This window comes from Promicromonospora soli (assembly GCF_014653785.1).
GTDB lineage: Bacteria > Actinomycetota > Actinomycetes > Actinomycetales > Cellulomonadaceae > Promicromonospora > Promicromonospora soli.
In genome coordinates this window covers 1-54,231 of the sequence record NZ_BNAS01000012.1, presented here as the reverse complement: position 1 = coordinate 54,231, position 54,231 = coordinate 1, and the positions used below count along the sequence as shown (strand labels likewise).

60 protein-coding genes and 1 pseudogene (1 of these 61 only partly in view) are annotated in these 54,231 nt (G+C 71.9%); 29 read left to right on the top strand and 32 right to left on the bottom strand.

Going from position 1 to position 54,231, the window contains the following annotated elements; genetic code table 11:
• The 6 genes and pseudogenes from IE250_RS24165 to IE250_RS24145 form a co-directional block, all read left to right on the top strand.
• Positions 1–583, top strand: the final stretch of a protein-coding gene (locus IE250_RS24165; protein ID WP_189671871.1) for an MFS transporter. Its footprint begins 782 nt before the window's first position; the window shows 583 of its 1,365 coding nt (coding positions 783–1,365); its start codon lies off the left edge, out of view; the stop codon is at positions 581–583.
• The gene (locus IE250_RS24160) at positions 580–1,488 is read left to right on the top strand and encodes a dihydrodipicolinate synthase family protein (RefSeq protein WP_189671870.1); all 909 of its coding nucleotides are present in this window, start codon (positions 580–582) and stop codon (positions 1,486–1,488) included. Before IE250_RS24165 ends, IE250_RS24160 begins: the two co-directional genes overlap by 4 nt.
• Positions 1,485–2,081, top strand: a complete 597-nt coding sequence (locus tag IE250_RS24755) for an enolase-like domain-containing protein (RefSeq protein ID WP_229872740.1) — start codon at positions 1,485–1,487, stop codon at positions 2,079–2,081. Before IE250_RS24160 ends, IE250_RS24755 begins: the two co-directional genes overlap by 4 nt.
• 12 nt (positions 2,082–2,093) lie before the next feature.
• A pseudogene (locus IE250_RS24750) lies at positions 2,094–2,621 on the top strand (enolase C-terminal domain-like protein); the annotation flags it as partial.
• Between the two features lie 119 nt (positions 2,622–2,740).
• The gene (locus IE250_RS24150; RefSeq protein WP_189671869.1) at positions 2,741–3,043 is read left to right on the top strand and encodes a hypothetical protein; all 303 of its coding nucleotides are present in this window, start codon (positions 2,741–2,743) and stop codon (positions 3,041–3,043) included.
• Between the two features lie 60 nt (positions 3,044–3,103).
• Positions 3,104–3,748, top strand: a complete 645-nt coding sequence (locus IE250_RS24145) for a hypothetical protein (RefSeq protein ID WP_189671868.1) — start codon at positions 3,104–3,106, stop codon at positions 3,746–3,748.
• 56 nt (positions 3,749–3,804) lie between these two features.
• Here the strand turns inward: IE250_RS24145 and IE250_RS24140 are convergent, their stop codons facing one another.
• Positions 3,805–4,602, bottom strand: a complete 798-nt coding sequence (locus IE250_RS24140; RefSeq protein WP_189671867.1) for an SDR family NAD(P)-dependent oxidoreductase — start codon at positions 4,600–4,602, stop codon at positions 3,805–3,807.
• Positions 4,603–4,743: 141 nt separating this feature from the next.
• Between IE250_RS24140 and IE250_RS24135 the strand changes: the two genes are divergently transcribed.
• The 11 genes from IE250_RS24135 to IE250_RS24085 all read left to right on the top strand — a co-directional run bounded on the left by IE250_RS24135 (position 4,744) and on the right by IE250_RS24085 (position 11,815).
• On the top strand, positions 4,744–5,406 hold the full coding sequence (locus tag IE250_RS24135) for a hypothetical protein (protein WP_189671866.1): 663 nt from the start codon (positions 4,744–4,746) through the stop codon (positions 5,404–5,406).
• Positions 5,407–5,432: 26 nt separating this feature from the next.
• Positions 5,433–6,452: an SRPBCC family protein gene (locus IE250_RS24130; protein WP_189671865.1), complete on the top strand. Its 1,020-nt coding sequence runs from the start codon at positions 5,433–5,435 to the stop codon at positions 6,450–6,452.
• Between the two features lie 41 nt (positions 6,453–6,493).
• Positions 6,494–7,012, top strand: coding sequence for a gas vesicle protein GvpJ (gene gvpJ / locus IE250_RS25125; RefSeq protein WP_189671864.1), 519 nt, complete (start codon positions 6,494–6,496; stop codon positions 7,010–7,012).
• Positions 7,009–7,788, top strand: coding sequence for a GvpL/GvpF family gas vesicle protein (locus IE250_RS24120; RefSeq protein ID WP_189671863.1), 780 nt, complete (start codon positions 7,009–7,011; stop codon positions 7,786–7,788). The genes gvpJ and IE250_RS24120 overlap by 4 nt, the downstream gene beginning before the upstream one ends.
• A 3-nt stretch (positions 7,789–7,791) precedes the next feature.
• On the top strand, positions 7,792–8,043 hold the full coding sequence (locus IE250_RS24115; RefSeq protein ID WP_189671862.1) for a gas vesicle protein GvpG: 252 nt from the start codon (positions 7,792–7,794) through the stop codon (positions 8,041–8,043).
• The gene (gvpO, locus tag IE250_RS24745) at positions 8,040–8,522 is read left to right on the top strand and encodes a gas vesicle protein GvpO (RefSeq protein ID WP_229872738.1); all 483 of its coding nucleotides are present in this window, start codon (positions 8,040–8,042) and stop codon (positions 8,520–8,522) included. The genes IE250_RS24115 and gvpO overlap by 4 nt, the downstream gene beginning before the upstream one ends.
• Before the next feature lie 32 nt (positions 8,523–8,554).
• Entirely contained in the window at positions 8,555–9,004 is a 450-nt protein-coding gene (locus tag IE250_RS25010; protein WP_308434188.1) for a gas vesicle protein, read from the top strand.
• Complete coding sequence (locus IE250_RS24100; RefSeq protein ID WP_229872737.1) at positions 8,997–9,977, top strand: gas vesicle protein; 981 nt, start codon at positions 8,997–8,999, stop codon at positions 9,975–9,977. Before IE250_RS25010 ends, IE250_RS24100 begins: the two co-directional genes overlap by 8 nt.
• A complete protein-coding gene (gene gvpK / locus IE250_RS24095; RefSeq protein WP_189671861.1) occupies positions 9,974–10,297 on the top strand; it encodes a gas vesicle protein GvpK in 324 nt (107 codons plus the stop codon). Before IE250_RS24100 ends, gvpK begins: the two co-directional genes overlap by 4 nt.
• Positions 10,294–11,115, top strand: coding sequence for a GvpL/GvpF family gas vesicle protein (locus tag IE250_RS24090; protein ID WP_189671860.1), 822 nt, complete (start codon positions 10,294–10,296; stop codon positions 11,113–11,115). Before gvpK ends, IE250_RS24090 begins: the two co-directional genes overlap by 4 nt.
• A gap of 70 nt (positions 11,116–11,185) precedes the next feature.
• Complete coding sequence (locus tag IE250_RS24085; protein ID WP_189671859.1) at positions 11,186–11,815, top strand: RICIN domain-containing protein; 630 nt, start codon at positions 11,186–11,188, stop codon at positions 11,813–11,815.
• Between the two features lie 2 nt (positions 11,816–11,817).
• Here IE250_RS24085 and IE250_RS24080 read toward each other — a convergent pair whose 3' ends face one another.
• The 5 genes from IE250_RS24080 to IE250_RS24060 are packed head-to-tail and all read right to left on the bottom strand — an operon-like array spanning position 11,818 to position 16,234.
• The gene (locus IE250_RS24080; protein ID WP_189671858.1) at positions 11,818–12,306 is read right to left on the bottom strand and encodes a heme-degrading domain-containing protein; all 489 of its coding nucleotides are present in this window, start codon (positions 12,304–12,306) and stop codon (positions 11,818–11,820) included.
• 34 nt (positions 12,307–12,340) lie between these two features.
• The gene (locus IE250_RS24075) at positions 12,341–13,297 is read right to left on the bottom strand and encodes a carbohydrate kinase family protein (RefSeq protein ID WP_189671857.1); all 957 of its coding nucleotides are present in this window, start codon (positions 13,295–13,297) and stop codon (positions 12,341–12,343) included.
• A gap of 1 nt (position 13,298) precedes the next feature.
• Entirely contained in the window at positions 13,299–14,105 is an 807-nt protein-coding gene (locus IE250_RS24070) for an ATP-binding cassette domain-containing protein (RefSeq protein WP_373301738.1), read from the bottom strand.
• Entirely contained in the window at positions 14,102–15,142 is a 1,041-nt protein-coding gene (locus IE250_RS24065; RefSeq protein ID WP_189671856.1) for an ABC transporter permease, read from the bottom strand. The genes IE250_RS24070 and IE250_RS24065 overlap by 4 nt, the downstream gene beginning before the upstream one ends.
• Positions 15,143–15,145: 3 nt before the next feature.
• Positions 15,146–16,234 (bottom strand): substrate-binding domain-containing protein, encoded by a 1,089-nt coding sequence (locus IE250_RS24060; protein WP_189671855.1) that lies wholly within the window; start codon positions 16,232–16,234, stop codon positions 15,146–15,148.
• A gap of 115 nt (positions 16,235–16,349) precedes the next feature.
• Here IE250_RS24060 and IE250_RS24055 point away from each other — a divergent pair, with 115 nt between their 5' ends.
• Positions 16,350–17,414: a LacI family DNA-binding transcriptional regulator gene (locus tag IE250_RS24055; RefSeq protein ID WP_229872736.1), complete on the top strand. Its 1,065-nt coding sequence runs from the start codon at positions 16,350–16,352 to the stop codon at positions 17,412–17,414.
• Between the two features lie 21 nt (positions 17,415–17,435).
• On the opposite strand, the gene IE250_RS24050 is transcribed toward IE250_RS24055, so the two are convergent.
• The 6 genes from IE250_RS24050 to IE250_RS24025 form a co-directional block, all read right to left on the bottom strand.
• On the bottom strand, positions 17,436–18,542 hold the full coding sequence (locus tag IE250_RS24050; protein WP_189671854.1) for an NAD(P)-dependent alcohol dehydrogenase: 1,107 nt from the start codon (positions 18,540–18,542) through the stop codon (positions 17,436–17,438).
• Entirely contained in the window at positions 18,539–20,035 is a 1,497-nt protein-coding gene (locus tag IE250_RS24045; protein ID WP_189671853.1) for an aldehyde dehydrogenase family protein, read from the bottom strand. The genes IE250_RS24050 and IE250_RS24045 overlap by 4 nt, the downstream gene beginning before the upstream one ends.
• 77 nt (positions 20,036–20,112) lie before the next feature.
• Positions 20,113–21,087 carry an alpha/beta hydrolase fold domain-containing protein gene (locus IE250_RS24040; protein ID WP_189671852.1) on the bottom strand — a complete coding sequence of 325 codons (975 nt, stop codon included), beginning with the start codon at positions 21,085–21,087 and terminating at the stop codon, positions 20,113–20,115.
• Positions 21,088–21,101: 14 nt separating this feature from the next.
• Positions 21,102–22,343, bottom strand: coding sequence for an FAD-dependent monooxygenase (locus IE250_RS24035; protein WP_189671851.1), 1,242 nt, complete (start codon positions 22,341–22,343; stop codon positions 21,102–21,104).
• Positions 22,324–24,444 (bottom strand): acetate--CoA ligase family protein, encoded by a 2,121-nt coding sequence (locus IE250_RS24030; protein WP_189671850.1) that lies wholly within the window; start codon positions 24,442–24,444, stop codon positions 22,324–22,326. The genes IE250_RS24035 and IE250_RS24030 overlap by 20 nt, the downstream gene beginning before the upstream one ends.
• Complete coding sequence (locus IE250_RS24025) at positions 24,441–25,301, bottom strand: fumarylacetoacetate hydrolase family protein (RefSeq protein WP_189671849.1); 861 nt, start codon at positions 25,299–25,301, stop codon at positions 24,441–24,443. The genes IE250_RS24030 and IE250_RS24025 overlap by 4 nt, the downstream gene beginning before the upstream one ends.
• A gap of 125 nt (positions 25,302–25,426) precedes the next feature.
• On the opposite strand from IE250_RS24025, the gene IE250_RS24020 reads away from it, so the two are divergent.
• Positions 25,427–26,338, top strand: a complete 912-nt coding sequence (locus IE250_RS24020; protein ID WP_189671848.1) for a PaaX family transcriptional regulator — start codon at positions 25,427–25,429, stop codon at positions 26,336–26,338.
• Here IE250_RS24020 and IE250_RS24015 read toward each other — a convergent pair.
• The 10 genes from IE250_RS24015 to IE250_RS23970 form a co-directional block, all read right to left on the bottom strand.
• Positions 26,331–26,702: an acyl-CoA thioesterase gene (locus IE250_RS24015; RefSeq protein ID WP_189671847.1), complete on the bottom strand. Its 372-nt coding sequence runs from the start codon at positions 26,700–26,702 to the stop codon at positions 26,331–26,333. The two genes, IE250_RS24020 and IE250_RS24015, sit on opposite strands and share 8 nt — an antisense overlap.
• Positions 26,686–27,657 carry an SDR family NAD(P)-dependent oxidoreductase gene (locus IE250_RS24010; protein ID WP_308434187.1) on the bottom strand — a complete coding sequence of 324 codons (972 nt, stop codon included), beginning with the start codon at positions 27,655–27,657 and terminating at the stop codon, positions 26,686–26,688. The genes IE250_RS24015 and IE250_RS24010 overlap by 17 nt, the downstream gene beginning before the upstream one ends.
• Positions 27,654–28,160 carry a MaoC family dehydratase gene (locus IE250_RS24005; RefSeq protein WP_308434186.1) on the bottom strand — a complete coding sequence of 169 codons (507 nt, stop codon included), beginning with the start codon at positions 28,158–28,160 and terminating at the stop codon, positions 27,654–27,656. Before IE250_RS24005 ends, IE250_RS24010 begins: the two co-directional genes overlap by 4 nt.
• Before the next feature lie 65 nt (positions 28,161–28,225).
• Positions 28,226–29,419 (bottom strand): thiolase family protein, encoded by a 1,194-nt coding sequence (locus tag IE250_RS24000; RefSeq protein WP_189671846.1) that lies wholly within the window; start codon positions 29,417–29,419, stop codon positions 28,226–28,228.
• Positions 29,416–31,062, bottom strand: coding sequence for an AMP-binding protein (locus tag IE250_RS23995; protein WP_189671845.1), 1,647 nt, complete (start codon positions 31,060–31,062; stop codon positions 29,416–29,418). Before IE250_RS23995 ends, IE250_RS24000 begins: the two co-directional genes overlap by 4 nt.
• Positions 31,063–31,198: 136 nt before the next feature.
• Positions 31,199–32,056: a PaaX family transcriptional regulator gene (locus tag IE250_RS23990; protein WP_189671844.1), complete on the bottom strand. Its 858-nt coding sequence runs from the start codon at positions 32,054–32,056 to the stop codon at positions 31,199–31,201.
• 37 nt (positions 32,057–32,093) lie between these two features.
• A complete protein-coding gene (locus IE250_RS23985) occupies positions 32,094–32,543 on the bottom strand; it encodes a MarR family winged helix-turn-helix transcriptional regulator (RefSeq protein WP_189671843.1) in 450 nt (149 codons plus the stop codon).
• Between the two features lie 10 nt (positions 32,544–32,553).
• Entirely contained in the window at positions 32,554–33,315 is a 762-nt protein-coding gene (locus IE250_RS23980) for a maleylpyruvate isomerase family mycothiol-dependent enzyme (RefSeq protein WP_189671842.1), read from the bottom strand.
• A 3-nt stretch (positions 33,316–33,318) separates the two neighbouring features.
• Positions 33,319–34,155 (bottom strand): fumarylacetoacetate hydrolase family protein, encoded by an 837-nt coding sequence (locus IE250_RS23975; RefSeq protein WP_189671841.1) that lies wholly within the window; start codon positions 34,153–34,155, stop codon positions 33,319–33,321.
• Positions 34,152–35,243 (bottom strand): cupin domain-containing protein, encoded by a 1,092-nt coding sequence (locus IE250_RS23970; protein WP_189671840.1) that lies wholly within the window; start codon positions 35,241–35,243, stop codon positions 34,152–34,154. Before IE250_RS23970 ends, IE250_RS23975 begins: the two co-directional genes overlap by 4 nt.
• Positions 35,244–35,570: 327 nt before the next feature.
• Between IE250_RS23970 and IE250_RS23965 the strand changes: the two genes are divergently transcribed.
• The 3 genes from IE250_RS23965 to IE250_RS23955 all read left to right on the top strand — a co-directional run bounded on the left by IE250_RS23965 (position 35,571) and on the right by IE250_RS23955 (position 39,639).
• Positions 35,571–37,247 carry an AbfB domain-containing protein gene (locus IE250_RS23965; RefSeq protein ID WP_189671839.1) on the top strand — a complete coding sequence of 559 codons (1,677 nt, stop codon included), beginning with the start codon at positions 35,571–35,573 and terminating at the stop codon, positions 37,245–37,247.
• 124 nt (positions 37,248–37,371) lie between these two features.
• Positions 37,372–38,838, top strand: a complete 1,467-nt coding sequence (locus IE250_RS23960) for an alginate lyase family protein (protein WP_229872735.1) — start codon at positions 37,372–37,374, stop codon at positions 38,836–38,838.
• Positions 38,839–38,877: 39 nt separating this feature from the next.
• Entirely contained in the window at positions 38,878–39,639 is a 762-nt protein-coding gene (locus tag IE250_RS23955) for an SDR family NAD(P)-dependent oxidoreductase (protein WP_189671838.1), read from the top strand.
• An 89-nt stretch (positions 39,640–39,728) separates the two neighbouring features.
• Here IE250_RS23955 and IE250_RS23950 read toward each other — a convergent pair whose 3' ends face one another.
• The 3 genes from IE250_RS23950 to IE250_RS23940 form a co-directional block, all read right to left on the bottom strand.
• Positions 39,729–40,259, bottom strand: coding sequence for a MerR family transcriptional regulator (locus IE250_RS23950; protein WP_189671837.1), 531 nt, complete (start codon positions 40,257–40,259; stop codon positions 39,729–39,731).
• Positions 40,260–40,299: 40 nt separating this feature from the next.
• Positions 40,300–41,169, bottom strand: coding sequence for an SDR family NAD(P)-dependent oxidoreductase (locus IE250_RS23945; protein ID WP_189671836.1), 870 nt, complete (start codon positions 41,167–41,169; stop codon positions 40,300–40,302).
• 118 nt (positions 41,170–41,287) lie between these two features.
• Complete coding sequence (locus IE250_RS23940; protein WP_189671835.1) at positions 41,288–42,193, bottom strand: sigma-70 family RNA polymerase sigma factor; 906 nt, start codon at positions 42,191–42,193, stop codon at positions 41,288–41,290.
• A gap of 113 nt (positions 42,194–42,306) precedes the next feature.
• Here IE250_RS23940 and IE250_RS23935 point away from each other — a divergent pair, with 113 nt between their 5' ends.
• Complete coding sequence (locus IE250_RS23935; RefSeq protein WP_189671834.1) at positions 42,307–42,813, top strand: DoxX family protein; 507 nt, start codon at positions 42,307–42,309, stop codon at positions 42,811–42,813.
• A gap of 130 nt (positions 42,814–42,943) precedes the next feature.
• On the top strand, positions 42,944–43,708 hold the full coding sequence (locus IE250_RS23930; protein ID WP_189671833.1) for a GNAT family N-acetyltransferase: 765 nt from the start codon (positions 42,944–42,946) through the stop codon (positions 43,706–43,708).
• Between the two features lie 2 nt (positions 43,709–43,710).
• On the opposite strand, the gene IE250_RS23925 is transcribed toward IE250_RS23930, so the two are convergent.
• The gene (locus IE250_RS23925; RefSeq protein WP_189671832.1) at positions 43,711–44,661 is read right to left on the bottom strand and encodes a DUF808 domain-containing protein; all 951 of its coding nucleotides are present in this window, start codon (positions 44,659–44,661) and stop codon (positions 43,711–43,713) included.
• Positions 44,662–44,774: 113 nt separating this feature from the next.
• The gene (locus IE250_RS23920; protein WP_229872743.1) at positions 44,775–47,003 is read right to left on the bottom strand and encodes a heavy metal translocating P-type ATPase; all 2,229 of its coding nucleotides are present in this window, start codon (positions 47,001–47,003) and stop codon (positions 44,775–44,777) included.
• A 254-nt stretch (positions 47,004–47,257) separates the two neighbouring features.
• On the opposite strand from IE250_RS23920, the gene IE250_RS23915 reads away from it, so the two are divergent.
• The 3 genes from IE250_RS23915 to IE250_RS23905 all read left to right on the top strand — a co-directional run bounded on the left by IE250_RS23915 (position 47,258) and on the right by IE250_RS23905 (position 49,132).
• Positions 47,258–47,701 carry a DUF6153 family protein gene (locus IE250_RS23915; RefSeq protein ID WP_229872742.1) on the top strand — a complete coding sequence of 148 codons (444 nt, stop codon included), beginning with the start codon at positions 47,258–47,260 and terminating at the stop codon, positions 47,699–47,701.
• Between the two features lie 97 nt (positions 47,702–47,798).
• Entirely contained in the window at positions 47,799–48,461 is a 663-nt protein-coding gene (locus IE250_RS23910; RefSeq protein ID WP_189671830.1) for a DUF305 domain-containing protein, read from the top strand.
• Positions 48,462–48,649: 188 nt separating this feature from the next.
• Entirely contained in the window at positions 48,650–49,132 is a 483-nt protein-coding gene (locus IE250_RS23905; RefSeq protein ID WP_189671829.1) for a TIGR00725 family protein, read from the top strand.
• A 32-nt stretch (positions 49,133–49,164) separates the two neighbouring features.
• On the opposite strand, the gene IE250_RS23900 is transcribed toward IE250_RS23905, so the two are convergent.
• The 5 genes from IE250_RS23900 to IE250_RS23880 all read right to left on the bottom strand — a co-directional run bounded on the left by IE250_RS23900 (position 49,165) and on the right by IE250_RS23880 (position 53,347).
• Positions 49,165–49,506, bottom strand: coding sequence for a metal-sensitive transcriptional regulator (locus IE250_RS23900; protein WP_229872734.1), 342 nt, complete (start codon positions 49,504–49,506; stop codon positions 49,165–49,167).
• A 106-nt stretch (positions 49,507–49,612) separates the two neighbouring features.
• Complete coding sequence (locus IE250_RS23895; RefSeq protein ID WP_189671827.1) at positions 49,613–49,900, bottom strand: YHS domain-containing protein; 288 nt, start codon at positions 49,898–49,900, stop codon at positions 49,613–49,615.
• A gap of 29 nt (positions 49,901–49,929) precedes the next feature.
• The gene (locus IE250_RS23890; RefSeq protein WP_189671826.1) at positions 49,930–52,221 is read right to left on the bottom strand and encodes a heavy metal translocating P-type ATPase; all 2,292 of its coding nucleotides are present in this window, start codon (positions 52,219–52,221) and stop codon (positions 49,930–49,932) included.
• Positions 52,218–53,135: a DUF8832 domain-containing protein gene (locus tag IE250_RS23885; protein WP_189671825.1), complete on the bottom strand. Its 918-nt coding sequence runs from the start codon at positions 53,133–53,135 to the stop codon at positions 52,218–52,220. Before IE250_RS23885 ends, IE250_RS23890 begins: the two co-directional genes overlap by 4 nt.
• Positions 53,132–53,347, bottom strand: coding sequence for a heavy-metal-associated domain-containing protein (locus tag IE250_RS23880; protein WP_189671824.1), 216 nt, complete (start codon positions 53,345–53,347; stop codon positions 53,132–53,134). Before IE250_RS23880 ends, IE250_RS23885 begins: the two co-directional genes overlap by 4 nt.
• 157 nt (positions 53,348–53,504) lie before the next feature.
• Between IE250_RS23880 and IE250_RS23875 the strand changes: the two genes are divergently transcribed.
• A complete protein-coding gene (locus IE250_RS23875) occupies positions 53,505–53,804 on the top strand; it encodes a hypothetical protein (protein ID WP_189671823.1) in 300 nt (99 codons plus the stop codon).
• A gap of 166 nt (positions 53,805–53,970) precedes the next feature.
• Positions 53,971–54,231, top strand: a 261-nt coding sequence (locus tag IE250_RS23870) for a hypothetical protein (protein WP_189668378.1), incomplete at its 3' end; no start/stop codon positions are given.

Sequence of the window (54,231 nt, the reverse complement as noted above, 5' to 3'; positions counted from 1 at the left end):
GTACCCCACCTACCTGCTCGACGCGCGCGGGTTCACGGAGGCGGAGTTCGGGATGGTCGGGGCGCTCCCCGCCGTCATCGCCATCGGATCGACCGTGCTGGGCGGGATCGTCTCGGACCGGATGCTCGCGTCCGGGCTGTCCCCGAACATCGCGCGCAAGGTGCCGATCATCTCGGGGCTGGTGCTGAGCGCGTGCATCGGCTTCAGCCCGTTCGTGGAGAGCAACGTCGTCCTCATGGTCATCCTCACCGTCTCGAGCGCCGCGCACTCCTTCGCCGGGGCCGCGATCCTCAGCCTGCCCGCGGAGGTGTCACCCAGCCCCGAGCGTGTCGGCTCGCTCGCCGGCTTCCAGAACTTCGGGTCGCAGGTCGGCAACCTCGTGAGCCCCATCGCCATCGGACTGTTCCTCACCGTCTCGGGCGGCTCCTACCTCTGGCCGCTCGTGTTCGCGGCGATCAGCTGCCTCGTGAGCGCCGCGATCTACGGCCTCTGGGTGCACGTCAAGCCCGTCGAACGCCTCGCCGGCGAGCACGTGGCCGTCGGGCCCGCTCAGGACGGCCCCCTGCAGAACGGAGAATCATGACCGGCCTCCACGACATCGTCGCGCGCCTCGGGACAGTCGTCGGCATCCCCGTCGTCCCCTACGCACCCGACGGCGGCGTGGACCTCGCCCTCGCCGGGAAGCTCACCGACCGCCTGATCACCTCGGGGCTCGGCGCGATCACGCCCAACGGCAACACCGGCGAGTTCTACGCGCTGTCCGCGCGCGAACGCGCCGACGTCGCACGGACCGTCGTCGACGTCGCGGGCGACCGCGCGGTGGCCATCGTGGGGATCGGGCTGGACCCCGCCACGGCGCAGGCGGAGGCACGGCAGGCCGCCGAGCTGGGCGCACACGCGATCATGGTGCACCAGCCCGTGCTCCCGTACATGTCACGCAGAGGCTGGGTCGAGTACACGGCGGCGGTGGCGAACGCCGTGCCGCGGCTTGCCGTCCTCCCCTACGTCAGCTCACCGGTCATCCGCGGGACGGACATCGCGGTGCTCACACGGCGGGCTGCCAACGTCGTCGGGATCAAGTACTCCGTGCCCGACCCGGTCAAGTTCGCCGAGACCGTGCAGGAGACCGACGCCGACCTGCTCTGGATCGCGGGGCTGGCTGAGTCGTACGCGCCGTCGGCGTGGCAGGCGGGCGCACGGGCGTTCACCTCAGGCCTCGTCAACGTCGCGCCGGAGATCTCGTTCGCGCTCCTCGACGCGCTGCGGCAGGACGACGCGGAGCGCGCGGCGGCCGTGTGGCGCCGTATCCGCCGGTTCGAGCAGCTGCGGGCCCGCGACCGCTCGGCCGACAACGTGTCCGTCGTGAAGGAGGCCATGCACCAGATGGGCCTGTGCGACCGGTCCGTCCGGCCGCCAAGCACAACCCTGGCCGACGCCGGCCGGGCCGACGTCGCGCGCATCCTCGACGACTGGAAGGTCCGCGCATGAAGATCGACAGGCTCACCACCTACCTGCAGCGGGTGGGCGACCGTCCGCGCGTGCTGCTGCGCATCACGACCGATGACGGCATCGACGGCTGGGCGGAGATCTACAACCACGGGCCTGATCTCGCCTACCCCGCGATCATCGACTTCATCGCCGACCAGGTCTCGGGGATCGACGCGTCCCGCGTCGCTTTCGTGAACCAGCTGCTGCACCAGTCGGCCAGGTTCCCGCAGGGGGCGCTCGGCCTCGCCGCGGTCGCCGCGGTGGACCATGCGCTCTGGGACATCGCAGCCAAGGCGGTCGGCGTGCCCGTGTACCAGCTGCTCGGCGGCAGCGTGCGTGACCGGGTCCGCGTGTACGCCGGGCTCTACTCCGCACCCGACGTCCGCGAGCTGCGGGACCGCACGGCGGAGCTGAACGCGACACTCGGCGTCGACGCCTTCAAGCTCAGCCCCTACCGGCGGGATCTGCACCGGTCGCGGTTCGGGCTCGTCGCGCGGGAGCTCGGCGACTGGTTCGCGGACATCCGGGCAGAGCATCCCGACGAGTGGGAGTTTGCTTTCGACGCGCACGGCTGCCTCTGGGAACCGAGGTAGGCGGTCGATCTCGCCGCGGCGCTGGCGCCGAACGAGCCGATGTTCCTCGAGGAGCCGATCCGTCCCGAGTACCTGCCGGCCTGGGGGCGGATCCGCGCGGAGATGGCGGTGCCGCTCGCGACGGGCGAGTCGCTCTACTCGCCGAACGAGTTCCTGGGCCTGTTGACCGTGCAGGGCGCCGACATCATCCAGCCCGACATCTGCGTCGTCGGCGGGCTGACGCAGATGCGCAAGATCGCCACCCTCGCCGAGGCGCACGACGTCCCCGTCGCGCCCCACAATCCGCTGGGCCCCCTCGCGACCGCGGCTAACGTGCACTTCGCCGCAGCGACGTGGAACTTCTCCGTGCTGGAGTACAAGCCGGAGGAGGTGTCGTGGTGCCACGATCCCTACGTGCCGGTCGACGGGCACCTCGAGCTGCGGCCGGACCGGCCCGGCTGGGGCGTCGAGGTCGACGAGGCCGCACTCGCGCGGGACGACTGGGTGCACTGGGAGCGCAAGGTTCCGGTGCGCCCGGACGGGTCGACGGCCTGGATGTGACCCCCGCGCGGCGGCGCCGCTGAGCCGTTTCTGCCGCCTGAGGCATAGCCCTCGCGGCCCCGCGGACCTACGCTGGTGGTGTACCCAGTTCCGCGATGACGACGTGGCGGTGTGACGTCATGACCTGGACCTTCCTGACGCGGACGGCGCGAGCGCCCGACCCGCTGGTCACGCTGCGGCTGCAGGTCCGGCTCGGGGAGCTCGCCGCCGAGCTGCGTCGCGTGGAGGAGGACCCAGGCGTCTACGCGCGCGCCCACCACTGGTTCGCGGTGCAGGGCGCCTACGACGCGCTGCTGCGCGAGGCGTGTCGTCTCGCGGGCCTGCCTACGGAGAGTGCTCCGCTGCGCGCGGACGAGCGCGCCGGTGCGGACGAGAGGCTGCGGGAGGAGCTGGAGCTCAGCGCGCGCGGCTGGTCCTGGTGAGGGCAGGACCGCCCGCGCCATGCTCGCGCGGTCCGTCCGGAGGCCACCTAGGGTCGGGGCATGTTTCCCTGGCTCGAGATCGCGGGGTGGCTAGGTTCCGCCCTGATCGTGCTGTCCCTGACGCAGGCGCGCGTGCTCCGCTTCCGCTGGCTCAACCTCGTCGGCTCCCTGGTTGCGACCACCTACAACGCGATCCTGGGGATCTGGCCGTTCGTCGCCATGAACGCCGCCATCAGCGTCATCAACATCTACTGGCTGTGGCGGCTGAACCGCGAGCGCCACGACGCCGCCGTCTACGAGGTGGTCGAGGTGGCGCCCGACGACGCGTACCTGCTGCACGTGCTCCGCACCCATGCGGCGGACATCGCGACGTTCGCACCGGGGTTCGTAGCGGTGCCGGAGCCGGGCGAGGAGCGTTCGGCGTTCCTGGTGCAGCGCGGCGACGAGACGGTAGGGGTGGTGGAGGTGCGCGACGCCGGCGACGGCGTGGGCGTCGTCGAGCTCGACTGGGTGACCAAGCGGTTCCGCGACTTCACGCCCGGCGAGTTCGTGTACCGGCGCAGCGGGATCTTCGCGGCGAAGGGGTTCGACCGCGTCGTCGTGCCGGAGGCTGGGCCTGGCGAGCTGGGGTACCTGCGCGGCGTCGGCTTCCGGCCCGAGGGCGCGGGGTGGGTCCGGGACGTCGTGGTGGACAGTGAGACCTGATCTTGCGGTGCTGTGATCGGAGCAGTAGCGCGACGGCAGCACGATGAGCGGCGCCCTCAGGCGCCCTCCGGATCAGCCCCCTGCGCGGCACGCCCGCCGTCGACCGGCAGGACCGCGCCGTTGACGAACGCCGCCTGGTCGGAGAGGAGGAACGCCACGGCCTCGGCGACCTCGCGGCCCGTACCTACGCGGCCGAGCGGGTGCAAGGCAGCCATCTGGCGGTCGACGTCGGGGTGCTCCCGCCGGTACTCCTCATAGCGCGCGGTCTCGACGGACCCGAGGGCAACCGCGTTGGTGCGGATCGCATCAGGCCCGTGGTCGACGGCGACCGCCCTGGTCAGCGCCTCGACGGCGCCCTTTGCGGTGGCGTACGGCAGGGCACCACGGACCGGCCGCTGCGCCTGGTGGGACGAGACGTTGACGATCGCCCCGGCCCGCCCGTACAGGAGAAAGTGCCCGACGGCGGCGTGGCAGCCGGTGATCGCGAGAGACAGGTTCGCCGTGATGGCCCCGAGCACATCGGACGGCGGGGCGGTGATGGGCGCGTCCCGGAAGACCGCGGCGTTGTTGACCCAGCCGGCCAGGGGGGCCATGGTCTCCGCCGTGCCCGCAGCGCGGCGCGCGGTATCGGGATCGCCCGCGTCGCCGCTGACGAGCGTGACGTTCGGGTCCTGCCAGGTGAGCGTCTCGGCGAGATCGAGGATCACGACGTGGCCGTCCGCGGCCAGCCGCTCCACGATGGCGCGCCCCACACCCTGGCTGCCGCCGGTCACTACGAAGGAGCGCGACGCCCCGCGCCCGCCGTCCCCGATTGCTTCGGTGCTCCGACTCGTCGGGTCTACGTTCGTGGTCATCCCACGATCCTGCACCCGGTGCGCCGGCACAGGCTCTTCTCACCGCCGTGCGAGCCAGCAGGACGCGTGCAACTCTGAACTGGGGGGTGGGGACCAGCAGCGACGCTAGGGATGGACTACCAACCAGCAGTGGAGGTCTCGATGGACGACAAGATCAAGCTTGCGGTGTTCGTGCTCGTAGGTTACCTGCTAGGGCGGACCAAGAAGATGAAGCTTGCGCTGACGATCGCCGGGGCGGTCGCGGGCAACAAGCTGCGGGACGAGTCCTCGCGGGACGCTCTCCTCGGCGGGATCGGCAACGTGAAGGACTCCGTCCTGTCCTCGCCCGAGATCAAGCGGCTCACGGACGAGGTGACGAGCAAGCTGGTGGACGCCGGCAAGACTGCCGCGCTCGCCGCTGTGGGCAAGGGCATCTCCTCGATCAACTCGACGCTCGAGTCCCAGACCGAGCGCCTCCGGTCGGCCGCGCCCGTTGACGTGCTCCCCAAGGACGAGGCCGAAGAGCCGGAAGAGCCCGAGGAGGAGGAGACCACGGAAGAGGAGCCCGAGGAGGAGCCCGCCGAGGACGAGACCACGGAGCCCGCGGAGGAGGAGACCACGAAGCCCGCCAAGGCGGAGCGCAAGCCGGCGCCCCGTAGCAGGAAGCCGCAGCCGAAGAAGGAGGCGGCGGCCGAGGGAGACGAGAAGCCCACCAGGTCCACGCGGAGCTCGGCGCAGCGCGCCTCGTCGTCGCGCGGCTCTGCCGCCACGCGTTCCAGCAAGCCACGCGCGCGGAAGCCCTCCGACTCCCGCTCGGCGAGCTGACCGGGAATCGCGAGGAGGAGAGAGTCATGAACGCACAGGCTCCTACGCCGAGCGCACCCGGCCTGAAAGGCCTTGCCGTGGACACGCTCAAGAGCTCGGTGGGCGGGTTGGCGAAGGCCGTCGGCGGCATGGCGGTGAACAAGGTGACCGACAAGGTCGGTGGCGTCACGCAGCGGCTGACCGACTACGCCGAGGGAACGTCCAGCCCGGACGTCAAGGCCGCCGCCACAGGCGCCGAGGAGCTCGCGGAGGGCGGCTCCCCGATCACGGCAGGTCTCAAGGCCGCCGGGACCAAGGTCATGGAAACGGTCAAGGGCTTGTTCGGCGGCGGAGGAGGTAAAGGAAAGGCGTTCAAGTTCAACAACATCGTCGAAGCCATCGACGTGGGCGCCCCGATCGACATCGTCTACGACGCCTGGACGCAGTACGACCGCTGGCCCGACTTCATGAAGAAGGTCGAGCACGCCGAGCTCAACCGGGACGAGGGCAAGGTCGAGTTCAAGGGGCAGGTGTTCTGGTCGAGCCGCCAGTGGCAGACCACCATCACGCACCAGGACCCTGGCAAGCGCATCGTGTGGAGGTCGACCGGCGCCAAGGGGCACCTCAGTGGCACCGTCACCTTCCACTCGCTGGACGACGAGCTGACCCGCATCGTCCTGGTGGTCGAGTACCACCCCAAGGGCTTCATGGAGAAGACGGGCAACGTCTGGAAGGCCCTGAACCGACGGCTCCGGCTGGAGCTGAAGCTGTTCGTCCGATACGTCATGACCGACGCCGTGCTCAACCCCGACAACGTCGAGGGCTACTGGGCGGAGATCGACGACGAGGAGATCGTGCGCTCGCACGACCAGGTCCTCGAGGAGGAATTCGAGGAGCCGGAGGGCGAAGGCGAGTACGAGGACGAGGCGTCCGAGGAAGAGGAGCCTGAAGAGGAGGAGCCCGAGGAAGAGGCCGGGGACGAAGAGCCCGAGGACGAGTACGAGGAGGAGGAAGAAGAGGAGGAGTACGAGGAAGAGCCGGAGGAGGCTCCGAGCCGAACCCGCTGACCGCGACGACCAAGCCACCGGACCGGTAGGGAGGAGACACCATGAGCGAAGTGAGCACTACGCGCAGCCGCGGGTACGTCGACCGTCCGTCGACCTCGTCCTTGATCGACGTGATCAACATCATCCTCGACAAGGGCCTCGTCATCGATGCGTTCGTCCGCATATCCGTGGTCGGGATCGAGCTGATCACCATCGACGCCCGCATCGTGATCGCCAGTGTCGACACGTACCTGCGGTTCGCGGAGGCGACCAACCGTCTCGACCTGGAAAAGACCGGAGGGAGCACCCTGCCGGAGCTCACCGAGGACATGGCCAAGTCCGGTAGCAAGGGCAAGGCCAAGGGTGTGCTGCAGAGCGCGAAGGAGGCGATCTTCGGCGAGGACGACAAGGAGCGCGGGAGCAAGAGCAAGGCCGACGACAAGGAGCGCGAACGACCCGAGGAGCCCGAGGAGCCTGAAGAGCCCGAGGAGTCGGAGGAGCCCGAGGAAGTGCGGCAGCCGAGACAGAGGAAGCCGCAGGAGAGGCCCCGGCGTCGGCCGGTCCGCAAGGAACAGTCGTGAGCGCGAGCGCGAGCACGCCCGAGCAGGTCGAGGCGCCTGTCGAGCCCGGCCTGTACCTCTACGGCCTGGTGATGCCCGACGCGCGGGTGCCGGACGGCCTGACCGGTGTCAGCGGCGGGGCGGTACGCACCGTGAGCCTCGGGCCGGTCACCGCGCTCGTCTCGGACGTCGCCGACATGGAGCTGATCGGTCTGCCGGACGAGGTCCGCGCGCACGGCGCAGTACTCGACGCGGTGGCTCTGTCGGGCTGCTCCGTGCTCCCCGTGCAGTTCGGCACGACCGCCCCCGACGTCGATGCGCTGGCCTCCGGGCTTCCCGTGCCGCGCCTGGAGGCGTACTCGGACCGGCTCCGCGAGCTCGCGGGAGTGGTTCAGCTCAGCCTGACGGCGCGCTACGACGAGGACGCGGTTATCGCGGAGCTGGTGGACGAGGAGCCGGAGATCCGTCGGCTCCGCGATCTCACGCGCGGACAGCCCGAGGCGGCGACGTACGGCGAGCGAGTCCGGCTGGGCGAACTGGTCGTCGCCGGATTCGAGCGGAAACGGGCGGCGGACGCCGACTTCCTCGCGCGCCGTCTCGCGCCGCTCGCCGTGGAGGTCCGGCACCGTGAGGTCGGGCAGGTCGACACCGTGCTGGACGCCGCGCTCCTGGTGCGCCGAGATGCGGTGCGACGACTCGAGGACGGGCTCGAGGACGTCGCGGCCGGGATCTTCCCGCGCATCGCCCTGCGCCTCGTCGGGCCGCAGGCCCCGTACGACTTCGCCGAGGAGGTGTGATCGGTGGGCCTCTTGGGCGCGCTGTTCGGGCTGCCCCTGGCACCGGTACGTGGCGTCGCGTGGATCGCCGACCAGGTGCTCCAGGAGGCCGAGCGCGAGTACTACGACCCGAGCGCGATTCGTCGGCAGCTCGAAGAGGTCGCCCAGGCCCGGGAACGCGGAGAGATCGACGACACCGAGGCCGACGCGCTGGAGCAGGCGCTGGTGGCCAGGCTGGTCGAGGGCAGACGCCGGAAGCGGCAAGGAGGACCATGAGCGAGGAACGCGAACACCGGCCGGACCCCGCACGATCCCCTCGCCGACGGCGCCCGGCGAGCGCGAGCGGCACGCAGTCCGAGAGCCGAAAGCGGTCCACGACGTCCGAGAGCCGCGAGCCGTCCGCGACGCCCGAGAATCGCGAGCACGCGACGCCGTCCGAGAGCCGCGAGAGCCGGCCCCCGCACGACGACGGCGAGAAGCGGAGCCGCCCGAGGGCGGGCAGGCTCGACGCCCGAGGGGCGGTGCGCAGGGCCCTCGACGAGATCACCGCTCTGATCTCCCACCAGGTGGAAGGCGTCGTCGGGGTGCGGCAGGAGGACGAGTCGTGGGTGGTCACGATCGAGGTCTTGGAGGACGCGCACATCCCGAGCACCTCCGACATCCTCGCCGAGTGCGAGGTCCGGCTGAGCGACGAGGGTGAGCTTCTCGGCTACAGCCGCGGACGGCGCTATGTCCGCGGGCGGGTCGAGGCCTGAGGCGTGCGGCGCCACGATGGAGAGGGAGCGGCATGACCGTGGTCGGCGGCAGCGGGCGCAGTGCCATGGAGCCTCAGCGCGAACGAGAAGGCACCCTCGCGCATGTCATCGAGACGCTGCTCGACAAGGGACTGGTGCTCAACGCCGACATCATGGTCTCGGTCGGCGGTGTCGAGCTGCTGGGCATCCGCATCCGCGCCGCGCTGGCCTCCTTCGAGACCGCCGCGCGCTACGGCCTGGAGTTCCCGGGCGGAGCGAACACGGACACCGTGGCATGGCGGGAGGCGCTGGAGGCCAAGGAGACCTGCCCGAGCTGCGGCAAGACGTCGCCGACGGCACAGCTGCTCGACGAGTACTGCCCGTGGTGCGGGTGGCAGAGCGCCCGAGCGCTGAGCGAGGGCCAGGCCCGCGCCCTCGAGCCGGCCGAGGAACAGGAAGCGGACGAGCAAGAGGAAGAGGAGCGCGGTCGCAACGATGGCTGAGAGCCGGGTGACCACGGCACCGTCGCACGGACAGGAGCGCGGGCAGGAGCTGGTGCACGACCGCGACCGGTCGTCGGCCATGGAGCCGACGCGCGACCTTCGGGCGACACTCCCCGACCTGCTCGACGTGCTGCTCGACAAGGGCGTCTACCTCGACCTCGACCTGATCGTCACCGTGGCGGACATTCCCTTGATCGGCGTCAGCCTCCGGGCCGCGATCGCCGGCATCGACACGATGCTCGAGCACGGGATGATGCAGCAGTGGGACGAGCAGACCCGGGCGTGGGCCCGCACCTCTCTCGCGCGTCGCGTACCGCTGCACGCCGACGAGGACGTCGTCACCCGCATGGCGGGCGGCCATCGCCAGGACGAGCCGTACGACGCGTGGCGGCTCGGTACGGTCTACCTCACCACGCGGCGGCTCATGGTGTGGCGCGCGGAACCGCGCGAGCTGCTCTGGCAGGCGTACCTCGAGGAGATCACCGGCGTCGAGCTGCGGAGCGAGCGGAGCGCGGGTGGCGAGGAGCGCAGCCGCCTCGCCGTGACCACACCCGCGGGCACCACGCTGGTCTCGGCGGCGTCGCCCGAGGGCCTCGCGTCGCTGCTGCGCCAGAATGTGGCCGCCACGAGCAAAGCGATCGAGAGCGGCTCGGGCGGCCCGGCGCTCCAGGGAGCGGTCTGGTACCTCGAGGATCTCGCCGGCGGCTCGGCCTGGCGGGGCGGCACAGGAACGCTCGACTGGGTCGAGGGCCTGACGTGGAAGGGTGTCCGTGATGCCAGGCCCGCCGTCCGCCTGAGGCCGGGCGACATCCGCTCGGTCGAGCTCGTCCGAGGCCGGACACCGGTGGGCGACGAGATGCTCGTTGTCAGGGGCGGGACACGGCCCGTCCGGCTCGCCACCAGGGACACGGCTCTGTGGGCGGCGTCGCTCCGCGACGTCGCGGGCGCCGCCACGGGAGGAGGAGCGACGTGACGCTCAGAGTCGACGAGACCAGCCTCAAGAACGGCCTCCTCACGCTCGTCGTGACGCTGGTCGAGATCATCCAGGAGGCGCTCGAGAGCCAGGCGGTGCGCCGCCTCGAGGGCGGCGAGCTCACGGAGGAGGAGCAGGAGCGCCTCGGCCAGGCACTGCTCGACCTGGACGAAGCGCTCGAGTCCATCAAGGCCGACCACGGGCTGACGACCTCCGTCGCCGACCTGCGGCGCGGCCTCGACGACGTGGTGAACGACGTCGTCGACAGGCTCGTCAACCCGGCCCGCTGGGCCGACGGGACCGCCGGGGAGGGCGCGTGACGGACGCGGAGGGCCTGTACGTCTACGCCGTCGCCCGCGCTCTGCCGGGTGACGTGCCGGGTGACGCGGGCACCGGCATCGACGACGCACCGCTCGTCGTCGTCACGGTCGGCGAGGGGCTCTCCGCCGTCGTCCACCACCACGCCGGGGGCCCGTACACGGGCCCCGACGACGACGTCCGGCGCTGGGTCGTGGAGCACAGCGAGGTCGTCGACCGGGTCTGGGAGGCCGGGTTCACCGTGCTGCCGATGACCTTCAACGTCATCGTCGCCGGCGGCGAGGAGCAGTCGGCGCGGCATCGGCTCGAGACCTGGCTGACGGCGAACGCCGAGGTGCTCCTGGCCCGGCTGGACCGCCTGGACGGCCGTGTCGAGCTCCGGGTCGAGATCGGGCTCGACCAGGAGGAGGTGGGGAGGCACGACCCGCGGGCCGACGCCGTGCGCGCCGAGCTCGCCGGACGCCCCGCGGGCGTGCAGCGGCTCCTGCGCAAGCGGCTGGCGCGGCTCGAGCGCGACCTGACCGACGCGCTCGCCGACGATCTGTACCAGGAGTACCGCCGCCGCCTCGCGAAGGTGTCCGAGGACCTCGCGGAGAACCGCAGCGCTCGCTTCGAGCCCGGCGTCGTCGCCGTGCTCAGCGTCTCGCTGCTCGTACCGCGGGACGACATGGAAGCGGTCGGCCGCGAGCTCGCGGCGATCACCGACGAGCAGCCCGCGGCGCGCATCCGGTACTCGGGACCGTGGCCCACGTACTCCTTCGCGGAGACGCCGGGGCCCGGGCAGGCCGCTGCCCGCCCGCCGGCGGATCTCCGGCCGTGAGGGCGCTCCTGACGGAGTAGGGTGCCGCTCGCACGCGCGAACGCCGTCAGGCACGAAGGGAAGCACAAGGGTGTACGACCAAGTCACGCCGCGTCGGCGCTCGCCCCTCGGCACAGTCGCATGGGTGCTCGCCGTCGTGCTGTCGCTCTCCGCCGTGGTCGGCACCGTGTGGGTGCTGACGCGCGACCTGTCCGACCCGCAGGGCGGGCCCGGGCCAAGCGCGGCCGAGACCGCGAGCACACCCGAGCCGAGCCAGGTGAGCGCCCCCGCGAGCCCGGAACCGTCGCCCACGCCGAGCCCTCCGCCCGCTGCGCCGACGATCGTCGCGCTGCGGGCCGTCGCGTCCGGCCGATGCCTCGACGTGCCCGGCGGGGCCGCCGCGGACGGCACCGCCCTGCAGATCTACGACTGCACCGGGGCCGCGGGCCAGCAGTGGACCGCGTCGGCCTCAGGGGAGCTGCGCACCCTGGGGACCATGTGCCTGGACGACCCGGGCGGCGGACAGCCCGGCGGTCCCGCGACCATCTGGACGTGCCACGGCGCCGGGAACCAGCAGTGGAGCCCGCAGGCCGACGGCACCGTGCGCAACGTCGCCACCGGACTGTGCCTCGACGTCTCGGGCGGGGGCACCGAGAACGGGACACCCGCGATCATGTTCAGCTGCCACGCCGGGGACAACCAGCGGTGGTCGACGTCCTGACCTCAGGCCGCGGGCCGGGACCCGGCCAGCTCGCGCAGCGCCTCGACCACGAGGGCGTGGTCGTCCTGCTGCGCCAGACCGGACACGGTGACGACGCCGACGATGCCCACGCCGGCGACCCGCACCGGGAAGGCACCGCCGTGCGCCGCGTACTCCTGGAACAGCAGGCCCTGGTCGGCGTTGAAGTCGGTCCCCTTCGCCCGGGCACGCAGGCCCACCAGGTACGACGACGCCCCGAACCGGTAGACCACCCGCACCTTGCGCTTGATCCACGAGTCGTTGTCGGGCGTCGTGCTGGGCCGGGCCGCGTGGAACACCTGCTGGGTCCCCTTGCGGATGTCGACGGTCACGGGCAGCTCGCGCTCGGTCGCCAGCTCGACGAGCCGGGCGCCCAGGCGCCACGCCTGCTCGTGCGTGAACGTGGCCAGCACGAGCTCGGCCTCCTGGGCCTCGACCTCGGCGATGATCGTGGTGACATCGGGTTCGCTCATGTCCCCCATCCTGCCCTCCCGGCGCGACCCCCCGTCACTCCGCCGCGTCCCGCGAGAGCCACGGGGGGTTGGCCCCGGGGCGTTCCACCGTCGCCGCCGCGATGTCGGCGGCGAAGTTCAGGATCTCCTCCAGCGTCGACGGCGGCACGGTTCTCAGGAGGGTGCGCCGGTCCGCGCCGTCGAGGCCCGCGGCCAGCAGGCCGTGGATCAGCCCGCCCATGAACGCGTCCCCCGCACCGATGGTGTCCACTACCGTCACGGTCCGCCCCGGCACGTCGAGCTCCACGCCGTCCGCGAGGAGCACGGCACCCTGGGCACCTCGCGTGCCGACGACGACGGCCGGACCGGCGCCCGACCAGCGGCCGAGCACCGCCCCAAAACCCTCCCCGGGATACAGCCAGGCCAGGTCCTCGTCCGACACCTTCACGACGTCGGCCAGCTGGACCAGGCGCTCCACCCGGCGCCGGACCGCCGCCCGGTCCGGGCAGATCGACGGCCGCAGGTTCGGGTCGTACGTGACGGTAGCCGTCGCCCGGGCCTCCTCGACGAGCCGCAGCACGTCGCCCGCGCCTGGCTCGAGCAGGGTCGAGATGCTCCCCACGTGGACGACGCTCGCCGCGCCCGCCCGGGGCAGGCGGGGCGCCCAGCCGAGCGCGAACTCGTAGTCGGCCGCACCGTCCGGGCCCAGCCGGGAGGCCGCCACCGACGTCGCGCCGCTGCCCGCGCTGCCGGGCGTGAGCTCGACGTCGGACTCGGCGAGCCACTCCTGGATCCGGCGGCCGCGGTCGTCCCTGCCGATCGACGTCGCGAACATCGGCCGGTGGCCGATCCGGCCCAGCGTCACCGCGACGTTCGCCGGGCTCCCGCCGGGATGCTCCCGGTGCCTCCCGTCCGCCGTCGTGACGACGTCGGTGAGCGCCTCGCCGACGACGAGGACCCGGCGGCCCTCGCCCGCATGTGCGTCGCCGGCATGCCCGTCGCCAGCCTGCACGTCAGGCCTCCGCGGCGCCGGTCATGATCGCCACGGCCTCCGTCATGGTGTGCGACTTCGGCGTGATCGTCGCCGCGCGCCTGCCCAGCCGCTGGACGTGGATCCGGTCGGCGATGTCGAAGACGTGGGGCATGTTGTGGCTGATGATGATGACCGGCACGCCCCTGTCCCGCAGGGTCCGCACGAGCTCGAGCACCTGACCCGACTCGCGGACACCCAGCGCCGCCGTCGGCTCGTCGAGGACCACCACCTTGGAGCCGAACGCCGCGGCCCGCGCCACGGCCACCGCCTGGCGCTGGCCGCCGGACAGGTTCTCGACCGGCACCGTCACGTCCTGCAGCGTCGAGATGCCGAGCTCGCGAAGCTCCTGGCGGGCCCGTTCGCGCATCCCGGCCCGGTCGGTGATGCGCAGCACGGAGCCGAGCGGGCCCTTGCGACGCACCTCCCGGCCGAGGAACAGGTTCGCCGCGACGTCGAGCGACGGGGCGACGGCCAGCGTCTGGTAGACGGTCTCGATCCCGGCCGTGCGCGCGTCCTGGGGACGCTTGAAGTGCACGGGCTTGCCGTCGAGGAGGATCTCCCCCTGGTCGGGGATCTCGGCGCCCGTCAGGCACTTGATGAGCGTCGACTTCCCGGCGCCGTTGTCGCCGATGATCGCGAGCACCTCGCCGCGGTGCAGCTCGAGGTCCACGCCGTCGAGCCCGACGACCCGGCCGTAGGTCTTGACGAGCCCGCGGGCCTGGAGCACGGGCGTCGTGTCGGTGCCGCCGGGGCGGCCGGGCGCTGTGGTGGCGTCGATGGTGGTCACTTGCGCACCTTCCTGATCCACTGGTCGAGCGAGACCGCGACGATCACGAGGACGCCCACGGCGAGGGTCTGGTACAGCACGTCGAGGCCGGCGAGCGACAGACCGTTGCGGAACACGCCGACGATCAGCGCGCCGAGCAGGGTGCCCCAGACGGTGCCGCGGCCGCCGAACAGGCTCGTGCCGCCGATGACGACAGCGGTGATCGAGTCGAGGTTCATGTCCACGCCGACGTTGGGGCTCGCCGCGTTGGCGCGCCCGATCTGGAGCCAGGCGGCGAGCGCGAGGATCGCGCCCGCGGCCAGGTACACGCTCAGCAGGACCCGGTTGACGCTGATGCCGGACAGCCGTGCGGCGTCCCGGTCGTCACCTACCGCGTAGACGTGCGTGCCCCAGGCGGTACGGGAGAGCACGAACGCCACCAGCACGTAGGCCGCGAGCATGAGCACCACACCCGTGGAGACCCGCACGCCGAGCACCGGGAAGGTGGTTCCCGTCCACGTCATCGCCGCCGGCATGTCGCCCCCGCGGACGGTGGCGCCGTGCGAGTACAGCAGCGTGATCGCCAGGTAGACGTTGAGCGTGCCGAGCGTGGCGATGAACGGAGGCAGCTTGAGCCTGGTCACCAGCAGGCCGTTCAGCCCGCCCGCTGCGAGCCCCACGACCAGCCCGAGCAGCAGCGCGACCACCGGCGAGGCCCCGGCCGTCGTCGTGACCTGGGCCATGACCATCGAGGCGAGGACCATCGTCGCCCCGACCGACAGGTCGATGCCAGCGGTAAGGATCACCAGCGTCTGGGCGACGGCGAGAGTGCCGACCACCGCCACCTGCTGCGTGATCAGGGACAGGTTCCCCGGCGCCCAGAACCGGTCGTTGAGGAACCCGAAGACGACCACGGAGATGACCAGGACGATCGCCGGGCTCAGCGCGGGGTACCGGTGCAGGACGCCGCGCGCGCGTTCGAGCGGGGTGCGGCGGTCGAGGAACTCGGCGGCCGGGTCGTGGGCCGACGCCGACGCGGGCAGCGTTGAGGTGCTCATCCGTCAGCCCCAGCAGATCTCGGACGCGGCGGCCGAGTCGATGGACTCGACGCCGTCGGCGGCAGAGTCCGTCACGAGCGCGACCCCGGTGTTGAAGAAGTCGAGGCCCTCGGTGGTCTCGGGAGCGGTGCCCGTCTCCACCAGCTCGGCGATCGCCTCGACGCCCAGCTCGGCCATCTTGACCGGGTACTGCTGGCTCGTCGCGTCGATGGTGCCGCTCTGCACGTTGTCGACGCCCGCGCACCCGCCGTCGACCGAGACGATCAGCACGTCGTCGGCGGACTTGCCGGCCGCCTCGAGCGCCTGGAAGGCCCCGTACGCGGCGGGCTCGTTGATCGTGTAGACGACGTTGATGTCCGGGTTCTTGGTGAGCAGGTTCTCCATCGCGGTCCGCCCGGCGTCCTCGGAACCCTGGCTCGCCTCGTTGCCGACGATCTCGTACTCGCCGCCGCTGTAGGAGCCGGTGGCGGCCTCGTCGCCGTTGACCGCCGGGTCGGCGACGTCGATGCCCATGCCCTCCAGGAAGCCCTGGTCACGGTCGTAGTCGACCGAGACGACCTTGTCGTCGAAGAGGTCGAGCATCGCGATGGTGGCCTGCTCGCCGTCGAGCTGCGCGGCGGTCCACTCGCCGATCAGCGTGCCGGCCTGCCGGTTGTCGGTGGCGAACGTGATGTCCACCGCGTCGGCCGGGTCGGGCGGCGTGTCGAGGGCGATGACGTACAGGCCCGCATCGCGCGCCCGCTCGATGGCATCCACGACGGACGGGCCGTTCGGCGTGATGAGGATGCCGGCGTCGCCGCGGGCGACGGCGTTCTCGATCGCCTGGATCTGCGTCTCCTCGTCGCCGTCGGCCTTGCCGGCGGCCATCGTGAGGCTGACCCCGTGCTCCGAGGCGGCAGCCTCGGCGCCGTCCTGCATGGCGACGAAGAACGGGTTGGTGGTCGTCTTGACGATCAGCGAGACGCCGACACCGTTGTCACCGCCGCTGTCGCCACTGCCGCCGCCGCCGCACGCGGTGAGGCTGAGCGCCCCGAGTGCGATTGCGCCGGTCACTGCCACGCCACGCCGCAGCGCGGCTCGGTTGCTGGTCATAAGGTTCACCGTCGAACTCCTCCGTGAGGGCTTGCGCCCGACAACGTTGTCAGGAGCCTGTCTACCGGAATTGCGGGGTAGGGTCAACCCAATGGATGCAAGGAGTGACAGTTTCGTGACATCGGTGTCAGACGACTCGTCGCCGTCGGTCCGCCAGCGACGGCCGACCATGCGCGACGTGGCGCGGCTCGCCGGGGTCGGCATCAAGACGGTCTCTCGGGTCATCAACGGGGAGCCCAACGTGTCCCCCGGAACGACCGAGCGCGTCCGCCGCGCCGCGGCTGACCTGCTCTACGAGCCGGACCTCCACGCCGGCAACCTGCGCCGCGCCGACGGCCGCTCCCGCACCCTCGGCCTGCTCGTGTCCAGCGTCGCCAACCCGTTCGCCGCGCAGGTGCACCGTGCGATCGAGCGGGTCGCCATCGAGTACGGGTACGCGGTCCTCGCGGCGAGCCTGGAGGACGACCCGGCCGCCGAGCTGAGGGCGGTGACCGCGCTCGCCAGGCGCAGGGTCGACGGGTTCATCGTCACGCCGGTCCGCGACGACCAGTCGTACCTGCGCGTGCACGTCGACCGCGGGACGCCGCTGGTGTGCGTCGACCGCGCGCCGCGCGGCATCGAGACGGACTGCGTGGTGACGGCGAACGTCGACGGTGCCCGCGACGCGGTGCGCCATCTGCTGTCGTTCGGGCACCGGCGGATCGCCTTCCTCGGCGACCTCGACAGGATCGAGACGGCGCGGCTGAGGCGGGAGGGCTACGTCACCGAGCTCGCGGCAGCCGGGATCGACGTCGACCCGGCGCTGGTCGTGCTCGGCCTGCACGACGACGCGACAGCCACCGCCGTCGCCCGTCGGCTGCTCACGCTCCCCGACCCGCCGACTGCCATCTTCTCGAGCCAGAACCTCATCACCATCGGCACGATCCGGGCCCTGCAGCAGCTCGGCCTCGAGCACAAGGTTGCGCTGGTCGGCTTCGACGACGTCGAGACCGGCGACCTGATGAAGCCCGCCATCACGGCGGTCGCGCAGGACCCCGACCGCATCGGCCGGCTCGCCGCTGAGCGCCTCTTCGCGCACCTCGACGGCGACACCAGCCCGGCACGCCAGGTCGTCGTGCCCACGCGCCTCATCGTCCGGGGGTCGGGCGAGATCCCGGCCCCGGGCGGCGCCGCGCACTGAGGCACGGCGCCGCCGGGCGGATCAGTGGACGATGACCGGCTTGACGGTCGTGCCCTGGTGCATGTCGGCGAAGGCCGCGTCGAGCTCCGACAGCTTGTACTGCTTGATGAGCCGCCCGAGCGGGAGCCGGCCGGCAGCCACGAGGTCGACGAGCTGCGGGATGAGCACCTTCGGGTCGGCGTCGCCCATGGTCACGCCGCTGACCGACTTCCCGGGGAGGATGCCCTGGAAGTCCACGGGGATCTCCGTCCCGGGCGGCGGGGCGCCGCAGGTGACGAGGTGGCCCCGTGCGCCGAGGGCGTCGATGGCAGACCGCCCGACGGCGGGCACTCCCGTGGTGTCGAAGGCGTGGGTCAGGCCCGCGCCGCCGGTGAGCTCCGCGATGCGGGCGACGACGTCCTCCTCCTTGCCGTTGATGGCGTGCGTTGCCCCGAGCTCGAGGGCGAGCTCCAGCCGTTCCGGCACGACGTCGACGGCGATGAGCAGGTCCGGCTCGCGCAGCGCGGCGGCCACCACACCCGACAGGCCCACGGCTCCCGCCCCGAACACCGCGACCCGGGCGTGTGCCTGCACGTCCAGCGCGTTCCACACCGATCCGAAGCCCGTCATCACGCCGCACCCGAGCGGGGCGAGGCTTGTCAGGTCGGCGTCAGCGCCCACGACGACTACGTTGCGCTCCTCGGCGACCGCGTGCTGGGCGAACGAGGACTGGGCGAAGAAGTGCCCGCCGATGGGTGCGCCGTCGACCGTGAGCGTCGGCGTACCGTCCTCGCGCGCCCCGGCGAACAGGTTCCGCGGCAGCCAGGTGGCGCAGTAGGCCGGATGGCCGTCCAGGCACGCCGGGCAGTCACCGCACGACGTGTAGCTCAGCACCACCTGGTCGCCCGGGGCGATCGTCGTGACCGCCGAGCCCACCTGCTCCACCACTCCGGCGCCCTCGTGGCCGATGACGCCGGGCAGCGGGAACGGGATGCCGCCGGCCCACACGCCGAGGTCGGTGTGGCACACGCCGGTGGCGACCATCCGTACGAGGACCTCGTGCTCGCGCAGGTCGGCGAGCTCGACGTCCTGCACGGTGAACGGCGTCTGGGGGGCGGTCAGGACCGCTGCCCTGGTCTTGGCGCTCATGCCGGGTCCTCTCCGAGGTCGATGACGATGGACTTGGTGCGCTGGTAGGAGGCCAGCGCCTCGGGACCGTACTCGCGGCCCCACCCCGACGCCTTGACCCCGCCGAACGGCACGGACGGGTCGAGCACGGCCCAGCCGTTGACCCAGCAGATCCCGGCGTCGAGCCGCTTGGCCACACGGTGGATGCGCGCGATGTTCGAGCTCTGGATGCCGGAGGCGAGGCCGTACGCCGTCTCGTTGGCCATCGCGATGGCCTCCTCCTCGGTGTCGAAGGGCTGGACGGTCAGGACCGGCCCGAACACCTCCTCGCGGACACACTCGGCGTCCGACGACAGGCCGGCCAGGACCGTGGGCCGGTAGTAGAACCCGCCGCCCATGTCGACCTGCTCGCCGCCGCACACCACCTGCGCGCCGTCCCGGCGAGCGGACTCGACCATGGCCGTGACCTTGTCGAGCTGGTTCTGGCTGGCGAGCGGCCCGACGACGGTGGCGTCGTCCGTGATGTCGCCGAAGGGCACACCCGGGACCGCCTGGCTCAGGATGCCCAGCACGGTGTCGTAGATCGGCCGCTCGACGAGCAGGCGCGGTCCGGCCATGCAGAACTGGCCGGCGTTGAAGACGAAGGCGCCGATCACGGTGCCGATCGCCTTGTCGAGGTCGGCGTCGGCGAACAGGATGTTGGCCGCGTTTCCGCCGAGCTCCGCGGTGAACGGCTTGAGGGTGCGCGAGGCGAGCGCCGCGGCGTGCGCGCCCACCTCCGTCGAACCGGTGAACGCCACCTTGTCGACCTGCGGGTGGCCGACGAGGTGGTCGCCCAGGCTCGCGCCCGAGCCCGTGATGACGTTGAAGACGCCGTCCGGGACGCCGGCGTCCTTGAGCACCTGGGCCATGAACAGGGCGCTGAGAGGCGTGTCGCTGGCGGGCTTGTGCACCACCGAGTTCCCGGCGACGAGCGCGGGAGCGATCTTGGTGGACGAGAGGATCAGCGGGAAGTTGAAGGGCGTGATCGCGGCGACGACGCCGATCGGCTCCTTGCGGATGTACGCATGGGCGTTGGCCGGGATCTCCCGGACCGAGCCGTCCAGGTGCTGGCCGAGGCTCGCCGCGTACTCGAACTGCAGGATGGCGTGCTCGACGTCGACGATCCGCGCGAACGTGATCGGCTTGCCGGCGTCGTGGCTCTCGAGCTGGGCGAGCTCCTCGCGGCGCTCGCGAAGGATCTCGACGGCCTTCAGCAGCACGCGCGACCGCTCACGGCCGCTGAGGCGCGACCAGACGCCGGAGTCGAACGACTCGCGGGCGGCGGCGACGGCCGTGTCGACGTCGGCGTCCGACGCCCAGGCCACGGACGAGATCACGCGGCCCGTGGCCGGGCTGATCACGTCGCGGCGTGCGCCGTCGGCCGCCTCCTTCCACTCGCCGCCGATGAACAGCTGCCCGGGCGGGAACTGGATGCTGTCGGTGACAGCAGGGGGGTTGTCGGTGATGGTCATGACTGTCCTCTCATCATTGAGAAACTTCGTTGAGAAACTTCGCTGGGGCACCGCTGGGGAGCATCGTCGCGAGACGTTCAGGCGAGGCCCGGGTCCTGGGCCGTGGGGGCCGACTGCTGCGCCACCTCCCGGAGCCGCTCGGCGATGAAGGCGTACGTGCGCCGGGCGGTGTCGAGGTCGTTCATGTCGTAGGCGTGGTCCACCCCCGGGAGGTCGACGTGGGCGACCAGGGCGCCCACGGCCTGGAGCCGCCGCGCGTATGCCTCGCCGTCGCCGCGGAGCGTGTCCAGCTCGCAGGTCAGGACCACCGCGGGCGCGATGCCGGTCAGGTCGGCGTCGTCTGCGGCGTTGGCCGGGGAGGCGAGCCGGTCCGCGCGCATCGCGGGGTCCGGGATGTAGGCGTTGTCGAACACGTCGCCCATCCACGGCTTGATCAGCGGGTTGGTGCCCGCCGCCACCTTGTCCCGGGCATGGGTGACCAGGTCGAGCGGCGGGTAGTGGAGCACCTGGAGCGCGATGCGCGGATCGCCCTGCTCCAGGGCCTGGCGGGCGACGGCCGCCGCGAGCGCGCCGCCGGCGCTCTGGCCGCCCACCGTGAGCCGGGTCCCGTCCCAGCCGTTGGCGTCGCCGTGCTCGGTGACCCACCGCACGACCTCGTAGGCCTGGTGCGGCGCAGCGGGGAACCGGTGCTGCGGCGCGACGACGTAGTCGACGTTGACGACGACCACCCCCGCCTCGGCGGCGAGGTACCGGCACAGGGGGTCGTCGAGCTGGACGTCGCGCATGACGTACCCGCCGCCGTGGAAGTTGACGTGCACGGGCAGGCTCGGGGCTCCCCCGGCGGACTCGCCGGCGGACTGGTCGACGGGCCGGTAGACGACGGCCCGGGCGGGCCCGACCGAGGTGGGGACGACGACCTCGGAAATCTCCGCGCGGCACTCGGGGAACGGCGTCGGCTTGCCGCGCGCGGCCAGCTTGACGCCGACCGCGGACAGCCGCTGCATGCCGAGCGCCACTGTTGAGGCCACGTGCACGTTGCTGAGTACAGACATCTTCGCCACCTTCCTTAGTATCGGTAGACGCTCTGCGCGGTGTGCACTCCACGGGGACCGTAGGGTGCCTTCTCGAGCCAGGCGGACGCGGCCTCGTTCTGCGGGGCGAGCTCGGCGGCGGCCCGGACCTCGTCGGCCTTCTCGAGCGAGGGGCGCAGGTGGGCCAGCGCCTCCCCCGCCGCGTCCCGGTTGAACAGCGCGGCGGACCGGCGGGCGAGCGCGAACGACTCCACCGCCGTCCGCGCGGACTCGCGGCTGCTCGCGGCGAGCGCCAGGACGACGGCGGACGCGGCCGCCTCGGCGTCGGGCACGCCCGAGTTGAGGCCCCGTGCGCCGAACGGCGCGAACAGGTGGGCCGCCTCCCCGACGAGCAGCACCCGGCGGGCCGGGTCGGCGAAGTCGTGCCCGACGAGCTGGAGGAACTGGTAGGTCGAGACCCACGACGTCTGCTCCGCGTACCCGCGCGGGAGCACCGCGTCGAGCCAGGTGCGCACGCAGTCCGGCGACGCGAACTTGTCTGCGTCGTCGCCGTCGATGAGCTGCAGGTCGACCCGGTAGCCGCCGGCGAACGGCACGATCAGGACGTTGCGGCCCTGGACCGCGGGGTGGGCGTAGTGGAAGTGCCGCTCCTGGGGCAGCGTCGGCTGCTCGATCTCGTCGACGTCGACGACGATGTACCAGCCGTCGTCGCGCCCGCCCTCCATCCGGGTGCCGATCTGCTTGCGAACGGCGGAGCGCGAGCCGTCGGCTGCGATCACGTACTTCGCCTGCCAGCGGTCGCCGCCCAGGGTCGTGAGCCGCACGGCGTCGTCGGTCGCGACGACCTCGGAGACCTCCTGCTCCCAGGCGAACTCGACCCCGGCGGCGACTGCCCGCTCGTAGAGGTATCGCTCGGTCTCGACCTGCGGCAGGCTCGTGAAGTGCGGGTACGTCCCCGGCGCGGGGTCAGGGTAGGTCTTGGCGTAGACCTCCTTGCCCTCGAAGTAGGTGCGCTGCGTGTTCCAGTAGACGCCGTGCCCGTACAGCTCGGCGCCGAGCCCTGGGCTGATCCGGTCGAGGATCTGCAGCGTCTGGCTGTGCGTGAAGATCGCGCGGCTGCCCGGCCGCTGCCGGCCGTCGGGCCCCGCCTCCAGGACGGTCACCGGCCGGCCGAAGGACCGCAGCGCCAGGGCCGCGGTCAGGCCGACCGGCCCCGCGCCGACAACGAGCGTCTCGCGCTCCCGCACTCCGAAGCCCTCAGGCGTTGTGCTGGACATGGTTCTCCTCTTCTGGGGTCCGGACGACGACGGCGTCGAGAACTACCGGTCCACGGGAGGTGACCCGTACCGGGTTGAGATCGATCTCGGTGATGTCACGGTGCGCCGTGAGCACGTCGCTCACGGCGATCAGGGTCGCTGCGAGCGCCCCGCGGTCCACCGGGGGCGCCCCGCGGAAGCCGTCGAGCACCGCCGCCGGCAGCGCGTCGACCATCTCGGCAGCACGCTCGGCGGAGAGGGGCGCGAGGCGCAGGACGGGTTCGGCTCCGGACCCGCCCAGCTCGACGCCGACGCCGCCGAGGCCGAGCAGGACGACCGGCCCGAAGACGGCGTCGCGGACGCCGCCGACGATGAGCTCGGTGCCACCCGGCGCCTGCTCCTCGACGAGGTAACGCCGCCCGGAGGTGCCATCGATCTTGTCGATGGCGTCGAGGGCCGCGTCCAGCTCCGCGTGGCTGCGGACCCCGACGTGGACACCGCCGACGTCGGACTTGTGCAGCACCGCCGCGTCGAGGACCTTGACGACCACGGGGTTGTCCGGGCCACCGAGCTCGTCCAGGACGTCGTGGGCCGCGGCCCGGTCTGCGACCGCCCGCCGGCCCATGGTGCGCAGTCCCTGGGCCTCGAAGAGCGACTTGGCCTCGTCCTCGTCCAGGTCGCGCCCGAGGGTCCGCGTGGCGGTGACGGGCGGCGCGTCGGGTACGGCACGGGCGGCGGCGTCGCTGACCAGTGCGGCGAGCCCGATCGCGAGGTCGCCCGGCCCGGAGTACAGCGGGACGCCGATCTCCGCCAGGCGCACCCGGTGCCGCTCGACGGCGTCGGCGGGTCCGCCGGTCGCGTAGAGCACCCGCCCGGCGGCGCCTGCGACGGCGGTCACCGGGTCCAGGACTCCGGGCTCGTCGAGCGCGTAGACCCCGACCGCGTCGATCCCGGGCTCGGCGGCGACGAGGCGCAGCACGTCGGGGAACGTGTCCGAGGGCCGCCCGGTGTCCACCGGGTTGCGCTGGTAGGTCAGCGGCGGCAGGAGTTCGCCGAGCCGGTCGAGGGTCGCGGGGGCCAGCTCGGGGACGCGCACGCCCCGGGCGCCGAGCGCGTCGGCGACGACGAGGCCGGGCCCGGCCTGACCGGTGAGCACGGCGACGCCGGTCGCGGACCGGGGCGCAGCGGGCAGCCGGACGGACCGCAGCGCCTGGAGGGCGGCGACCATCTCGTCGAGGCCGTCGACGACGACCGCTCCCGCCTGGGCGAGCGCGGCGCGGGTCAGGGCGTAGGAGCCGGTGAGCGACCCCGTGTGCGACTTCGCGAAGTCGCCGACGTCGGAGCGCCCGACCTTGAACGCGACGACGGGCTTGCGGGCGGTGACGCGGCGCAGGGCGGCGACCAGGGCGTCGCCGTCGGCGACGCCCTCGACGTGCAGGCCGACGGCGGTGGTCGTGTCGTCGCCCGCGAAGAACTCCAGCATGTCGGCGAAGCCGACGTCGACCGCGTTGCCCAGCCCCACGCCGAGGCGGAGGCCGATGCCGGCGCGCTCCAGGAGGAACGCGATCGCGAGGTTGATGCCGCCGGACTGGGCGACGACCCCCACCGTGCCGGGCCGCAGCGCGGCGGCCGCGGGCATGAAGTTCGCGAACACGCCGTCGACCGGGTTCATGAAGCCGGACGTGTTGGGGCCGAGCAGCCGGACGCCGCCCTGCCGGGCCGCCTCGATGGTCCGCTGCTGCAGCTCGTGGCCCGCGGGGCCGCTCTCGGCGAAGCCGCCCGCGCACACGACGGCGGCCCGCACCCCGGCCTCCGCGGCCTGTTCGATCGCACCGGGGACGGCCTGCGGCGGGACGACCAGGACGGCAAGGTCGACCGGGCCGGGGAGCTCGCCCAGGCCGGTCACTGCCGTGCGGCCCAGGATGGTGCCGCCCCGGGGGTTGACCGGGAAGAGGTCCCCGGCGAAGCCGTCGAGCGCCTGCATCATGGCGTGCCCGGCCTTGTCGGGGCTGGCCGACGCGCCGACCACGGCGATGCTGCGCGGCCGCAGCAGGGCGTCCAGCGGGTGCGCGGAGAGCGCGGACGTGTCGAGGGCGGCCTCGCCGGCCCTGGTGGCGGTCATCGTGCACCCGGGCGGCGGCCGTAGGGGATCGCGCCGTCGGACGTCACCGGGACGTCGAGCCTGCCGAGCTTGTCGATCTCGACCACCACGCGCTGGCCCGCAGAGATGGGCCCGACCCCCGCGGGGGTGCCCGTCGCGATGACGTCGCCGGGGTGCAGGGTCATGACGTGGCTGGTGTAGGCGACGAGCTCGGCGACGTCGAAGATCAGCTCCTTGGTCCGCACCTGCTGGCGCAGCTCCCCGCCCACCCAGCAGCGCAGCTCCAGGTCGCCGGGGTCGCCGACCTCGTCGGCGGTGGTGATCCAGGGGCCGAACGGCGTGAACGTGTCGAACGACTTGCGGGTCGAGCGGTCCTCGGTGGACCGCACGGTGATGTCCAGGGTCGGGGCGTAGCCGAGCACGTGGTCGAGGGCGTCGGCGGCGTCCACGCGGCTTGCGGTCCGTCCGATGACGACGGCGAGCTCGCCCTCCTGGTCGGTCCGCACGTCGGTGTACGGCAGCCGGATCGCATCTGACGGGCCGATCACCGAAGAGTTCGCCTTCAGGAACACGCCGTACTCGGCGATCGTCTTCTGCTCCCCCATCTCGGCCTTGTGGTCGAGGTAGTTGACCGGAGCGCCGACCACCTTGCCCGGCCGGGCGATCGGCGCGGCGAGCCGGGCGCCGTCGAGCGGGCGGCTCGGCAGCTTGTCCAGGTCCAGGGCGGCGAGCTCGGCGAGAGTGCCGCCGCGCTCGAGGAACGCGAGCAGCGGACCGCCCGCTCCGGCGCCGGCCACCCCCAGCGCATCGGTCAGGTCGACGAGACGGTCCTCCACGACAGCGTGCAGGCGGGCGTCGACGGTGCTGGCTAACCTCATCGTCAGTGCTCCTTCGGTAACGTGACACAACCATCGGCGGTCGGAGTAAGATATGTCAAGTATCGATCCGGACCGATCTCGGACCAAACCTCGGAACAACCTCGGAACAACAGGGAAGGCTGCCCATGACGAAGGCGACATCGGACGGCGCAAAGCACCCCCGCCTGCCCCGCACCCGCCAGGGCTCGCCGCCGAGCCTGCTGCTGACGCTGCTCGGCGACTACTGGTGGAGACGCGCCGAGCCGCTGCCGTCGGCCGCCCTCGTCGAGCTGCTCGGCGACTTCGGGGTCAGCGACGTCGCCGCCCGCGCCGCACTGAGCCGGATGGTCAAGCACGGGCTCCTCGCGACCACCCGCTCCGGCCGGAACACCTTCCACGGGCTCACGCCGCGCGCCCAGGAGGTGCTGAGCGACGGCGGCGCACGGATCTTCAGCTTCGGCGAGGACGACACGGAGTCCTGGGACGGCCGCTGGAGCGTCGTCGCGTTCTCCGTGCCCGAGGCCAACCGCTCGGTCCGCGAGGCGTTGCGCACCCGGCTGCGCTGGCTGGGCTTCGCGCCGCTCTACGACGCCCTGTGGGTCTCCCCCCACGAGCACCACGCTGAGGCGCTCGCCGAGCTGGTCGACCTCGGGGTCACGGCGGCCACTGCCTTCGTGGCGACGGCGCCCGACCTGCCGGCGACCGTGCCCCCGCAGAGCGCGTGGGACCTCGACGGGCTCGCCGAGATGTACCAGGCGTTCGTCGACGCCTGGGAGCCGACCCACGCGGCGCTCGGCCGGGGCACCATCGAACCGGCCGACGCGCTCGTGCGACGCACCGAGCTCATGGACGCCTGGCGCGCCTTCCCCGGCCTCGACCCCGAGCTGCCGACGTCGCTCCTGCCGGCGGGCTGGCCGCGGCCGCAGGCCCGCGAGCTCTTCCGCGACACCTACGAACGGCTCGGCGTGGCGGCGTCGGCACGCGTGCGCGAGGTCATCGCCCGCCACGCGCCCGAGCTCGCCGACAAGGTGGTCGAGCGCGGCCCGGTCGTCAGCTGAGCGCCGCCCGCAGCTCCGCGGGCACCGGGCACGGCAGGCCGTCGTCGTCCACGTGGACACACGTGGTGGTGCCCTCGATGCAGGTCACGCCGTCCTTCAGCACCCGCCAGCCGTAGGTGACCGACGTCCGGCCGATCGCGGTGGCCGCTATCTCGACCACCACCTCGTCACCGAACCGGAGCGGCGCGAGGAAGTCCACCTCGAGCCGGCGGCGCGGGAACCGGGCCACCTCGGACCAGCCGAGCGAGCGGAGCAGCTGGTGCTCCGCCCGCTCGGCCCACCGCAGGGCGGCCGTGTGATGGATACGGCCGCCCGCGTCCGTGTCGGCGAACTCGACACGGACCGGCTCACTGTGCTGGGACACCGGCGTCCAGCGGGGGCAGCGTGATGCCGCTCGTCTGCGCGGACGGGGCGAACGCCGTGGGCCAGGCCTCGGCGATCGCCTCGGCCGACCAGCCGCCCTCCCGGTAGGTGACCGCGAGCTCCTCGGAGTACGAGTACAGCGACAGCTTGTCCCCGCCGACGCCGATCGCCTGCCCGGTGACGTCGGCGCTGCGGTCGGAGGCGAGCCACACGACCAGCGGCGCCACGTCCTCCGGGCCGCCCAGCGCGTGCTCCTGCCGGACGACGCGCGGCAAGGTCTCGCCGCGCTCGTACGCCTCGGCGACCTCCCGGTACACGGGGATGGTCGCGGTCATCGCCGTGATCGCCGTCGGGATCACCACGTTCACGGTCACCTGCGCGCGCGCCAGCTCCAGCGACCACGTGCGGGCCATGGCGACGACGCCGGCCTTTGCCGCCGCGTAGCTCGTCTGCCCGAAGTTGCCGTGCTGCCCGGCGGGCGACCCGACCACGACGATCCGGCCACCCTCACCCTGCTCGCGCAGGCGGGTCGCGGCCGCGCGCACCGTGGTGAACGTGCCCCGCAGGTGCGTGGCGACGACGACGTCGAAGTCGGCGTCCTCCATCTTCCACAGCACCCGGTCGCGGATCACCCCGGCGTTGGCCACGAGCACGTCGAGCCGCCCGAACTCCTCGACCGCGGTCTGCACGAGCAGGTCGGCGGTGCTCGTCGGGCCCACGGGGGCGACCACGGCGACCGCCGTGCCGCCCGCTTCCGTGATCGCCTTGACGGCACGCTCGGCCGCGGCGCCGTCGACGTCGTTGACCACCACCTTCGCCCCGGCCTGGGCGAGCGCCTTCGCGTAGGCCAGCCCGAGGCCCTGCCCGCTGCCGGTGACGATCGCGACCTTCCCGGTCAGCTCGATCGACTCGCTTCCCTGCTCGCTCACACCCTGCTCCTTCATCTGCCCGCTCATCCGAGGAACCTCAGGACCATCACGGCGACGGCGCCGGGCTTGGCCTGGTCCTCCACCTCGAAGACGCTCTCGAAGACCGCCTGGTACCCGCCGGGCACCTCGGTGACCTCGCGCAGCGTGGACAGGACCCGGATGCGCGCGCCGACCCGTACCGGGGCCGGGAAGCGCAGGCGGTCCAGGCCGTAGTTGACGCCGGTCGTCACGCCCGTGACCTCGACGATCTCGGCCATGAGCGGGACGACGAGGCTCAGCGTGAAGTAGCCGTGCACGATGGTCCCGCCGAACGGCGACCGGGCGGCGACCTCGGGGTCGAGGTGGATGGGGTTGTGGTCGCCGGTGAGGTCGGCGAAGTCGTTGACCTCCTCCTGGGTGACGGTGCGCCAGGAGGACGGGCCGAACACGGTCCCGACGTGCTGGGGCAGGTCCGCCAGGGCCACGGTCGTAGGTGCCTGGGGCGTTGTCGGCGCTTCGGGCGTCGGTGCTTGGGTCGGTGCTTGGGTCACGGGCTCGCTCGCAATCGAGGTCGGTGGTTCGGTGGGGTCGGGCAGGGAGGGGCGGGGTGGATCGGCTATCCGTCGACCCGGACCACGACGGCCCCGGCGGAGTCGCCGGCCGCGCAGCCCGTGAACAGGCCGGTGCCGCCGCCCCGCGCGTGAAGGGCGTAGATGAGCTCGGTGATCGCCCGGGCGCCGGTCGGCCCCTGCGGGTGGCCGTAGACGAGCGACGACCCGTACGGGTTCATCCGCTCCAGCGGGTAGCCCATCTGGTCGGAGAGCCACAGGTCGTTCACCGAGAACGGGTTGTGCGTGGTGACGACGTCGACGTCGGACATCTCGATCCCGGCGTCCGCCAGCGCGACGCGGGCGGCCTCGACGGGGGCCTTGGGCATGTACGCAGGCTCGGCGCGACCGAACCCGGTGGCCAGGATCTGCGCGGTCACGCCGTCCTGCCCGATCTCCCGGGCCCGGTCGCCCGTCGCGACGACGATCCCTGCGCAGCCGTCGGCGGGGTGGGTCTGCGCACCGTAGGTGACCACTCCCCCGGGCTTGACCGGTGACAGCTTGGCCAGCCCCTCGGCGGTGGTCGGGAAGACGCCGTGGTCCTCCTCGACCCAGTCGTCGCCGCCCTTCTTGCGCGGGAGGCGTACGGGCACCATGTACTGGCGCTGGACGGCGCGGTCGTCGGCGAGCGCGCTCACGTACTGCTCGTAACGCAGCAGCGCCACCTCGTCGACCTGATCGCGCGTGTAGCCGCCGTCGACGGCGGTGTTCTCCGCGGTGTCGTTCATGCTCTGGCCGGTGGTCGGGTCGAGCTTCATGGGGTCGAGCACCCAGTGCTCGGCCAGCGGGGCGCCCCCGGCGCTGCGCTGGCTGGAGTAGAGCATCAGCGGGCCGTTGCTGGTCCGGTCCGTGATGACGCCGATCGTCGTGGCGTGCGCGCCGAGCTCGACCTGGGTGGCCAGGTGCTCCACGACCACCGCCGACGTCGCGCAGGCCCGCGAGAGCCACGGCCCGCCGTACTGGCCGGCGCCGAGCCGCCGGGACACGAGGGTCACGCCGTAGAACCCGTACTGCTGGGGCACGGTTGCGCCGAGCGTCCACTCGGTGATCTCCTCGGGCGGCAGCCCTCGGGCCCCCAGCGCGCGGCCGGTGACGTCGACCGCCATGTCGAGGCTGTTCACCTCTGCCAGGGGGCCCTGCCACTTGGCGAACGGCGAGGTCCAGCTCAGGCCGAAGGGGATGTGCGCGTCGCGGAATCTCATGCGTGCTGACCTGCCTCTAGTTCGGGGACCTGGGCGCGCAGCGCGCGCATGTTGAGCTTTCCGCTCGGGCTCCGGTGGAGGGCGTCGACGAGGAAGACCTTGCGCGGCTTCTTGTAGCCGGCGAGCCGCCGTCCGACCTCCTCCTGGATCTGCTCGGCGGTCAGCGGCGAGCCGGGCACGGTGGTGACGTACGCGGTGACCACCTCTCCCCACCGGGGGTCGGGTGTGCCGAAGACGACGGCGTCGGTCACGTCGGGGATCTCGACCAGGACGGCCTCCACCTCGCCGGGGAACACCTTCTCCCCGCCCGTGTTGACCACCGCCGACCCGCGGCCGAGGAGCTCGACCAGGCCGTCGCCGAGGACCCGGACGTGGTCGCCCGGCATGACGTAGCGGACGCCGTCGATCGTGGGGTAGACCTGGGCGGTCCGCTCCGGGTCGCCGTCGTAGCCGAGCGGCATCTGCCCGCGGTAGGCGAGCACGCCGGTGGCGCCGGGGACGTCCTGGACCTCGCGCAGCTCGGTGTCGAACACGACGGCGCCGGGGGCGAGCCGCGGATGGCACGGGATGTCCTGCGGTCCGCGGACCACCCCGTAGGCGAACGGGCCGCCCTCGCTCGAGCCGAAGATGTCGACCAGCGTCGCCCGGGGTGCGTGCGCGATGAGCGCCAGCTTGAGCTCGTCGGACCACGCCATTCCCGAGCTGAGCACGGTGGTCAGGCTCGACACGTCGAGCCCGGCGCCCTCCGGGGAGTCGAGCACGTCGACGAGCGGCCCGACGACGGCGTTGCCCGCCACGATCATCCGGGTCACCCGCCACTCGTGGATGGCCCGGGCGGCGGCCTGCGGGTTGTGGCTCACCGACGGCAGGAAGATCACGCACCCGCCGAGGACCAGCGCGTTCATCACGTTGAACAGCGCCAGGGCGTGCATGAGGGGGGTCAGCGGCAGGGTCACGGTCGGCGGGAGGTCCGTGCGCGCGGCGATGCGCGTCACCTCGTCGAGATCTTTGGGGACGGCGACGGGCAGCGAGCCGTAGATCGAGAAGAGCTGGCTGTCGAACAGGTTCCCGTGCGTCCAGACGACGGCCTTGGGGGTGCCCGTCGTGCCGCCGGTGAACATGAAGATCTGGTGGTCCGGCGACAGGGGCTGCGGGTCGAGCGGCTCGGCGTCCAGCGCGGTGGCGAACGGCCGGCCCGGCGCCGTGGGGCCGTCGTCGTCGGGCACGGCGAGCACGAGGTTCGGCAGCACGACGTCCGCGGCGGCGTCGCGCACGTGCCGGCCGAGGCTCGTCGGGTGGACGAGGGCCTCGGCGCGCGAGGCACGCAGCAGTTCGGCGAGCTCGCGCCCCTGGTAGCGGAAGTTGATGTTGACCGGTATCGCGCCGATCTTGTACGCCGCGTACACGGTGACGAGGTACTCGACGCGGTTGTACATGAAGATCGCGACGCGCGACCCGGCGCCGAGGCCCTCGGCGCGCAGCGTGCCGGCCACGCGGGCCGCGGCGTCGTCGAGCTCGCGGTAGGTCATCGTGCGGCCGTCGGCATGGACGGCGGGACGGTCGGGCACCGCACGAGCCACGGACTCCCAGATGGTCGCGTAGTTCGCTCGGCTCAGATGGTTGCTAGGGGTCGGCTGTTCCACTGCTCACATCCTCGTGGGCGGGCCGTGGTCGACGCCCTGAGCGGGCAGCCGGACCGGCGGCGAGGACTCGATCGTGCCTCACCGCACCCCCGGACGTCAAGCACTTTCGTGACGCCCGTCATGAGAAAGTAGAACGTCAGGTGGTCGACGGCACGTTCGACCGGCCCATCAGCTCGGCGAGGTCGGCTCGCGCGGCGCCGACGAAGACCTCGCGCAGACGCCGGAACGTGGCCGCGGAGCGGCCGGACGGCCAGTCGGCCGAGAGGTGCTCGGCGGGCAGCCTGGGGTCGGCGCGCAGCAGCGCGAGCCAGTCGGCGCCCAGCGCCGTCATGTCCCGCAGCGGGTGGGCCGAGGCCTCGACGTCGGCCCAGGTGCCGAGGAACTCGACGTGGTGTGCGCGGATCTCGTCCAGCCGCCAGGCCGAGCGGACCGCCCGCGTCGCCGAGAAGCCCTCGATCTCGTACGCGCGGAACGCGGACAGCTCGACGCCGGCGAGGTCACCGTCGAGCGGGCGGAGCGCGGAGGCCACATCGACCTCGCCGGGGGCGATCCACAGCCCGTCGCGCAGCAGGCCGAAGCCCGACCAGGTCAGCGTCGCGCGCACCCGGTGGCGCGCGTCGCGCTGGCTCTCCGGCACGGAGAACGTCACAAGGGTCCAGCCGGTGCCGACCGGGGCGAAGGGCTCGTCCGCGAGCACGCGGCCGCGCGCCTCACGGAGCACGGACTCGCCGCCCGGAGCGAGGCCGTATGCCACCTCCCGGCCGGTGCGGACCTTGGCGAGCAGGTCGCGGCGGCTCATCCGGGCGAGCGTGGCGCGCGTCGCCGCATCGCCGACGCCGAGCTCGGCGAGCAGCCCGATGAGCACGGCCGAGGGGACGGGCCCGACGTCGGCGTCGAGCACGAACTCCCCGAGGAACGCGAGAAGTAGCTGCTCGGGACGCCGCGACGCCCGTCCTGCTGCGACGCGTTCCCCGCTGTCCAGAGGTGCCGGCATGCCCGGCAGTATTCCAGACGGGTTGTGGGCAGCTGGATCAGACGTCGTCGCGCGCGTGGTGGCCGTGCGCGTCGAGGACCCTGGTGAGGAGCCGTCGCAAGGTGGCCCGCTCCTCCTCGCTGAGTCCGGCGGTGAGCGAGGCGTCCACCTGGGCGACGTGCGGGACGAGCCGGCGCAGCTCGGCGGCGCCGTCGTCGGTGAGCCGGACCAGGTTGCGGCGGCGGTCCGCGGCGGCCCTCGTCCGCTCGACCAGGCCCCTGGCCTCGAGCCGGGAGACGAGGCCCGCGACGGTCGAGCGGTCGAGGTCGAGCACGTCGCACAGCTCGCGCTGGCTGGCGCCACCTGTCCGGTGCAGCACGTTGAGCACGCCGAACTGGACGTTGCTCAGGCCCGGCCCCGCCTCCTCGGCCCACACCGCCAGATGCACCTGCTGGGCACGCCGGATGAGGAAGCCCACGTGCTCGGGCAGGTACAGGGACTGGGTCATGGACCGATCATCACAGCCAGCGCGGCGGCGGCGGAACCGCACCGCCGTCGGCAGCGAGCACCCCGGCGGCACCTCGGCCCGTCGCCCACCGCGTCAGCGCCGCGGCGGTCCCGCGGAGCGTCACCGTCCCCGCGGACGCCGTCCCGTCCGGCGCCAGCGGGTAGGTGACGTCGCGGTCGGTCGGCTCCAGCACGAGGGGCGGCAGGCCGGCCGGGCCGAGCCGGCGCCGCCAGCCACCGACGACGTCGGCGAGCAGCGCGTCGACCAGCTCGGCCGGGAAGTCGCCGAACGAGCCGCCGTTGTCGAGGTCGACGGCGTGCACCCACACCTCCCGGGTCCGCATCCAGACGGTCTCGGACGCGGGCACGACCCGCCCGAGCGCCGTGCGCACCGAAGCGTGCCACGCCTCCTCGGGCAGGTCCCGCCACTCCACGTCGAGGTGCACCGCGGCATGGGCACAGAGGTTGCGCAGGGCGCGGGCGGGGAGCGTAGCGGCGAACGCGATCTCCTGGTCGCGCTCCTCCGGCGAGGCGTACATCGGCGTCTCGACGCCGGTGGCCGCCCACTCGGTGAGCCGGGTGAGCGCGCGGGCGTTGAGGCCGACGTGCGCGACGACGTGCCGCCGCGTCCAGCCGGCCACCAGCGATGGCGCGTCCAGCTCGTCGTTGCGCAGCTCGTTGAGCTTGCGTGAGAAGTACGCCTGCCCGCGGCGGGCCAGCAGCAGGCCGGCGAGAAGCTGCGGATCGGTGGCCTGGTCCATGCGGGCGGGCACCGCTCAGCCCTCCTTGACGACGGCGTTGCGCAGCGTGCCGAGCCCGGTGATGGAGGTGACCAGCTCCTGCCCGGGCGCGAGGTAGCGCGGGGGTCGCCGCGCGTGGCCGACGCCGCCGGGCGTGCCGGTGGCGATGACGTCGCCGGGGTGGAGCGTGAGGATCTGCGAGATGTAGGCGACGAGCGCGGCCGGGCCGAACACCATGTCGTCGATCGCCGTGCGCTGCACCGCTTCGCCGTCGACCTCCGTGACCAGCTCGCCCCCCGGATCGACCGCGTCGAGCGTCGTCAGCCAGGGGCCGAACGGCGTCGTCGCCTCGAAGGTCTTGCCCTGCAGCCACTGCGGGGTGCGGTACTGGAAGTCGCGCATCGTCACGTCGTTGATCACGGCGTAGCCGGCGATCGAGTCCTCGGCCTCCGCGGCGGTGAGCCGGCGCGCCGTCCGGCCGACGACGACGGCGACCTCGCCCTCCCAGTCGACGGCGTCCCCGGCGTGCGCCGGCAGCACCACGGGGTCGTACGGGCCGATCAGCGCCTCGGGGAACTTGGCGAAGAGCGTGGGGTGCTCGGGCAGCTCGCGACCCATCTCGAGGATGTGGTTGCGGTAGTTGAGCCCGACGCAGACGATCTTGGCCGGGCGCAGCACCGGCGGCGCCCAGGCCTGCGGGTCGAGGTCGGCGAGGTCGTGCGCCGGGCCGTCCGCGGCACGCGCGACCGAGGCCCACTGCGAGTCCTGGAGCAGGTGGCCGACGTCGGCGTGGCCGGGCACCTCGACGGCGACGTGCTCGTCGACGCGGACGGCGACGGTGCTCGCGCCGAGACGGAGGGTTGCGAGTCTCATGCGAGGTCCTCGTTTCGCTGGCCGGGGCGGTAGGTGCGCGTGAAGTTCAGCCGGTCGACGATCGGGCCGTCGTTGAACCGGAACAGGTCGAACTGGCTGTCGGCGTGCAGCGACCACGGGACCCAGCTCGGCACGACGAACAGGTCGCCGGTGTGCAGCCGGTGCTCGGTCTCGCCGAGCACGACCGTGCCCTCGCCCTCGAACACCTGCCACACCGAGGACCCGACCTCGTGCGTGACCGGCGTGGAGGCGCCGGCGCGCAGCCGGTGGAACTCGCAGCGCAGGGTCGGCATGACGTCGCCGCCCGTGGTCGGGTTGACGTACCGGATGGCGGCATGGCCCTGGCCGACGGTCGCCGGGTGGCCGGCGTCCTCCAGGGCGAGCTGCTCGGTCAGCGCCCGGTCGGTGTGCTCCCAGCGGTAGGCGGCGAGTGGCGAGCTCGTGGTGTCCTCGAGGCCGCTGAGCGGGCGCAGACCGGGGTGGGCCCACAGCCGTTCGGAGCGGGAGACGTCAGGGGACGCCTCGTCGGTGACGCGCTCCGAGCCGTACTCGAAGAAGCCGACGTCGGCGTAGTGCGAGAACGGCACGTCGAGGCCGTCGATCCAGGCCATCGGCTGGTCGGTGTCGTTGTGGTGGCCGTGGAAGTTCCAGCCGGGCGTGAGCAGCAGGTCGCCGCGGCGCATCGCGACGGGGTCGCCGTTGACGACTGTCCAGACTCCCTCGCCCTCGACGACGAACCGGAAGGCGTTCTGGCTGTGCCGGTGCTCCGGCGCGGTCTCGAACCCGCCGAGATACTGGATCGCGCACCACAGGGTCGGCGTCGCGTAGGCCGTGCCGGGGAGCCCGGGGTTGGCCAGGCCGATCGCCCGCCGCTCGCCTCCGCGCCCGACCGGCACGAGCTCGCCGGACCGCTCGGCGAGGCCGAACAGCGTGGACCACTCCCACACATGCGGCACCGCCTTCGGCGACGGCGTCATGGGCATCAGGCCGTCGCGCTGGGTCCACAGCGGGGCCAGGTGGTGAGTGTCGAAGTCCGCGTAGAGCTGTTTGAGCTCCGGGGTGTCCGCCGTGCCGTCCATCTGCTGCATGGTGCTCCTCCTGGTGGCCTCGTCGCCATTCGTTGGCATGCCAACGATAAGCCCAGACGGCCGCCAAGTCCATTGCCTCCGCCGTCCCCGTAGGCCGCCAACACCCTCTTCCCAAGTGCCGCGACCGTTGATAACGTTATCCCGATCCGGGCTTTTCACCCTCCGACCTCGTCGCGAGGGCTCGGGAATCCGGGTCCCGCAGGGCACCGCTGCTGTCGACGGCTCACCGACGAGTCGTCTCGACGGGAGGAGACGGCTCGCCGACGAGCCGCCTCGACAGGACGGGCGGACTCACCGACGAGCCGCCTCGGCAGAACGGAGCGACCCATGTCCCGGAACGACCTCGAACGATCGCGCGCGCTCTCCCGGCGCACCTTCCTCGGCGGCGCCGCCGCCGTCCCGCTGCTGGCCTGGGGCGCGCCCACCGTCGCGTCCCTCGCCGCTGGCGGCACAGCCACCGCGGCGGAGGCGGCGCCGCTGGTCGCGTCGCACCCCAGCGCGCTGCACACGGCGGGCGAGCTCAGCACCGCCGCCGGCCGCGTCTCCGCCCGCTCCCAGCCGTGGATCGGCGGCTGGGACCGCCTGGTCGCCAACGGGCGCAGCCAGTCCACCTGGACCCCGCGGCCGCTGCAGGACGTGATCCGCGGCGGGGACGGGTCGAACTACCCCCAGATGATGTACGACATCCACGCCGCCTACCAGAACGCGCTCCGCTGGCGCCTCACCGGCAGCGCCGCGCACGGCGACACCGCCGTGAACATCCTCAACGCCTGGTCCGGCACCCTCCGGTCCATCGGCGGCAACGCCGACCGCTTCCTCGCCTCCGGGATCTACGGGTACGAGTTCGCCAACGCGGGCGAGCTGGTGCGCGACCACCCCCGCTTCAACCGCACCCGGTTCCGCGACATGCTGCTGGGCATCTTCCACCCGATGTGCGAGCACTTCCTGAACAACCACAACGGCGCGGTGATCACGAACTACTGGGCCAACTGGGACCTGTGCAACATGGCCGCGATCCTGGCCATCGGGATCTTCGCCGACCGCGACGACCTGGTGGACCGGGCGGTCGGCTACTTCAGGACCGGCGCGGGCAACGGGTCGATCGACCATGCGATCCCGTACGTGTACGACGACCTGGGCCTGGCGCAGTGGCAGGAGGCCGGCCGCGACCAGGGGCACACCGTGATGGGCATCGGCATGATGGCCACCTTCTGCGAGATGGCCTGGCACCAGGGCATCGATCTCTACGCTCACGGCGGCAACCGCTTCCTCAAGGCCGCCGAGTACGTCGCCAGGTACAACCTCGGGCTCGAGGTCCCGTTCACCGACTACACGTGGCAGTCCGGACCCAGCAGCACCGCCCCGCACGCCGGGTGGCAGACGCACACCGAGGTGAGCTCCGCGGGCCGCGGGCACGTGCGTCCGGTCTGGGACACCGTCCTCGGCCACTACGAGGGGCGGCGGGGCCTGTCCGCCCCGTGGGTCCGGCAGATGGCCGAGAGCGTCCGGCCCGAGGGCGGCGGCGGCGACTACGGCTCGACGTCGGGCGGATACGACCAGCTCGGCTTCACCACGCTGATGTTCGCGCCGGCCCAGAGAGCGGCTGTCCGGCTCCAGTCGTACAACTTCCCCGACCGGTACGTGCGGCACGCCAGCTACGTGGGTCGCCTCGATGCCAACGTCTCCCCCGCGGAGGACGCTCAGTTCCACATCCGGCGCGGCCTGGCCAGCCCGGGATCCGTCTCCTTCGAGTCCGTCAACCTCCCCGGGTACTTCCTGCGCCACTGGGACTACGCGATCCGGCTCGAGCAGTACGACAACACGGCGACGTTCCGCGGGGACGCCACCTTCGCGCAGCAGACCAGCACGGTCGGCTCCGGGTACGCCAGGTTCCGCTCGCACAACTTCCCGGACCGGTACCTCCGGCACCAGAACAACCTGCTGCGGATCGACCCGCTCGACTCGGACCTGGCAAATCAGGACGCCGCCTTCCGCATCCTCTGACGAAACCGTTTCCCTGTGAGGGCCGTCCGGTAGACGCGCTAGGGTGACCCAAACCGTGTGGGTGAATTGTCCTGATAACGTTCTCCCGCACTCGAGTCCCCCAGCCTCGACCGAACGGAAGAAGATGTCTCCGAAGGACACCCCCGGTCCGCGGGCGAGCCACGCCCGCGGACCGCTCTCCTCCCCGAGCAAGGTCACCCGCCGTGCCATCCTCGCCGGCGCCGCCGCCGCGGTCCCCTTCATCGCCTGGTCCGCCTGGGCGGCGCGCCCGGACGGAACCGGGACGATGACGCCCGCGGGAGCGAGCGGCCCGGGCGGCTCAGCCACCCTCGGGCGCCCGAGCAGCTCCCCCAGCGGCTCGCCGTCCGCGTCCCCCTCGACCTCCCCCTCGCCGTCGGGGTCGCCCTCCCCGTCCGGTTCCCCTTCGGCCTCGGCCTCCGCGTCGGCGTCGGCCACGCCCTCAGCAACGCCCAAGCCCGTGGACCCGACGCGGCCCGGCCTGCTGCACTCCGCGGCCGACCTCGAGAACGTCGCAAACAAGGTCGCCGCGGGTGCCCAGCCCTGGGCGTCGGGCTGGGACCGCCTGGTCGCCAACGGCCGGTCGGCCGCCGACTGGCAGCCCCGTCCGCTGACGGATGTGATCCGAGGCGTCGCCGGCGACAACGTCGGCCAGATGTACGCCGACATCCACGCCGCCTACCAGAATGGCCTGCGCTGGCGGATCAGCGGCGAGAAGGCCCACGGCGACGCCGCCGTCCGCATCCTCAACGCCTGGTCGGGCACGCTGCGGTCCCTGGGCGGCAACGCCGACCGCTTCCTCGCGGCAGGGATCCACGGCTACCAGTTCGCCAACGCGGGCGAGCTCGTGCGCGACCACCCCGACTTCGACCTGCCGCGCTTCAAGAAGATGCTCCTCGAGATCTTCTACCCGATGAACGAGCACTTCCTGACCATCCACAACGGCGCGGTGATCACGAACTACTGGGCCAACTGGGACCTGTGCAACATGTGCTCGGTGCTGGCCATCGGTGCCTTCACCGACCGCAAGGACCTGGTGAACCGGGCCATCAGCTACTTCAAGAACGGCAAGGGCAACGGGTCCATCAAGAACGCCATCCCGTTCGTGTACGACCGTCAGGGCCTGGCCCAGTGGCAGGAGGCCGGCCGCGACCAGGGGCACACCGTGATGGGCATCGGCATGATGGCCACCTTCTGCGAGATGGCCTGGCACCAGGGAGTCGACTGCTACGGCTACGACAACAACCGCTTCCTCAAGGGAGCTGAGTACGTCGCCAAGTACAACCTCGGCTACGACGTCCCGTTCACCGACTACACGTGGCAGTCCGGGACCACCGCCATCGCCGCCCACGTCGGATGGGACACCCACACGGTGGTCAGCGACTACTCACGCGGCCACATCCGGCCCGTGTGGGACATCGTCCTCGGCCACTACTCCGGCCGCAAGGGGCTCTCCGCTCCCTGGACCCGGCGGATGGCCGAGAGCATCCGCGCCGACGGCGGGGGCGGGGACTACGGCAACGGGGGCGGCTACGACCAGCTCGGCTTCACCACGCTGATGCACTCGCGGTGATGCACGCGCGCTGACACCGCGATCCCCGATACTGCTCTGATGACGAGTGCTCTCCCCCTGGACGGCCGCACGGCCGTCGTCACCGGCGCCGCCCGGGGCATCGGCGCTGCCACGGCTCGGCGGCTCGCGGAGGACGGCGCCGGCGTCTTCCTCGTCGACGTCTCCCCGACCGTGCACGACCTCCGCGACGAGCTGCGCGACGCCGGCCACCGCGCCGCGGCGTCCGTGATGGACGTCGCCGACGAGGCGGCCTGGGCCGACGCCGTCGTCGTCTGCCGCGCCGAGCTCGGGCGGCCCGAGATCCTCGTGAACAACGCGTACGCGGTCCAGGTCGCGTCGCTGGAGGAGACGCCGCTGTCGAGCTGGGAGCGGCAGCTCCGCGTCAGCCTCACCGGCGCCTACCTCGCCACCCGCGCGCACCTGACTGATCTGTCGTCGTCGGGGCGGGGCGCAGTGGTCATGGTGTCGTCGGTGCACGCGCACTTCGGGCTGCCGGGCCGGGCCGCGTACGCCTCAGCCAAGGCGGGGATGACAGGGCTGGCCCGCCAGCTCGCCGCCGAGTACGCGCCGGCCGTCCGGGTCAACAGTGTGCTGCCCGGCCCGGTGCTCACGCCGCACTGGGACGGCGTCGGCGAGGCGGACCGGGCCAGTGCCGCGGGAGCGACCGCCCTCGGACGCCTGGGCGAGGCATCCGAGGTCGCCGACGCGATCGTGTACCTCTGCTCCGACCGCGCTTCGTTCATCACGGGTGTCGAGCTCAACGTCGACGGCGGCTGGAGCATCACGAAGGACTCGGCCTGAGGATGTCCAGGTCGGAGCGCGCCAGTGAGATCGGCCAATTATCTTCGTGGCGGGGCACCTCAGGGTGTGTTCGAGAGCTTGATATTGGGTCAGCGTCGGTGGACCTGGTCCAGGACGTCGTCGGCAACGACGTTTGGGGCGGCAGCGGAGTCGACGTCCGGCCCGGTCGATCCCCCATAGGTGGCGATCTTGTACTCCGTGGCCGCCAGGGAGAGCGTCAGTTCCCGGATCCGACGGCGGATGGTGTCGCGGTGCTCCAGGAGGATGTCGAGCCGCTCGGGCTCGGTCTGCTTCCCGGCGTCGACCAGCGAGACGTAGTGCTGCAGGTCGCGCACGGGCATGCCGGACAGCCGCATCCGGGTGAGGAACACCAGGCGGCGCACTGCGTCGGCGTCGTATACCCGGTGGCCGGCGGCGTCGCGGCTCACCGCGACCAGGCCGGCCCGCTCGTAGTAGCGCAGCGTGTGGGGCGAGACGTCCAGGTGGGCGGCCGCCTCGGCGATGGTCATCGGCTCGGAGGTCCCGGCCGGGTCGGCGAGGGCCTGGATCACCTCGACCGACGGCGCGCCGTCGTCCCCCAGAGCCGCCAGCGCCCGCGACATCAGATCGTCCGTTGCCATGTCGTCAGCCTAAAGTCGCCGGCCTGGATCGGACGGACCATCAGAATGCCCGCACGGCCGGGGGCACGCCCGGGAAGTCCGCCGACTCGCTCGCCCGAGCCCACTTCTCTACGTCGTCGAGCGCACTCGCGTAGGCGCGCCTGAGGTTGCGGACCGCCTCGGCACCGAGCGGCAGCCGCAGCGGCGCGTCGAAGGCGTCGAGCACATCGCGGATCACGGCGGCCGCGCGCTCCGGGTCGCCCTCCTGGATGCCGTCGGCCTCGGCCATGTTCGAGCGCACGGCGCCGGTCACCGCGTCGTAGATCGGGTCCTGTGCCGCCGTGCCGAGTACCTCGGGCGCGTTGAACTCGGTGCGGAACCGGCTGGGCTCAACGATCAGCACGCGGATCCCGAAGGGGGCGACCTCGCCCGCGAGGGCCTCGGACCAGCCCTCCAGAGCGAACTTGCCGGCCGAGTAGCTGCCGACCGCGGGGAACGACATGCGCCCACCCTGGCTGCTCATCTGCACGATCGCGCCCGAACCTCGTTCCCGCATGTGCGGGAGGACCGCGCGCACATAGGCGGCAGGGCCGAAGAGGTGCTGTTCGAGCATGTCCCGCAACTGGCCGTCCGAGATCTCCTCGGCGGCCCCGACCTGTCCGGCACCGGCGTTGTTGACGAGCACGTCGACCCGCCCGAACACGTCCAGGGCCCGCCGCGCGACCGCGGCGGCCCCGGCGGTGTCCCGCACGTCGTGCTCAACCGCGAGCAGCCGATCCCCGTACCTGGCCCGGAGCGCGTCGAACCGGCTGGTCCTGCGCGCCGTCCCGACAACCCGTTCGCCTGCCCGCAGCGCGTTCTCGGCCAGGGCCAGGCCGAGACCCGAGCTCGCGCCGGTGATGAGCCACGTCTTGCTGCTGATCGTCGTCATGACCGGGACGCTAGGTCTTCGAGCGCGCTCGAAGGCAAGCCCGGCGCCGGGTGCCGGTCCCAGATCGCGGCGAGGGCCGCGCAGCATCGTTCACCGCAACATCGTTCACTCGCGGTGGTCAGCGCAGCAGCACCGTATGGATCGCCGCGATCAGGCCGTCGGTGATCAGCAGCCGGATCAGCGCCACCGGGTCGCCGCCCCGCGTGCCGACGACGGCCATTCCGTCGTCCAGGGCCAGCGGAGCCAGCGTCCAGCCGGACTGCGGACCCAGGTACTTCAGCGATCCGGCAGCCACCCGCTCGGCGCCGACGTCGAACCCGACGCGCTCGCCGCGCAAGGTCGCCCAGCCCGACACGTCGCGGTGCAGGATCCGCGCCAGCGCGTCCAGGTCTCCCCCGGCGCACGCCGCGATGAAGCTGTCGACGACGCCCTGCAGCTCCGGATCGGCGCGCGGCGCGTCCGCCGTCGGACCGGACTCCCGGATCGCGCGCCGGGCGCGGCTCGCCAGCTGCCGGCACGCGGCGGAAGTGCGGCCTACCATCTCGGCCACGCTCTCGAACGGGATCCCGAACACGTCGTGCAGCAGGAATGCCGCTCGCTCCCCCGGCGTGAGCTGCTCGAGCACCACGGACAGCGCGCGCCGGATCTCGTCGTCCAGGGTGACGCGGTCCGCCGGGTCCGGCGCGTCCGCCACCACGTCGAAGTCCCAGCCGGTCGGGTCGTGCGGCGCCGAGAGCCGGCCGTGCGCCGAGCCGATCCGGTCCAGCGCGAGCCGGCGCACCACCACGACCAGCCAGCCGCGCAGGTCCCGGATCTCGCCGACCTCCTGCGCCGCGAGGCGCGCGAACGCGTCCTGCACCACGTCCTCGGCCTCGGCGAGATCGCCCAGGATCCGGTGCGCGACGGCGAGCAGATAGGCCCGGTCGTCCCGCGAGGCGGCGGCTACGCGTTCGGTTGCGCTGCGTTCGGTTGCGCTGCGTTCGGTTGCGCTGCGTTCGGTTGCGCTGCGTTCGTTTTCAGTCATGTGCACAAGACGATCGCGTCCTCTCCCGTGTGACAGCGTCACACACGTGCCCTCCCGTTCGTCCTGTCCCGCAGCCGCCGGCAACCCGCCGGCCGACAAGCTGAAGGAGCACCATGCTCACCACCACCCTGCTCACCACCACGCTGTGGGCGGCGCAGATCCTGCTCGCCCTGTTCTTCCTGTTCGCGGGCCTGCCCAAGATCCTCGGGCGCGGCATCGACCGCTGGACCGGGTTCGACGACGTCCCACGACCGCTCACCATCCTGATCGGCATCGCGGAGGTCGCCGCGCCCGTCGCGCTGATCCTCCCGATGCTCCTGGACACCTTCGAGTGGACGACGCCGCTCGCAGCGGTCGGCATCGCTGTCGTCACACTGATGGCGAGCGGCTTCCACGTCCGGGCCGGCGAATGGCTCCCCGCGCTGGAGACCGCGCTGTGGGCGATGCTCGCCGGGACTGTCGCGATCGGCCGTTGGGACCTCCTGGCTACCGGGCCGTCCACGAGCGCTGAACTGCTGGTGCCCGTGATGGCCATCGTCGCAGTGGCGCTCGTCGTCAACATCGTGGCGATCTTCAGGGCGCCCGCGCCCTCGCGCGCCGCGGAGGCGGCGCTGCGCTGAGCGGTTCCGTTGTGCTGAGCGGTTGCCGCCGGTGGGCGGTGCGTGCGTCACCGACGGGCGGCCGGACCGGAATGCGCGCGGCCGGGCGCCCGTTGGTGATGGACGTGAACCTCACGTCCGGAAACCTCGCATGAGCATCGTCGACGCGGACCGCCCGGTCCAGGACAACACCGGGTCCGGCGACGGGGACCAAGACGACGCCGCCCTGGACAATCCCGCGTGGTCGTCGCTCACGGGAGCGCACGCCCACCTGGCGGAGGGCGGCGATCTCGTCCGGCGGTACCCCACCGACGTCTCGCCGTTCGCCGCCGTCCGCTCCTGGGACGATCCGGGCGTCTGGGACGCGATAGTCGACCTGGTCGGGTACGACGCCGAGTTCCCGGCCCCGCCGGAGTCCGTCACGCTGCCACCCGGCTGGGAGCGAGGAGAGCCCTTCGAGGGCGTACAGCTCGTCGAGACCGGGCGGCTGCGCGGGCGGCCCGACGACGAGGCGGTGATCCTGGGCTCCGCCGACGTCCCCGAGATGCTGGACCTGGTGGCGCGCGCGCAGCCCGGCCCGTTCCTGCCCCGCACCTACAAGCTGGGTCGATACATCGGGATCCGGCGCGACGGGCGCCTCGTGGCCATGGCCGGCGAGCGCCTGCGGCCCGCCGGCTGGACCGAGATCAGCGCCGTCGCGACCGACGAGCGGTACCGCGGCCAGGGCCTGGCCGCGCGCCTGGTCCTCGACGTCGTGCACCACGTCCACCAGCCCGGCGTCGACAAGCCCGGCGCGCGCGCCATGCTGCATGCTGCGGCGGACAACACCGGCGCGATCCGGCTCTACGAGAAGCTCGGCTTCACGCTGCGCCGGCGAATGGCCTTCGCCAGCCTGCGCACCCCGGTCAGGCCCTGAGATCAGCCCCTGACCGGGTGTTCCTGGGTCTCCTTCTTCCGGGACGGCAGCAGGTGCAGCACGGCCACCACGAGGCCACCGACCACCAGGCCGACGACGGCGGAGCACAGCGTGTTGAAGATCCAGCCGAGCGTGCCGCCGAACGCGCCGGCGCCGTCGTGGATCGCGAGCTCGATGTGATGCACCCACTCGTAGGGCGCGGGGATCCAGCCGGTGCCGTCGGCCCCCAGGTTGACGAGCAGGATGTGCCCGCCCACCCAGAGCATGGCCACGGTGCCGACCACGGAGATGACCGCGAGGACCACCGGCATCGCCTTGACGAGCCCGCGGCCCAGCGTCCTCGAGAACCCGGAGTCGTACGTGGCCAGCCGCAGCCCGACGTCGTCCATCTTCACGATGGCCGCGACGATGCCGTAGACGATGACCGTGATGACGAACGCCACGACCACGAGGATCGCGAGCCGGGACCAGAACGTCTCGTCGGCCACCTCGTCGAGGGCGATCACCATGATCTCGGCCGACAGGATGAGGTCGGTGCGGATGGCGCCCGCGACCATCTTCTTCTCGGCCTCGGGGCTGACCTCGGTGGCCGGCAGCTCGGCGTCGTGGTGGCCGGAGACCTTGTGCCAGATCTTCTCCGCGCCCTCGTACGCGAGGTAGGTGCCGCCTATCATGAGGACGATCGGCAGCAGCCACGGCAGGAACTGGCTGAGCAGCAGCGCGGCCGGGAGGATGAAGACCAGCTTGTTCCGGATCGACCCGACCGCGATCTTCCACACGATCGGCAGCTCGCGCTTCGCCGCGACGCTCCGCAGGTACTGCGGCGTCACGGCCGTGTCGTCCACGACCACGCCGGCCGCCTTGGCGGTCGCGCGGCCCGTGGCCGCACCGACGTCGTCGATCGACGCCGCCGCCAGCTTCGCGAGCGCGGCGATGTCGTCCAGCAGTCCCATCAGGCCGCCCACGGCGCCCCCGTCTCGGGTCGATGTGTCGTCATGCCACTCAGCCTATGCAACTCCGGCCGGCGATCGGGCATCGGGTGCACGAACGGTCGGCCGGGGCCGCCTCACTTCCCCGGACGGAGGTCGAGCCTGCGCAGCAGCTGGGCGTTGAGCGCGACCACGACCGTCGAGAGCGACATCAGGACCGCGCCCGCCGACATCGGCATCACGAAGCCGATCGGCGCCAGGACGCCCGCGGCGAGCGGCACCGAGATCAGGTTGTACCCGGCTGCCCACCACAGGTTCTGCTTCATCTTCCGGTAGCTGGCTCGCGACAGCTCGATCACCGACAGCACGGACCGGGGGTCGTCGCTCGCGAGGATGACGCCGGCGGACGCGATCGCCACGTCGGTTCCGGCTCCGATCGCGATGCCGACGTCGGCCTGCGCCAGCGCCGGGGCGTCGTTGACGCCGTCGCCCACCATCGCCACCTTGCGCCCCTCGCCCTGCAGCTGCTGGACCTTGGCGGACTTGTCCTCCGGCCGGACGCCGGCGAAATACCGGTCGACGCCGATCTCCTCCGCCACGGACCGCGCGACCGCCTCGGCGTCGCCGGTGATCATGACCACCTGGACGCCCAGGTCGTGCAGCTTCCGGACTGCGTCCGCGGACTCCGTGCGCACCTCGTCGGCGAGCTTGATCCCGCCGACCACCGCCCCGTCGCGCAGGACGTGCAGGATGATCGCCCCGTCCTTGCGCCAGGCGTCCGCCTCCGGCAGCTCGTCCTGGCCGCTCTCCTCCAGGAGCCGCGGTCCGCCGACCCGGATCTCGTGGCCGTCGACCGTAGCGGTCACCCCGACCGCGGGCGACGAGGTGAAGCCCGTGGCCCGCGGGACCGTGAGGCCGCGCTCCTGCGCCGCGCGCACGATGGCCTTGGCCAGGGGGTGCTCGCTGTCCGACTCCGCGGCGGCGGCGAGCGCGACGAGCATGTCGGCGTCGACGTCGCCGGCCGGCTGCGCGTCGGCGACGGTGGGCTCACCCTTCGTGAGCGTGCCGGTCTTGTCGAACAGCACGGTGTCCACGGTGCGCATGCTCTCCAGGGCCAGCCGGTCCTTGACGAGCACGCCACCACGGGCGGCCCGTTCGGTGGCGATCGAGACGACGAGCGGGATGGCGAGCCCCAGGGCGTGGGGGCACGCGATCACGAGCACGGTCACGGTGCGTATGACGGCGGCGTCCGGGAGTCCGGCGACCGACCAGACCACTGCCGTGACCGCCGCTGCGGCCAGGGCGAACCAGAACAGCCAGCCCGCCGCGACGTCCGCCAGGCGCTGCGCGCGCGACGACGAGTTCTGCGCCTCGGTCACGAGCCGCTGGATGCCGGCCAGGGCGGTGTCGTCGCCGGTGGCCGTCACCTCGATCCGCATTCCGGAGTCCGTGGCGACCGTTCCCGCGGTCACCGGCTCGCCGGGGCCGCGCGGGACGGTGCGCGACTCCCCCGTCACCATGGACTCGTCCATCTCCGCGCGGCCGTCGACGACGCGGCCGTCCGCGGGGACGCTCCCACCCGGCCGCACGACGACGACGTCGCCGACGACGAGATCGGCCGGCGAGACCTTGACGATCTGGTCCCCGTCGACGCGCTCCGCCTCGTCCGGGAGCAGTGCCGCGAGGGAGTCCAGGGCCGACGTCGTCTGCGCGAGCGAACGCATCTCGATCCAGTGGCCGAGCAGCATGATCACGATCAGGAGCGCCAGCTCCCACCAGAAGTCGAGCTGGTGGTCCAGCAGGCCGAGGCTGGCACCCAGGGAGGCGACAAACGCGACGGTGATCGCCAGGCCGATCAGCAGCATCATCCCCGGCTTGCGGGAGCGGAGCTCGCTCACCGCCCCGGTCAGGAACGGCGACCCGCCCCACACGTACATGACGGTGCCCAGCACTGGCGAGACCGCGGTCACCCAGCCGCCTTCGGGCAGCGTGTAGCCGAGGATCATCGCGAACATGCTGGAGAACCCCACGACCGGTACGGCCAGCACCAGCATGATCCAGAACAGCCGCCGGAACTGGCCGACGTGGTCGCCGTGTCCGGCGTGGCCGCCGTGGCCGCCGTGGCCGGCGTGCTCGGCATGAGCGGTGTGGCCGGCGTGCTCGGCGTGGTCGCTGTGCTCGGCCGAGTCGGCGTGAGCGGCGTGACCCGCGGGCGCGGCCTGGTCAGTGGCGACTGCCTGGACGGTGTGGCCCGCATGTTCGGCGTGACTGGCGTGGTGGTCCCCGTGCTCCACGTGACCGGCGTGGTCCCCGTGGTCCGCGTGACCTGCGTGGTCGCCGTCGTGCGACGTGTGGTCTTCGTGCATCGCGTGGAGGGCGTCACCGTGCTCGTGACCGTGCTCGTGGTGCACTGCGGGTTCCGGTGCGACAGGCTGTTTGGTGGGGTGGATGTGGGACTCGTTCATGGAATCGCTCCTGGGTTGAGCAGTGATCCGTGGGGGCAGCAGTAGAACCATATATACCCCGTGGGGGTATCCTCGTCAAGGGGTCGCGAGAGTGCTCCGAACGACGCTCGCCGAGGTCACGTTGGCATCCACGAGCCACTAGGGTGGACGGCGTGATGCACGTGATCAGCATCCTTCGGTCGCTGCTCGCCGCACCGCGGCGAGGGGTGGCCAGCGCGCTGATGATCGCCGTGGTGATCGCGGGCGTGGTGTCGATGCACTCGATGAGCGGCTCGCCGACCGCACACGTCACGCCAGCCGGGATTGCGGCGGCGCACGACGTGGCGGCGCCGGCCCAGCCGGGCGTCCCCGCCTCGCACGCCGGCGCCGGCGTCGAAGGCTCGGACTGCTCATCCGGCTGTGGCTCGCACGACGCGCACGACATGACGACAGCCATGTGCCTGATGGTGCTCGTCGTCCTGCTGACCCTCGCCGCACCGCCGGCGAGCTTCCTCAACACGGTCCTGCTGCCGTTCGCCCGGCGGGTTCTGGTGGCCGCGCCGCGCTCGCGACCGGCGGCACCGCCGTCGTTGCACGCGTTGGGCATCCTGCGGACGTAGAAGCACGCGCATGCCGACCCTGCCGGGTCGGCCGTTTCGCGACCCTTCCGGGGCCGCGCCGTGTGTCAGCTACTCCGAACTGAAAGGCCCATGAACCATGAAGCGCATCCTTGCGCCCAGCCTCGTGCTGGCTACCGCCCTGACCTTCTCTGCCTGCACCGGCTCCGACGGCTCAGGCTCCGACCACTCCGGCATGGACATGTCCGGCGCGTCCATGTCCGAAGGCGCGTCGCCCTCGGACGACCAGAGCGCCGGGGACGGCGCCGCGTTCAACGACGCGGACGTGATGTTCGCGCAGATGATGATCCCGCACCACGAGCAGGCAATCGAGATGTCCGACGTCATCCTCGGCAAGGAGGGGATCGACTCGGAGGTCACCGACCTGGCCACGCAGATCAAGGAGGCTCAGGGCCCGGAGATCGAGCAGCTCAGCACCTGGCTCGACGAGTGGGGCGCCGAGCAGCCGGACGACTCCATGGGCATGGACCACGACTCCATGGGTGACGACTCAATGGGCGACGAGTCCCTGGGCGGCATGATGAGCGAGGACGACATGCAGGCGCTCGAAGGCGCCGAGGGGGCGGAAGCCAGCCGGCTGTTCCTCGAGCAGATGATCGTCCACCACGAGGGTGCCATCGAGATGGCGCAGACCGAGGTCGGGGACGGCGCCCACGAGGGCGCCGTCGAGATGGCCGGCGCCATCATCGACGGCCAGTCGAGCGAGATCCAGACGATGGAGGGTCTGCTCGCCGGCATGTGACGCCGAGGGTGGTGCGCCGCTGATGGTGGCGCACCACCCGCCGGGCTGAGGCATGATGAGTTCGGTCCGATGTCGTCTGCGCGCAGATGACCTCGGACCGAAGTCGGCGAGCCAGGTCACCGGTCCCGCCGGGCCATGCCGGATAGCTTGCCCGAAGCGGACGTCGCACCGCCCAGGAGGGAGAACCGATGCCCATCCAGGTGGCCGTGTGCGGCCCGCGCTTCTGCACCGAACAGGACCGGGAGCACGCTCACGAGGTCGGGCGCCTGCTCGCCGAGGCCGGAGTGACGGTGCTCAACGGCGGCGGGGCAGGGGTGATGGCAGCCGTCTCGGCGGGAGCGCGCTTGGCCGGCGGCCTCGTCATCGGCGTGCGGCCTGGATCAACGAAAAAGGACGCCAACCCCGACCTCAGCGCCGTGCTGGCCACGAACATGGGCGAAGCCCGTAACGCCGTCGTGGTGTGGTCGGCCGACGCCGTGATCGCCGTCGGCGGCTCGTGGGGCACCCTGTCCGAGCTCGCGCTCGCCCAGTGGCGCGGCGTGCCGGTGATCAGCCTCGGCGGCTGGCAGGTCCTGGACGCGGACGGCAACCCGCTGCCCGACGCTCCCCCGACCGCGGCCACGCCCCAGGACGCCGTCGCCTTCGCTCTTTCGATGGCCCTGCGCGACTGAAGAACCCGGGCTGCACCCGGTCGCGGACGAGCTCAGGAGCGGACGAGCCGTGCGATCGCGTCGGAGGCTTCCTTGACCTTCGCGTCGGCCTCGGGACCGCCGGTCCGGGCGGCGTCCACCACACAGTGCTTGAGATGGTCGTCCAGGAGGCCGAGCGCGACGCTCTCGAGCGCCTTGGTCAGGGCGGACACCTGGGTCAGGATGTCGATGCAGTACTGCTCCTCGTCGACCATCCGGTGGATCCCGCGAGCCTGCCCCTCGATGCGCTTGAGCCGGGCGAGGTAGTTGGCCTTGTCAGTGATGTATCCGTGGGTGACGTGCGCGTCGCCCTCCCCGCGCACGTCGAGGTCGGCAGGGGATCCTGTGTCGGTCATGGTTCCCATGGTGTCATCTCCACTTGGTCGAACGTGCTGGCTGCAGGGGCGAAGTCGCAGGTTCCGCGGCGCATCACGAGCGCCGCGGAACCTCCGGCTGCGCGGATCAGGCCGCGGCCGCGTACTTCGCGGGGTCGGCGTCGAACGGGGCCTCGCAGGCCGCGCAGCAGAACCAGTAGCGCTGGCCCTCGTAGTCGCGGAACAGGCCCTTCGCCTCGGCTTCGGACTTCACTACCGTGCTGCCGCGCATCACGGGGCACTCCGCGATCTCGTCGGCCGAGGGGCCGAGCAGGTTGCCGCCGAGAGGGCTCGCCGCGGCCGAGTGCGAGTGCGAATGGCCGCCGTGCGCGTGATCGCCGTGCTCGTGGTCGCCGTGGGAGTGGTCGTGTCCCATGTTGGGTCCTTTCGTCGATGGTGAGCTGGTCAGGCGTCCTGCAGCGTCCGGGCGACCCGCCCGGTCGGTGCGGGCACCTGGGGGTCCGCCGTCCGGCTCGCGAAGGAGCGCAGTCGGAGGCTGTTGCCGACGACGAAGACGCTGGAGAACGCCATCGCCGCACCGGCGAGCATCGGGTTGAGCAGGCCGAGCGCGGCCAGCGGGATCGCCGCGACGTTGTACCCGAAGGCCCAGAACAGGTTCGTCTTGATCGTGCCGAGCGTCCGGCGGGAGAGCCGGATCGCGTCGGCGGCGGAGCTGAGGTCGCCGCGGACCAGGGTGATGTCCGCCGCCTCGATGGCGACGTCGGTGCCGGTGCCCATCGCCAGGCCCAGGTCGGCCTGGGCGAGGGCAGGTGCGTCGTTGACGCCGTCGCCGACCATCGCCACTACCTTGCCCTCGGCCTGCAGCCGGGCTATCACGTCGGCCTTGTCCTGGGGCATGACCTCCGCGATCACCTGGGTGACGCCCACCGCGGCCGCTACCTGTTCGGCGACGGTCCGGTTGTCGCCCGTGAGCAGCACGGGGGTCAGCCCGAGCGCGGTGAGCTGTGCGACTGCGGCCGCGCTGGTCGGCTTGATCTGGTCCGCGACGACGAGGATGCCGCGCGCCTGCCCGTCCCAGCCGACCGCCACGACGGTCTTACCCTCACCCTCTGCTTGAGCCTTGGCCTCCGCCAGGTCCGCCGGCAGGTACTCCGACCAGTCGGCGAGCAGGCTCTCCCGGCCGACGACGACGGCGTGCCCGTCGACGACGCCCTGCACCCCCAGACCCTGGATGCTCTCGAAGGACTCAGGGGTCGGCAGGTCGCCGACCTGCTGTGTGGCGCCCTTGGCGATGGCCTGCGCGACGGGGTGCTCGGAGGCGTCCTCCAGGGCGCCGGCGAGCCGGAGCAGCTCCTCGCGGGTAGTGCTGTCGTCCACGACGACGTCGAGGAGGGTCATCTTGCCGGTGGTGACGGTGCCGGTCTTGTCCAGGACGATCGTGTCGACCTTGCGGGTCGACTCCAGCACCTCGGGCCCCTTGATGAGGATGCCCAGCTGCGCGCCTCGTCCCGTTCCGACCAGCAGGGCGGTCGGAGTGGCCAGCCCGAGCGCGCAGGGGCAGGCGATGATCAGCACCGCGACGGCGGCGGTCATCCCAGCGGTCACGGGGAACCCGCCGCCGAGCCAGAAGCCGAGGGTAGCCACGGCTGTCGCGATGACGATCGGGACGAAGATCCCGGAGACGCGGTCGGCGAGGCGCTGGATCTCGGCCTTGCCGGACTGGGCGTCCTCGACGAGCTGGGCGATTCGCGCGAGCTGCGTGTCCGAGCCGACCCTCGTGGCCCGGATGACGAGCCGGCCGCCCGAGTTCACGGTGGCCCCCGCCACGGCGTCGCCGACGCCGACCTCGACCGGGACGGACTCCCCCGTGAGCATCGACGCGTCGATGGCGGACGAGCCGGTGACGACGACGCCGTCGGTGGCGACCTTCTCGCCCGGGCGCACGACGAACTCGTCGCCGACGGACAGGCTCTCGACCGGGATCCGGGTCTCGGTGCCGCCGCGCAGCACGGCGACGTCCTTCGCGCCGAGCTCCAGCAGAGCGCGCAAAGCAGCGCCGGCCTGACGCTTGGACCTCTTCTCGAAGTAGCGCCCGGCGAGCACGAACATCGTGACGCCCGCGGCGACCTCGAGGTAGATGTTGCCGGCGCCGTCCGACGGAGCGATGGCCAGCTCGAACCCGTGCGTCATCCCCGGCTCGCCCGCGGTGCCGAGGAACAGCGCGTACAGGGACCAGAGGAACGCGGCCCCGACGCCGAGCGAGACGAGGGTGTCCATGGTCGCCGCCCCGTGCCGCAGGTTGGTCCATGCGGCCTTGTGGAACGGCCATGCCGCCCACAGGATCACCGGGGCCGCCAGCGCGAGCGACGCCCACTGCCAGTACGTGAACTGGAGGGCGGGCACCATCGCCATCGCGATCACCGGGATCGCGAGCACGATCGAGCCGATCAGCCGGTTCCGCAGCGACAGCAGCTCCATGTCCCGCGAGCCGACGGCGTCGCCGTCGTCCTCCGGGCTGTTCTTCGGGGTGGGCAGGACCGCCGTGTAGCCGGTCTTCTCCACCTCGGCGACGATCGCGCTCAGGTCGTACCCTGCCGGCGCCGTCACCTTCGCCTTCTCCGTGGCGTAGTTGACCGTAGCGGTCACTCCGTCGAGGCGGTTGAGCTTCTTCTCGATCCGCATCGCGCACGACGCGCAGGTCATCCCCCCGATCTCGAGATCGACGGTGGTCATCATGCCCTCCCTGTCGTGTCCAGGACGAAGCGCGCCGTGTGCACTTCCCCGTCGACCTTGAAGTCCAGGTACAGCAGGTACCGGCCGGGCGTTGGCGCCTCGGTCATGAACTCGATGTCCGGACCGGACTCCGCTCCGGCCTCCGGCTCGTCACCCTCGGGGTGCACGTGCAGGTAGGCCAGGTCGCCCTCGCGCAGCGCGACGAGGTGCCCGTAGGCGCCGAGGTACGGCTCCAGCTGGGTGACCGGCTCGCCGTCCTTCGTGATGGTCGCCGTGAGCATGGAGTCGCCGTCCGCGCTCAGGTCTCCGGTGAGCGTCGCTGTGTAGCCGCCGGTCGTATTGCTGGTCGACGCCGACGTCGCGGGCTGCGGCGAGAAAGGTCCGGCGACATCGACCGTGCGGGTGAGCGTCACGTTCTCGCCGGTCGCCTCGGGGACGAAGTCGGTGAACACCCGGTAGGTGCCCGCCTCCGCCCACGTCCACGGGATCGACCAGACGCCGTCGGCCGACATCGTCGGGTGGACATGACGGAACTGGTCACCGTCGGAGCGCACCACGATCAGGTGCAGCTTCTTGTCGTGCTCGGTCTCGAAGCCGGTCACCGCCTCGCCGTCAGCCGACGTGATGGTGAACGAGAGCATTCCGGTCTCGCCCGTCTCGCCGGGAACGCTGACCGGGCTCAGGAGCAGGCCGTCCTGTTCGAGCGAGAGCCCGCGTACCGATGTGGCTTCGCTGGGGCCCTCGTTCATGCCTTCCATGTCTTCCATCCCCTCCATGCCGTCTGACTCCCCCTCGGTCGTCGCCGACCACGCGGCGACGGAACGCTCCGGGACCACCGCACCGGCGACGACGAAGGCCGCGACGAAGAGTGCCGCAAGGCCCCCGCCGTACAGGCCGAGCCGCTGAGGGACGTTCATGCGACCCGCTCCGCCTCATATCCGGCCTCGTCCACGGCGGCCACGACCGCGGCGTCGTCCAGCACGGCAGCGCTCCGGACGACGAGCTTGCCGGTCGCGGCACTCACGTCGACCTGCTCCACGCCGGGAAGCCGGCCCACCTCGCCGCGGACCGCGACCTCGCAGTGCCCGCAGCTCATTCCGGTGACCTGGTACTCGCTCGTCGTCGCCATGGTCTCTTCCTTCCATTCGGGTTCGATGGTACCCCTAGGGGGTAGCCGTATTCCGAACCATATACCCCCTCGGGGTATTCCGGTCAAGGGGAAGCCCCGGGCTCAGAGGCGGGTCGATCGCATCAGTCGTCGGACTTTCGCCCGCTACGGTTTCGCCATGTACATCGCGGAGCTCGTCCCCGTAGCGATACTCGTCGTCCTGTTGCTCGTGCTCATCACGGTGAACTCAACCGGGCGGGCGGTCGATCGAGTCGAACGCAAGGTGGATCGGGTGATCAAGCACCTCGGCATCGAGGGCCCGGCCGTGGACGGAATCCTGCCGGAGACGCTGGCCGAGATCGACAGGTGCATCTGGTCGGACAGGCGAGCCGAAGCGACCAGGCTGTACCGCCAGGCGACCGGTCACACGGCCGTCGAGGCAAGGGCATGGATCGAACGCCGCGTGGCGTCCTACTGAACTCTGACGGCCTGAAACCAGACCTCCCGACGGACGACCGATATGGGTCGTTTTGCCCACCGTGATTTGGCGACTATTCCCCTCTCGCTCGGTAGGGTGCTGCCGTTGCGCCTGTGTGTATGGCCGGGCGAGCAGTCTTTTTGTGGAGTGATGAAGAGGAGGACGCATGAGCCTGGTCTCAAGCGTGTTTGAGAACCGCAGGTCCGTTGCGTCGGTCGGTGTGGTGACCCTCTTCGGTGCGGGTCTGCTGGGCTTCGCTCTGTGGTACGACGGCGAGGCGACGGCTGATGTGCGGCTGAACGACTCGGGTGTGTGGGTGACCCAGACCGCGTCGGGCAAGCTGGGGCGGTTCAACTACGAGGCCAGGGCGCTGGACGGCACGTTGCTGGCCAACTCGTCGAGCTTTGACGTGGAGCAGGACGCGCAG

Coding starts and splice junctions, on each gene's coding strand:
- IE250_RS24160 (WP_189671870.1), top strand. CDS start 580: ATGACCGGCCTCCACGACATCGTCGCGCGCCTCGGGACAGTCGTCGGC.
- IE250_RS24755 (WP_229872740.1), top strand. CDS start 1,485: ATGAAGATCGACAGGCTCACCACCTACCTGCAGCGGGTGGGCGACCGT.
- IE250_RS24150 (WP_189671869.1), top strand. CDS start 2,741: ATGACCTGGACCTTCCTGACGCGGACGGCGCGAGCGCCCGACCCGCTG.
- IE250_RS24145 (WP_189671868.1), top strand. CDS start 3,104: ATGTTTCCCTGGCTCGAGATCGCGGGGTGGCTAGGTTCCGCCCTGATC.
- IE250_RS24140 (WP_189671867.1), bottom strand. CDS start 4,602: ATGACCACGAACGTAGACCCGACGAGTCGGAGCACCGAAGCAATCGGG.
- IE250_RS24135 (WP_189671866.1), top strand. CDS start 4,744: ATGGACGACAAGATCAAGCTTGCGGTGTTCGTGCTCGTAGGTTACCTG.
- IE250_RS24130 (WP_189671865.1), top strand. CDS start 5,433: ATGAACGCACAGGCTCCTACGCCGAGCGCACCCGGCCTGAAAGGCCTT.
- gvpJ (WP_189671864.1), top strand. CDS start 6,494: ATGAGCGAAGTGAGCACTACGCGCAGCCGCGGGTACGTCGACCGTCCG.
- gvpO (WP_229872738.1), top strand. CDS start 8,040: ATGAGCGAGGAACGCGAACACCGGCCGGACCCCGCACGATCCCCTCGC.
- IE250_RS25010 (WP_308434188.1), top strand. CDS start 8,555: ATGACCGTGGTCGGCGGCAGCGGGCGCAGTGCCATGGAGCCTCAGCGC.
- IE250_RS24100 (WP_229872737.1), top strand. CDS start 8,997: ATGGCTGAGAGCCGGGTGACCACGGCACCGTCGCACGGACAGGAGCGC.
- IE250_RS24080 (WP_189671858.1), bottom strand. CDS start 12,306: ATGAGCGAACCCGATGTCACCACGATCATCGCCGAGGTCGAGGCCCAG.
- IE250_RS24065 (WP_189671856.1), bottom strand. CDS start 15,142: ATGAGCACCTCAACGCTGCCCGCGTCGGCGTCGGCCCACGACCCGGCC.
- IE250_RS24060 (WP_189671855.1), bottom strand. CDS start 16,234: ATGACCAGCAACCGAGCCGCGCTGCGGCGTGGCGTGGCAGTGACCGGC.
- IE250_RS24050 (WP_189671854.1), bottom strand. CDS start 18,542: ATGAGCGCCAAGACCAGGGCAGCGGTCCTGACCGCCCCCCAGACGCCG.
- IE250_RS24045 (WP_189671853.1), bottom strand. CDS start 20,035: ATGACCATCACCGACAACCCCCCTGCTGTCACCGACAGCATCCAGTTC.
- IE250_RS24040 (WP_189671852.1), bottom strand. CDS start 21,087: ATGTCTGTACTCAGCAACGTGCACGTGGCCTCAACAGTGGCGCTCGGC.
- IE250_RS24035 (WP_189671851.1), bottom strand. CDS start 22,343: ATGTCCAGCACAACGCCTGAGGGCTTCGGAGTGCGGGAGCGCGAGACG.
- IE250_RS24030 (WP_189671850.1), bottom strand. CDS start 24,444: ATGACCGCCACCAGGGCCGGCGAGGCCGCCCTCGACACGTCCGCGCTC.
- IE250_RS24025 (WP_189671849.1), bottom strand. CDS start 25,301: ATGAGGTTAGCCAGCACCGTCGACGCCCGCCTGCACGCTGTCGTGGAG.
- IE250_RS24020 (WP_189671848.1), top strand. CDS start 25,427: ATGACGAAGGCGACATCGGACGGCGCAAAGCACCCCCGCCTGCCCCGC.
- IE250_RS24010 (WP_308434187.1), bottom strand. CDS start 27,657: ATGAGCGGGCAGATGAAGGAGCAGGGTGTGAGCGAGCAGGGAAGCGAG.
- IE250_RS24000 (WP_189671846.1), bottom strand. CDS start 29,419: ATGAGATTCCGCGACGCGCACATCCCCTTCGGCCTGAGCTGGACCTCG.
- IE250_RS23990 (WP_189671844.1), bottom strand. CDS start 32,056: ATGCCGGCACCTCTGGACAGCGGGGAACGCGTCGCAGCAGGACGGGCG.
- IE250_RS23985 (WP_189671843.1), bottom strand. CDS start 32,543: ATGACCCAGTCCCTGTACCTGCCCGAGCACGTGGGCTTCCTCATCCGG.
- IE250_RS23975 (WP_189671841.1), bottom strand. CDS start 34,155: ATGAGACTCGCAACCCTCCGTCTCGGCGCGAGCACCGTCGCCGTCCGC.
- IE250_RS23970 (WP_189671840.1), bottom strand. CDS start 35,243: ATGCAGCAGATGGACGGCACGGCGGACACCCCGGAGCTCAAACAGCTC.
- IE250_RS23965 (WP_189671839.1), top strand. CDS start 35,571: ATGTCCCGGAACGACCTCGAACGATCGCGCGCGCTCTCCCGGCGCACC.
- IE250_RS23960 (WP_229872735.1), top strand. CDS start 37,372: ATGTCTCCGAAGGACACCCCCGGTCCGCGGGCGAGCCACGCCCGCGGA.
- IE250_RS23955 (WP_189671838.1), top strand. CDS start 38,878: ATGACGAGTGCTCTCCCCCTGGACGGCCGCACGGCCGTCGTCACCGGC.
- IE250_RS23950 (WP_189671837.1), bottom strand. CDS start 40,259: ATGGCAACGGACGATCTGATGTCGCGGGCGCTGGCGGCTCTGGGGGAC.
- IE250_RS23945 (WP_189671836.1), bottom strand. CDS start 41,169: ATGACGACGATCAGCAGCAAGACGTGGCTCATCACCGGCGCGAGCTCG.
- IE250_RS23940 (WP_189671835.1), bottom strand. CDS start 42,193: ATGACTGAAAACGAACGCAGCGCAACCGAACGCAGCGCAACCGAACGC.
- IE250_RS23935 (WP_189671834.1), top strand. CDS start 42,307: ATGCTCACCACCACCCTGCTCACCACCACGCTGTGGGCGGCGCAGATC.
- IE250_RS23930 (WP_189671833.1), top strand. CDS start 42,944: ATGAGCATCGTCGACGCGGACCGCCCGGTCCAGGACAACACCGGGTCC.
- IE250_RS23925 (WP_189671832.1), bottom strand. CDS start 44,661: ATGGGACTGCTGGACGACATCGCCGCGCTCGCGAAGCTGGCGGCGGCG.
- IE250_RS23920 (WP_229872743.1), bottom strand. CDS start 47,003: ATGCACGAAGACCACACGTCGCACGACGGCGACCACGCAGGTCACGCG.
- IE250_RS23915 (WP_229872742.1), top strand. CDS start 47,258: ATGCACGTGATCAGCATCCTTCGGTCGCTGCTCGCCGCACCGCGGCGA.
- IE250_RS23910 (WP_189671830.1), top strand. CDS start 47,799: ATGAAGCGCATCCTTGCGCCCAGCCTCGTGCTGGCTACCGCCCTGACC.
- IE250_RS23905 (WP_189671829.1), top strand. CDS start 48,650: ATGCCCATCCAGGTGGCCGTGTGCGGCCCGCGCTTCTGCACCGAACAG.
- IE250_RS23900 (WP_229872734.1), bottom strand. CDS start 49,506: ATGACCGACACAGGATCCCCTGCCGACCTCGACGTGCGCGGGGAGGGC.
- IE250_RS23895 (WP_189671827.1), bottom strand. CDS start 49,900: ATGGGACACGACCACTCCCACGGCGACCACGAGCACGGCGATCACGCG.
- IE250_RS23890 (WP_189671826.1), bottom strand. CDS start 52,221: ATGATGACCACCGTCGATCTCGAGATCGGGGGGATGACCTGCGCGTCG.
- IE250_RS23885 (WP_189671825.1), bottom strand. CDS start 53,135: ATGAACGTCCCTCAGCGGCTCGGCCTGTACGGCGGGGGCCTTGCGGCA.
- IE250_RS23880 (WP_189671824.1), bottom strand. CDS start 53,347: ATGGCGACGACGAGCGAGTACCAGGTCACCGGAATGAGCTGCGGGCAC.
- IE250_RS23875 (WP_189671823.1), top strand. CDS start 53,505: ATGTACATCGCGGAGCTCGTCCCCGTAGCGATACTCGTCGTCCTGTTG.